At 70.4% G+C, this 57,671-nt stretch carries 42 protein-coding genes and 11 pseudogenes (2 of these 53 cut by a window edge); 34 read left to right on the forward strand and 19 right to left on the reverse strand.

All coding sequences use genetic code 11. The annotated features are described in order from the left end of the window. The 7 genes from KQY30_RS01720 to KQY30_RS01750 form a co-directional block, all read right to left on the reverse strand. Positions 1 to 59, reverse strand: the start of a protein-coding gene (locus KQY30_RS01720) for a cyclic nucleotide-binding domain-containing thioredoxin-disulfide reductase (protein ID WP_217305224.1). It extends 1,576 nt beyond the left edge of the window; the window shows 59 of its 1,635 coding nt (coding positions 1-59); the start codon lies at positions 57 to 59; its stop codon lies off the left edge, out of view. A 23-nt stretch (positions 60 to 82) separates the two neighbouring features. Continuing rightward, a complete protein-coding gene (locus KQY30_RS01725) occupies positions 83 to 1,165 on the reverse strand; it encodes an MMPL family transporter (RefSeq protein ID WP_217305225.1) in 1,083 nt (360 codons plus the stop codon). Positions 1,166 to 1,200: 35 nt separating this feature from the next. Next, positions 1,201 to 1,998 (reverse strand): alpha/beta fold hydrolase, encoded by a 798-nt coding sequence (locus KQY30_RS01730; RefSeq protein ID WP_217305226.1) that lies wholly within the window; start codon positions 1,996 to 1,998, stop codon positions 1,201 to 1,203. Positions 1,999 to 2,470: 472 nt separating this feature from the next. After that, positions 2,471 to 3,826, reverse strand: coding sequence for an MFS transporter (locus KQY30_RS01735; protein WP_217305227.1), 1,356 nt, complete (start codon positions 3,824 to 3,826; stop codon positions 2,471 to 2,473). A 53-nt stretch (positions 3,827 to 3,879) separates the two neighbouring features. Beyond that, a complete protein-coding gene (locus tag KQY30_RS01740) occupies positions 3,880 to 5,076 on the reverse strand; it encodes a PLP-dependent aminotransferase family protein (protein ID WP_217305228.1) in 1,197 nt (398 codons plus the stop codon). Beyond that, the gene (locus KQY30_RS01745) at positions 5,073 to 8,246 is read right to left on the reverse strand and encodes a BTAD domain-containing putative transcriptional regulator (RefSeq protein WP_217305229.1); all 3,174 of its coding nucleotides are present in this window, start codon (positions 8,244 to 8,246) and stop codon (positions 5,073 to 5,075) included. The genes KQY30_RS01740 and KQY30_RS01745 overlap by 4 nt, the downstream gene beginning before the upstream one ends. 18 nt (positions 8,247 to 8,264) lie before the next feature. Beyond that, complete coding sequence (locus KQY30_RS01750) at positions 8,265 to 8,459, reverse strand: hypothetical protein (RefSeq protein WP_217305230.1); 195 nt, start codon at positions 8,457 to 8,459, stop codon at positions 8,265 to 8,267. On the opposite strand from KQY30_RS01750, the gene KQY30_RS36040 reads away from it, so the two are divergent. The 3 genes and pseudogenes from KQY30_RS36040 to KQY30_RS01765 all read left to right on the forward strand — a co-directional run bounded on the left by KQY30_RS36040 (position 8,395) and on the right by KQY30_RS01765 (position 10,225). Further along, positions 8,395 to 9,015: a DUF317 domain-containing protein gene (locus tag KQY30_RS36040; RefSeq protein ID WP_254407513.1), complete on the forward strand. Its 621-nt coding sequence runs from the start codon at positions 8,395 to 8,397 to the stop codon at positions 9,013 to 9,015. The two genes, KQY30_RS01750 and KQY30_RS36040, sit on opposite strands and share 65 nt — an antisense overlap. A 104-nt stretch (positions 9,016 to 9,119) precedes the next feature. Further along, positions 9,120 to 9,410, forward strand: a complete 291-nt coding sequence (locus tag KQY30_RS01760) for a hypothetical protein (protein ID WP_217305231.1) — start codon at positions 9,120 to 9,122, stop codon at positions 9,408 to 9,410. Positions 9,411 to 9,425: 15 nt separating this feature from the next. Next, positions 9,426 to 10,225, forward strand: a pseudogene (locus KQY30_RS01765) (DUF317 domain-containing protein). Positions 10,226 to 10,240: 15 nt separating this feature from the next. Here KQY30_RS01765 and KQY30_RS01770 read toward each other — a convergent pair. After that, positions 10,241 to 10,540: a hypothetical protein gene (locus KQY30_RS01770; RefSeq protein WP_217305232.1), complete on the reverse strand. Its 300-nt coding sequence runs from the start codon at positions 10,538 to 10,540 to the stop codon at positions 10,241 to 10,243. 241 nt (positions 10,541 to 10,781) lie between these two features. Between KQY30_RS01770 and KQY30_RS01775 the strand changes: the two genes are divergently transcribed. Continuing rightward, positions 10,782 to 11,738, forward strand: a complete 957-nt coding sequence (locus KQY30_RS01775) for an IS481 family transposase (RefSeq protein ID WP_217305233.1) — start codon at positions 10,782 to 10,784, stop codon at positions 11,736 to 11,738. A 268-nt stretch (positions 11,739 to 12,006) separates the two neighbouring features. Here the strand turns inward: KQY30_RS01775 and KQY30_RS36045 are convergent, their stop codons facing one another. Continuing rightward, entirely contained in the window at positions 12,007 to 12,288 is a 282-nt protein-coding gene (locus KQY30_RS36045) for a DUF4235 domain-containing protein (RefSeq protein ID WP_254406876.1), read from the reverse strand. A 697-nt stretch (positions 12,289 to 12,985) separates the two neighbouring features. Between KQY30_RS36045 and KQY30_RS01785 the strand changes: the two genes are divergently transcribed. The 4 genes and pseudogenes from KQY30_RS01785 (at position 12,986) to KQY30_RS01795 (ending at position 16,806) form a co-directional block, all read left to right on the forward strand. After that, entirely contained in the window at positions 12,986 to 13,849 is an 864-nt protein-coding gene (locus tag KQY30_RS01785) for a hypothetical protein (protein WP_217305234.1), read from the forward strand. A gap of 259 nt (positions 13,850 to 14,108) precedes the next feature. Then, positions 14,109 to 14,264: pseudogene (locus tag KQY30_RS36050) on the forward strand (DUF1877 family protein); the annotation flags it as partial. Between the two features lie 38 nt (positions 14,265 to 14,302). Continuing rightward, positions 14,303 to 15,054 (forward strand): annotated as a pseudogene (locus KQY30_RS01790) (transposase family protein). Between the two features lie 492 nt (positions 15,055 to 15,546). After that, positions 15,547 to 16,806 (forward strand): hypothetical protein, encoded by a 1,260-nt coding sequence (locus KQY30_RS01795; RefSeq protein WP_217305235.1) that lies wholly within the window; start codon positions 15,547 to 15,549, stop codon positions 16,804 to 16,806. 993 nt (positions 16,807 to 17,799) lie between these two features. Here the strand turns inward: KQY30_RS01795 and KQY30_RS01800 are convergent. Both KQY30_RS01800 and KQY30_RS01805 read right to left on the reverse strand, forming a co-directional pair. Next, positions 17,800 to 19,596 carry a hypothetical protein gene (locus KQY30_RS01800; protein ID WP_217305236.1) on the reverse strand — a complete coding sequence of 599 codons (1,797 nt, stop codon included), beginning with the start codon at positions 19,594 to 19,596 and terminating at the stop codon, positions 17,800 to 17,802. Then, entirely contained in the window at positions 19,583 to 22,897 is a 3,315-nt protein-coding gene (locus KQY30_RS01805; RefSeq protein WP_217305237.1) for a tetratricopeptide repeat protein, read from the reverse strand. The genes KQY30_RS01800 and KQY30_RS01805 overlap by 14 nt, the downstream gene beginning before the upstream one ends. Before the next feature lie 84 nt (positions 22,898 to 22,981). Here KQY30_RS01805 and KQY30_RS01810 point away from each other — a divergent pair, with 84 nt between their 5' ends. From KQY30_RS01810 to KQY30_RS01835, 6 genes are all read left to right on the forward strand, one after another. Then, entirely contained in the window at positions 22,982 to 23,308 is a 327-nt protein-coding gene (locus tag KQY30_RS01810; protein ID WP_217305238.1) for a trypco2 family protein, read from the forward strand. Between the two features lie 1,507 nt (positions 23,309 to 24,815). Next, positions 24,816 to 27,146: a hypothetical protein gene (locus KQY30_RS37285; protein ID WP_367997377.1), complete on the forward strand. Its 2,331-nt coding sequence runs from the start codon at positions 24,816 to 24,818 to the stop codon at positions 27,144 to 27,146. A 50-nt stretch (positions 27,147 to 27,196) separates the two neighbouring features. Beyond that, positions 27,197 to 27,337, forward strand: coding sequence for a hypothetical protein (locus tag KQY30_RS01820; RefSeq protein WP_217305240.1), 141 nt, complete (start codon positions 27,197 to 27,199; stop codon positions 27,335 to 27,337). Then, positions 27,334 to 28,557 (forward strand): hypothetical protein, encoded by a 1,224-nt coding sequence (locus KQY30_RS01825; RefSeq protein WP_217305241.1) that lies wholly within the window; start codon positions 27,334 to 27,336, stop codon positions 28,555 to 28,557. Before KQY30_RS01820 ends, KQY30_RS01825 begins: the two co-directional genes overlap by 4 nt. Positions 28,558 to 28,663: 106 nt before the next feature. After that, positions 28,664 to 32,320 (forward strand): trypsin-like peptidase domain-containing protein, encoded by a 3,657-nt coding sequence (locus KQY30_RS37050; protein WP_302185358.1) that lies wholly within the window; start codon positions 28,664 to 28,666, stop codon positions 32,318 to 32,320. A 443-nt stretch (positions 32,321 to 32,763) separates the two neighbouring features. Further along, positions 32,764 to 32,910 carry a hypothetical protein gene (locus KQY30_RS01835; protein ID WP_217305243.1) on the forward strand — a complete coding sequence of 49 codons (147 nt, stop codon included), beginning with the start codon at positions 32,764 to 32,766 and terminating at the stop codon, positions 32,908 to 32,910. A gap of 430 nt (positions 32,911 to 33,340) precedes the next feature. Here the strand turns inward: KQY30_RS01835 and KQY30_RS37055 are convergent, their stop codons facing one another. Continuing rightward, a complete protein-coding gene (locus KQY30_RS37055) occupies positions 33,341 to 33,772 on the reverse strand; it encodes an ankyrin repeat domain-containing protein (RefSeq protein WP_217305244.1) in 432 nt (143 codons plus the stop codon). 61 nt (positions 33,773 to 33,833) lie between these two features. After that, positions 33,834 to 34,136: a hypothetical protein gene (locus tag KQY30_RS01845; protein WP_217305245.1), complete on the reverse strand. Its 303-nt coding sequence runs from the start codon at positions 34,134 to 34,136 to the stop codon at positions 33,834 to 33,836. A gap of 693 nt (positions 34,137 to 34,829) precedes the next feature. On the opposite strand from KQY30_RS01845, the gene KQY30_RS01850 reads away from it, so the two are divergent. Then, the gene (locus KQY30_RS01850) at positions 34,830 to 37,643 is read left to right on the forward strand and encodes a DEAD/DEAH box helicase (protein WP_217305246.1); all 2,814 of its coding nucleotides are present in this window, start codon (positions 34,830 to 34,832) and stop codon (positions 37,641 to 37,643) included. 318 nt (positions 37,644 to 37,961) lie between these two features. On the opposite strand, the gene KQY30_RS01855 is transcribed toward KQY30_RS01850, so the two are convergent. From KQY30_RS01855 to KQY30_RS01875, 5 genes are all read right to left on the reverse strand, one after another. After that, positions 37,962 to 39,053, reverse strand: coding sequence for an HAD family hydrolase (locus KQY30_RS01855; protein ID WP_217305247.1), 1,092 nt, complete (start codon positions 39,051 to 39,053; stop codon positions 37,962 to 37,964). A gap of 14 nt (positions 39,054 to 39,067) precedes the next feature. After that, complete coding sequence (locus KQY30_RS01860; RefSeq protein ID WP_217305248.1) at positions 39,068 to 40,165, reverse strand: acyl-CoA dehydrogenase family protein; 1,098 nt, start codon at positions 40,163 to 40,165, stop codon at positions 39,068 to 39,070. After that, positions 40,158 to 40,421: an acyl carrier protein gene (locus KQY30_RS01865; protein WP_217305249.1), complete on the reverse strand. Its 264-nt coding sequence runs from the start codon at positions 40,419 to 40,421 to the stop codon at positions 40,158 to 40,160. The genes KQY30_RS01860 and KQY30_RS01865 overlap by 8 nt, the downstream gene beginning before the upstream one ends. Then, positions 40,421 to 41,302, reverse strand: coding sequence for a 3-hydroxyacyl-CoA dehydrogenase family protein (locus KQY30_RS01870; protein ID WP_302185291.1), 882 nt, complete (start codon positions 41,300 to 41,302; stop codon positions 40,421 to 40,423). The genes KQY30_RS01865 and KQY30_RS01870 overlap by 1 nt, the downstream gene beginning before the upstream one ends. 147 nt (positions 41,303 to 41,449) lie before the next feature. After that, positions 41,450 to 42,124, reverse strand: coding sequence for an O-methyltransferase (locus tag KQY30_RS01875; protein WP_217305250.1), 675 nt, complete (start codon positions 42,122 to 42,124; stop codon positions 41,450 to 41,452). A 565-nt stretch (positions 42,125 to 42,689) separates the two neighbouring features. On the opposite strand from KQY30_RS01875, the gene KQY30_RS01880 reads away from it, so the two are divergent. After that, positions 42,690 to 43,166 (forward strand): AtaL-like protein, encoded by a 477-nt coding sequence (locus tag KQY30_RS01880; RefSeq protein ID WP_217305251.1) that lies wholly within the window; start codon positions 42,690 to 42,692, stop codon positions 43,164 to 43,166. 212 nt (positions 43,167 to 43,378) lie between these two features. On the opposite strand, the gene KQY30_RS01885 is transcribed toward KQY30_RS01880, so the two are convergent. Further along, entirely contained in the window at positions 43,379 to 44,371 is a 993-nt protein-coding gene (locus KQY30_RS01885) for an FkbO/Hyg5 family chorismatase (protein WP_217305252.1), read from the reverse strand. A gap of 350 nt (positions 44,372 to 44,721) precedes the next feature. On the opposite strand from KQY30_RS01885, the gene KQY30_RS01890 reads away from it, so the two are divergent. From KQY30_RS01890 to KQY30_RS01950, 18 genes and pseudogenes are all read left to right on the forward strand, one after another. Then, positions 44,722 to 46,836 carry an AMP-binding protein gene (locus tag KQY30_RS01890; RefSeq protein ID WP_217305253.1) on the forward strand — a complete coding sequence of 705 codons (2,115 nt, stop codon included), beginning with the start codon at positions 44,722 to 44,724 and terminating at the stop codon, positions 46,834 to 46,836. Continuing rightward, positions 46,833 to 47,807, forward strand: a pseudogene (locus KQY30_RS37290) (phosphopantetheine-binding protein); the annotation flags it as partial. The gene KQY30_RS01890 and the pseudogene KQY30_RS37290, both read left to right, overlap by 4 nt. 46 nt (positions 47,808 to 47,853) lie before the next feature. Further along, complete coding sequence (locus KQY30_RS36070; RefSeq protein ID WP_254407514.1) at positions 47,854 to 48,006, forward strand: beta-ketoacyl synthase N-terminal-like domain-containing protein; 153 nt, start codon at positions 47,854 to 47,856, stop codon at positions 48,004 to 48,006. Further along, positions 47,975 to 48,088: pseudogene (locus KQY30_RS37295) on the forward strand (beta-ketoacyl synthase N-terminal-like domain-containing protein); the annotation flags it as partial. The gene KQY30_RS36070 and the pseudogene KQY30_RS37295, both read left to right, overlap by 32 nt. A gap of 142 nt (positions 48,089 to 48,230) precedes the next feature. Next, positions 48,231 to 48,290, forward strand: a pseudogene (locus tag KQY30_RS36075) (beta-ketoacyl synthase N-terminal-like domain-containing protein); the annotation flags it as partial. 76 nt (positions 48,291 to 48,366) lie between these two features. Continuing rightward, positions 48,367 to 52,461 (forward strand): type I polyketide synthase, encoded by a 4,095-nt coding sequence (locus tag KQY30_RS36080; RefSeq protein WP_302185292.1) that lies wholly within the window; start codon positions 48,367 to 48,369, stop codon positions 52,459 to 52,461. Between the two features lie 69 nt (positions 52,462 to 52,530). Continuing rightward, complete coding sequence (locus KQY30_RS01915; protein ID WP_217305254.1) at positions 52,531 to 52,878, forward strand: acyl carrier protein; 348 nt, start codon at positions 52,531 to 52,533, stop codon at positions 52,876 to 52,878. Then, positions 52,860 to 53,003, forward strand: a complete 144-nt coding sequence (locus KQY30_RS01920) for a hypothetical protein (RefSeq protein WP_217305255.1) — start codon at positions 52,860 to 52,862, stop codon at positions 53,001 to 53,003. The genes KQY30_RS01915 and KQY30_RS01920 overlap by 19 nt, the downstream gene beginning before the upstream one ends. 11 nt (positions 53,004 to 53,014) lie before the next feature. Further along, positions 53,015 to 53,059: pseudogene (locus KQY30_RS36085) on the forward strand (hypothetical protein); the annotation flags it as partial. A 116-nt stretch (positions 53,060 to 53,175) separates the two neighbouring features. After that, a pseudogene (locus KQY30_RS36090) lies at positions 53,176 to 53,436 on the forward strand (beta-ketoacyl synthase N-terminal-like domain-containing protein); the annotation flags it as partial. A 61-nt stretch (positions 53,437 to 53,497) separates the two neighbouring features. Further along, positions 53,498 to 53,827 carry a beta-ketoacyl synthase N-terminal-like domain-containing protein gene (locus KQY30_RS36095; RefSeq protein ID WP_254407516.1) on the forward strand — a complete coding sequence of 110 codons (330 nt, stop codon included), beginning with the start codon at positions 53,498 to 53,500 and terminating at the stop codon, positions 53,825 to 53,827. Then, a complete protein-coding gene (locus KQY30_RS36100) occupies positions 53,769 to 54,656 on the forward strand; it encodes a polyketide synthase (protein ID WP_254407517.1) in 888 nt (295 codons plus the stop codon). The genes KQY30_RS36095 and KQY30_RS36100 overlap by 59 nt, the downstream gene beginning before the upstream one ends. A 73-nt stretch (positions 54,657 to 54,729) precedes the next feature. Beyond that, positions 54,730 to 54,990 (forward strand): annotated as a pseudogene (locus tag KQY30_RS01930) (acyltransferase domain-containing protein); the annotation flags it as partial. A 74-nt stretch (positions 54,991 to 55,064) separates the two neighbouring features. After that, entirely contained in the window at positions 55,065 to 55,736 is a 672-nt protein-coding gene (locus KQY30_RS01935; protein WP_217305256.1) for an acyltransferase domain-containing protein, read from the forward strand. Further along, the gene (locus tag KQY30_RS37300; protein WP_217310675.1) at positions 55,705 to 56,193 is read left to right on the forward strand and encodes a polyketide synthase dehydratase domain-containing protein; all 489 of its coding nucleotides are present in this window, start codon (positions 55,705 to 55,707) and stop codon (positions 56,191 to 56,193) included. The genes KQY30_RS01935 and KQY30_RS37300 overlap by 32 nt, the downstream gene beginning before the upstream one ends. Next, a pseudogene (locus KQY30_RS37305) lies at positions 56,133 to 56,540 on the forward strand (polyketide synthase dehydratase domain-containing protein); the annotation flags it as partial. The gene KQY30_RS37300 and the pseudogene KQY30_RS37305, both read left to right, overlap by 61 nt. Positions 56,541 to 57,048: 508 nt before the next feature. Next, positions 57,049 to 57,471, forward strand: a pseudogene (locus KQY30_RS37310) (KR domain-containing protein); the annotation flags it as partial. 72 nt (positions 57,472 to 57,543) lie between these two features. Further along, positions 57,544 to 57,671, forward strand: partial view of a thioesterase domain-containing protein gene (locus KQY30_RS01950; RefSeq protein WP_217305257.1) — the beginning only. 1,195 nt of this gene lie beyond the right edge of the window; only the first 128 of its 1,323 coding nucleotides appear in the window; its start codon is at positions 57,544 to 57,546; its stop codon lies off the right edge, out of view.

Here is a 57,671-nt window from a genome sequence, read left to right on the forward strand (position 1 = left end):
TGCTCGTCGTCCAGGACCGGCCCGCGCTGTGCCGCATCGTCGTACGCGCGCTGATGCATCGTCCCGTCCTTGGCAGGAGGGGTCAGTTGGATGGCGTGCCGGCCGGTGCGGTACGGGGATCAGGCGTGGGGGGCGGCTCGTCGTGCTCCCGGAGACCGTGACGGGCGTAGAAGCGCCGCGGGGGCGCCGGCGCCCACCAGTTCGCGTTTGCGAGCAGGCGCATCGTGGCCGGTACCAGCAACGCCCGGACGATCGTCGCGTCCACTAGGACGGCGATGAGCATCGCCACCCCGATCAGCTTGATGAACGTGATTCCGGAGACGGAGAACAGGCCGATCACGACCAGGATGAGCAGCGCGGCGCTGGTATTGATCCGGCTGCTGCGCTGCAGCCCGAGCGCGACCGCCACGGTGTTGTCGCCGGTCCGGTCGTACTCTTCGCGGATGCGGGACATCAGGAAGACCTCGTAGTCCATCGACAACCCGGACACGACCGCGAGTACCAGGATCGGCTGGGTCGCCTCCAGCATCCCGGTGGAGGTGAAGTTCAACAGACGCGACAGATGGCCGTCCTGGAAGATCAGGACCAGTGCGCCGAACGAGGCGCCGAGCGACAGGATGTTCATCACGATCGCCTTGATCGGCAGCACGACGGAGCCGAAGGCGAGGAACAGCAGGACGAAGCCGGAGCCGCCGGTGATCAGTGCCATCCAGGGCAGCAGATCGCCCACGGCGTCGAGTTGGTCGGCCGGCTGCGCGGTCCGGCCACCCACCAGCGCCTCACCACCCGGTGGTGCCGGTACGGCCCGGATCCGGCCCACGAGATCCCGCGACTGGGGCGATATGGGGTCGCCCTGGTACATGATCGTGACGCGGGCGACGTCGCCGGACCGACCCGTGACCTCGGCTCCGGACACCCCGTCGACAGTCTGGACGGCGTCGACGTAGTGCTCCAGATCGGCCCGGTCCGACGAGGTCACGATCGCTTCGACCGGCACCTGCCCGTTCCGGACGAAGTGCCGGTCGACGGTTTCCGAGACCACACGGCTCTCGGTACCCGTCGGCAGCACCCTCGGGTCGATGCCGCCGAGCGCCGGGAAGGGCGAGGCCAGGCCGATCATCCACCACCGTCGGCTGACCATCGTCCGCCCAAGCCTCTCGAACATCGCCGTCCCCTCCTGGCTTCGTCGGCTCGGTGGTGTCAGCGCACGGCGCGCTTGATGAGGGCGGCCGTCGCCGCGGGCTGCGCAATCATCGCGACATGTGAGGTGTCGGCCTCGAAGGTGTGTGCGCCGGCCCGGCGCGCCATGAATCGCTGCGCCGCCGGGGGCAGCACCTGGTCGTCGCGGCCCACGAGGTACCAGGACGGAATGGTCTTCCAGGCCGGGGCGCCGGACGGCTCCCCGAGGGTGCGCGCGTCCGCCGGCCGCTGGCCGGCCCACATCAGCTCGGTGGTCGCCTTCGGCAGGTCCCCGGCGAACACGTCGTGGAAGAGCTCCTTCTTGATGTAGCCGTCGACGAGGCCCTCACCGTAGGGACGGAAGTCCAGCGCCTCCTCGCTGAGCCTGCTTCCGGGGTACTTCGTCTGCAGGCCCAGCAGCGTCTCGCCCTGATCGGGCACGAACGCGGCCACGTAGACCAGCGCCTTCACGTTCGGGTTGCCGGTGGCGGCGTTCGTGACGACGATCCCGCCGTAGGAGTGCGCGACGAGGACGAGCGGGCCGCTGAGGGTAGCGAGGATGCCGGCCAGATAGGCGGAGTCGGAGGCCACGCCGCGCAGTGGGTTGGGCGGTGCGATGACCGGAAAGCCGTCGCGGATGAGCCGGGAGGCGACCCCGTTCCAGCCGGAGGCGTCGGCGAACGCGCCGTGCACGAGTACCACAGTGGGCTTCTGGCCGCTGCCGCTTCCGGTATGGGCCTGCGCGGCGGGCGCGTCGAGTGCGGCGCCCACTACGACCGCGGCGGATCCGGCCAACAGCCCTCGGCGAGTCGTCGTCATGGATATATGCCCTTCGGTATCCGGTGTTCTCAGGGTGATCGCGGGTCAGCGTAAAACCGGTTACTTGACGAGCACTGAACAGGAATCCGGCGCCCTCCCGGAGCGGCTTCACCATCAGTTCCGTTGTTGTCAAGCACGTCGAACCAGCGTGCGGACATGAAGCCGATAAAGAGCGAAGCTTCCTTCACACAAAGCCGGAATACGCGCCGGTGAAATACCCGTCGGCGAAATCGAGTAAGGCTTCCCCTTGATCGTGCAAGCGGGACGCGATCGCGCTCGTCGATTCCTCGGGCAAAACGGCCACCGCCGTCGTCCGGGAACTCGGTATCAACTCCGAGTCCCTGCACGGCTGGTACCGCCGAGCCGAGGCGGACAGAGGCGGCCCTGCTCAAAGAGCAGATCGGCACCCACACCAGCGGCGCCAGCACGCCCTCGCGGCGCAACGATCAAGTGTCCGAGTTCAGGGGAAACTTCACCCCACTGCTTTTTCGTGGGCGACGGCACGCGGCGCCGCAGTGTGGGCACGCTTGTCCAAGGTGTACCGGCGTTGCAGCGCGATGGCGATCGTCATGAGCACGGCCGGCACCAAGGTGAAGCCGTAGCGAACGGCCGCCAGTGCGCCGGGAGACTGCGTGGCGTGCTCGCCCGCGGTACTGGCCACGAACCCGCCCGCGGCCAGGCAGGCCGAGTAGATGTACGGCCCCAATGCGCCGCCGGTGGCCTCGGCGGCGGTCCACACGCCGGTGTAACTGCCCGCACTGGCGGTGCCGGCCGGCCCGGCGGCGGCGATGACGTCGGGCACCATCGACAGCGGCATCAGTTGCATCGCGGCGAACGCGACGCCCAGCGTCGCCACGGCTGCGATCACCAGGGGCAGGCCGGCCGCGGCGCCCAGGGCCAGCACCAGCGAGCCGGCCACGAACGCGGCCTGGGCGACGAGCAGGCTGCGCTGCTTGCCGAGACGCCGGGCCACCAGTACCCACAGGGGCGTGGTCAGGACCGCCGGCGCCATGAACGCCGCGATGAGCACGGTCGTGAACGAGGAGCGGCCCAGCTCGTACTCGGCGAAGTACGGCATGGCGGCCAGCACCAGGTTCATCGTGATCGCGACGGTCAGATATGACGCCGTCAGCGCACGGAACTGCCGGTCGCGCAGCGCCACCAGCAGCCCGCCCCGCTGCCCCGGCTCGGCCGGGGTGCCCGGCGCAGCCCGGTTGAGGCGGGCGACGCCGGTGATGCCGACCAGCATCGTCGCAAGCATGACCGCGCCGAGCAGCAGGGCCATCCTCGTGTAATCGCCGACGCCCGGATCGTCGCCGGCGACCGCCGGCGCGGCTATGCCGGCGAGCAGGACGCTCACGGTGATCACGACATTGCGGTAGCCCATGAGGCGGGTCCGCTCGTGGTAGCCGATGCCCAGGTCGGCCGGTGTGGCGAGGTAGGAGACCTGGTAGCACGAGTAGAGCAGGTTGCCGGCGACCAGCGCCATCGCGACCCATATCGCGGCGGTTGTCCCGTGCAGGTCCGACGGCACGGCGAACATGGCCACGAAGGCAAGCACCACGACGCAGCCGGCCAGCATCAGTCGCCGGCGGTGGCCACCGCCGGCAAGGCTGGCATCGGAGATCCGGCCCACCCACGGGTGCACCACGATGTCGGCGACATTCGGCAGCAGCAGCGCGAGGCCGGCCGCGTACGGAGGCACGGCCAGGACTTCGGTCAGGAAGTACAGCAGGAAGATGCCCGGCACGGTCACCCAGATGCCCATGCCGATCGAACCGGCGGCGAACGGGGCGAGTGCGCGGAGGGGGAGCCGAACGTTGGTCATGAGCCGCCTTCCGGGAATCCCCCACAGGGGACTGTCGTTGCTCGCATGCGTCCTCAGAAGGCCAGGGCCAGTCGGCGTACGGCTTCCCGCAGTTCTTCCGGACTGCGGTCGCTGTAGGACAACCGCAGGTGCCGATCCGAGGACCGCTGCCGGGGGTCCGCCGCGAAGTACTCGCCCGGCTGGTAGATCACGCCGTGGGCGGCTGCCCGCTGGAACAGCGCCGCGGGGTCGACAGCGTCGTCGGTGAGCCGCGGCCAGAGGAACAGCCCGCCTTCGGGGGGTACGACGTGGAGGGCGCCCGGGAGTTGTTCCCGCAGGGCGTCGATCAGCACGCCGGCCCGTTCCCGGTACAGCGCAGTGGCGCCGCGCACGATCCCGTCGAACCATTGGGCGTCGTCGGTGAGCAGCCGTTCGATGATCGCCTGGGTCACCGAGGATGTGTGTACGTCGAGGCGGTTGCGCAGCCGGATCACCGGGTCCACGAGGTGGTCCGGCAGCACCAGCCAGCCCACGCGCCAGCCGGGGCCGAGGGTCTTGGTGAAGGTGTTGACGTGGATCGCCCGATCCGACTGGTTGAAGACCGCGACACCCTGGTCCTGGCCGCCGAAGCGCAGTTCGCGGTACGGATTGTCGACGATCACGTAGAAGCCGTACCGCTCGGCAAGCTCGATCAGTGCCTGCCGCTTCGGCGCCGAGAGACTGACCTGGGCGGGGTTGTGGAAGTCGGGCACGGTGTAGGCAGCGGCGATCCGGGCGCCGGCGGCGAGCCGCCGGGCGAGGTGTTCGACATCGAAGCCGTCGGCCAGGACCGGTACCGGCAGGGTCCGCGTCGTCGACACCTCCAGGGCCCACAGGAAACCAGGGAACACCGGATCGTCCACCGCGACGGTGGCACCGCGCTCGACGACGGTCAGCGCCGCCAGTGAGAGGCCGTGCATGCCACCGTTCGTCACGACGATCCGGCTCGGGTCGACGCCCTCCCGTTTCGCGATCCAGTCGCACAGTGCGGCGGATCCACGCGGCGGCGCATACTGCAGGGACGCGATCGCGGCGTCGGGGTCCTGCCACAGTTGCGCCGATGCCTGGCCGATCGCCTCGGCCGGCAAGGCCGCGGGCGCGGGGATGCCGCCCAGCAGGCGAATCGTTCCGGCAGCAGGGGCGGCCAGGCTGGCGTCGACGAAGCCCTTCGGTGCCGAGAGCCCGCGGGCCAGGGCCGTCAGCCCGCTGTATTCCTCAGGGCCTGCGGTCACGCGTTGCCTCCAGGTCGTGAGAGGAGGCGTTCGGCGCGTCGCGCGAACAAGTGCGCCTCAGATGCGGTGGATTGTGTATAGGCCCGTTCGGCGGCGGCCCGGACAGCGGTGAGTGGTGCACCGCGGGCCTGGAGCAGGTGTGCCTTCACCAGCAGGAGCAGCCCTTCGGCGTAACGCTGGCCGTAGTCCCACATTGCCTGGTCGGCCCGGTCGAGAGCGGTATCGGCCCGGTCGGGCGATCCGGCTGCCAGCCACATCTCGGCGATCAGTGTGTAGTGGTAGGCGATGCCCCATTGCGGCGGATCGAGGAGGTTGGCGGCCAGGAGTTCCTCGGCCTCGGCCGCGGCGCCGGCCGGGTCCTCGCCGGTGAGGGCGCGTGCCCAGCACCAGCCCTGCCGGATGTAGTGGTCGATCTGGGTGCGGAGACGGGCGAGGCCGGCGGCGGCCCACCGCTCGCCGGCTCGCCGTGCCGTTTCGGCGTCCCCGGCCATGGAAGCGATCATGGTCGTGTAGTAGACCCAGACGGAGGCCGCGTACGGGTCCCCCGGGGTGTCCCAGGTGTCGACGAAGGCCAGCGCCGCGTCGACATCACCGTGCAGCGCGGTCATGACGGCCCGCCAGCCGGGCCCTTCCCCGGGAATGCTGCCGTCCCGCCGGAGCGGTGTCTCTTCGTCCGGGGCCGGGGCGACGGTGGCGCCAGTCGCGGCGACATCATCCTTGATGAAGGACCGGTATGCCTCGCCAATGTTGCCGATGTCCCACTGATGCAGGCCCCAGGCATGCCGGCCATAGCGCTGGACGGCCGGGTCGGAGGACGTCTGCCCCTGCTCGTGCATACGGCGGGCCAACTGCCCACGGCCCTTTTCAATGGAGGTGTAGGCACCCATCAGGCGGATGAAGAGGAAGTCGGCGGCCTCCGCCTCCCGGCCGAGAGTGCGGGCCAGGTATTCCGCCCGCTCCAGCAGGTCGAATGTCGACGCGTCGTACCCCGACTGCCGTCTGATAACAATGGCGAGCAGCGTGAGGGCGGAGAATTCCAGCTCCATGAGTCCTGAAGCCCGGCCGACCTGTACGGCGGAGCGCAGCTGTCGGCCGGCGGACTCGAAGGCGAGTTTGGCTCCCGCGCGGCGTCCGGCGCGGATCAGCGCCTCCGCGGCGCGGACGGGCTCGGCGAGGGGGCCGGCGGCCCACAGGTGGTATGCCAGGCGTTCGGCGACGTCCTCATCGTCGGCATGGATCTGTTCGAGAGCGTCCGCGATGCGCAGATGCAGCCTAGTGGCCTGCTGTTTCGTCGCGGTCCCGGAGACCGACTCGCGAACCAGGTCGTGTGCGAAGCGGAGCGAGGACGGATCCTGCGGCCCGGTCTCGAGCAGCCCGAGAGTCTGCAGCGGCTCCAGGCGATGGAGACAGTCCGCCACGTCCACACCGGTGGCGCGGGACAGCAGCGTGAGGTCGACGTCGCGGCCGATGAGCGCGGCCACATGCAGCAGGTCGCGGGCGCGGTCGTCGAGCCCGGCCATCCGGTCACGGACGACGTCATGGACCGTGGACGGGACCCCGGCCGACGCGGACGTATCACCGTCACCGATCGCACCGGCCCCGCTGAGGAGCCGGGACAGTTCGCGGACGAAGAACGGATTGCCGGAGGTACGGGCGTGGATGGCGCGGGCGACGGCGTCGCCGGGATCCTGGCCGGCCTCGTGGCGGATGAGTTCGGCCACGTCGGCCGGGCTGAGCGGGCCGAGCCGGAACCTGCGGTGACCGGGCCGCCTGCTGACAGCGGCCAGCACCCGCGAGAGATCCGGGCTCAGTGCGGGCGCGCGGTCGCGCAGCGCGCCGATGACCGCGGTGCCGTGGGGCAGCCGCCCCGCCAGGTGCTGCAACAACTGCAGAGAGGTGGCGTCGGCCCACTGGAGGTCATCGAGTACCAGGAGTACCGGCCGCCGCGCCGAGGCCTGTCCGACGAGGGCGACGACCTGTTCGAACAGCCGGAACTGGGCGTTGCCGTCGGGAAACTCCCGGGCAGCGTCGTCCCGCGCCGCAAGGAGGCTTCCCAGCCCGCCGGTGAGCCACTGTTCGCCCGCCGGAGCGGGCAGACTGTGCACCACCTGGCTCAGCGCCTGCTCCCAAGGCCACATCGCCGGTGTCCCGTCACCCTCCAGACACGAGCCCCAGACGGTCAGTGCACCAAGCCGCCCCGCCACAGCGGCGGCCTCCTCCAGCAGCCGGGTCTTGCCCGCACCCGGTTCACCCTCGACAATGCCGATCGCGGTGCCGCCGGCAAGTGCACGCTCCACAATCCGCCCCAGCGTGGCGAGTTCCTCCACCCGGCCGATCAACGTCGCCGCCGCAGTCCGCCCGGCCTCCCCGTCCGCCTCCCGCACAAACGGCAACGCCGGGAGCTGCGTGAGAATCCGCCGGTGCGCGTCCTCCAGCGCCGGACCCGGATCGATACCGAGCTCGTCGGCAAGCCGGTCACGGACCTGACGAAACACCGACAGCGCCTCCGCCTGGCGTCCAGTCGCGCCGAGAACGCCGATGAGACCGGCCAGCACGGGTTCGTTGAACGGCGCCATCGATGCAGCCAGCTGCAAAGCCCCAAGCACCCGCTCCGGCCGGCCCACCGACACAGCAAGCCCCGCCGCAGCCGTGCACGCGTCGTAGAACTCGTTGTCGAGAGCGGCGAAAACCGTCGTGGCCGTAGTCCCGTCGGCGATACCGTCACCCGCCGAGCCATGCCAGAGCCCGAGCGCCCCGACGTAGTGATCGAGGGCCACCTCCTGATCATTCCGGGCCAGCGCGGCCCTGGCGGCCTCGACGAGTTCCCGGAAGGCAACGAGATCCAGCATGGCGGGGCCGGCGGCGAAAAGGTAGGAATTGCCACGACGGTGCAGATACGAACCGGCCTCGCGGACGGGCCGCAGAGGTTCAAGCAGCCGCCGCAACGCACCGACGTACTTCTGGAGAATGTTCACAGCCGACACCGGGACGTCCTCAGCCCAGATCAGGTCGACCAACTCGCTCGTACTGATCGGCTTGCCCGCACGGGCAAGCAGCACCGCGAGCAGGTACGACTGCTGCCGAGGCCCGGCATCCAGTTCGACACCGTCCCGCCAGACCCGCAACGGACCGAGAATCTGCAGACGCAGATCTCCGCCGGAGGAAGCCATCCCCACCCCTACCCCTGCTCACGCGCCGACCACGATCATCAGCGGCGTCGCCACCTTACGGCTGACCCGCAGCCCGGGTCCATCCGCCGACACCACCACTGGGCGCTGCTGATCGTGGCGGAACCAGGTTGCCGATCGGCCGGTACCAATACGTCGGCGCGTCCAGCAGGTCGATCCCGAGTACGCGGCGGGCCAGTACGAGGTCTCGGTCACAGCCAAAGACCCGGTGGCCGCCGCCGACACCACCGTGCAAGTCGCCAGACCATCCGCGGCGTGTCCGCCTGCTACGGTCTGCGCGACTTCTTCGCCACGCTCCTTCGCGGGTGACGGCGTAGGCAGCGGCGCCCACCCGCACCTCAGTGCCTCGCGCGCTGGCGGGAACCCGATGACCGGCGGCCGGGGCCCGTACCGCCTCACGGCGGAGGGCGAGTCCTTCCTCGCCGGCGTCCTCGACGCGCCCGCCCTACCGGCGCGGGGCGCTCCGGGGCCGGCCGGCGGTCTCCGGCCGACCCCGTCCGCCAGGCCGAGATCGCCTTGTTCGCCGCCCCGGCCCGACCGCGCGGACGTGCATGTCGGCTCGAAGGACGGCTGTTTCTACCTCGGCTGGTTCTCGAACGGCCGTCCTGGCACCGATGGCGAGGGATGGACGATCGCCGTCACCGGCACGGCCGAGATGCCCGGCTACCGTCTGTCGTTCGACACTGAGACGCTGGCCGACATCGTCGCCGCCGCTGTGGCGCGCGTGCTGGAGACCTCGCGTCGCGTATGACCGTGCTGACTCCCACCGGCAGCCCTCGCTCGGAGGGCTGGCCCGCTGTCGCCGGCTGGTCCGTTCCGTCGCACACCGTTTCCCCCTACGTCAGGAGGCTGTTCGTGACGTCCCCGGAGACGACCGTCGGCGATTTCATCGACCTGCTGTCCGGCTGCGACCGGAGTGCTCCGGTCCGCCAGGCCATGAACCCGTTCTTTCCGATGGCGCACCGGCTTGCGCAGGTCGTGCGGTCGGTGGACGAGACTGGCCGGACCGTCGTCTACCTCGCCGAAGGGCGGGCCGAGGAGGCACAGCTCGGCCATCTGCCGCCCGAGGTCGCCGTCGCCCTGACGTGGCAGGGCCCTGTCCAGGCGCCCCTGCGGCGCCCCCGCCGCCGCGCCGGCGGCGACTAAACCCGCATCGAGCCCTTGGAGGGGCCCCTGTATCCCGACTTCCCGCTCGACCCGTCTACACCGCGCGGCGGCCAGCCCGCGTCTGGGTCGGTCCCCGGCATCTGGCCGGTGATGACGGGCGCCTCTACGACGCTGTCGCTGACATGCTCGCCGGCCTGGGCTGGACGAGCCTGACGATCGTCCGCGGACGGCACGGGCCGGACGAGGCGCCGGAGGATTACAGGTCCTGCGCAGCACCGTCCTGCACGTCAGCCCCGACGCCCTGCGCTGGGCCCAGTGGAGTCTGGCGGACGAACCGTTCCACCTGGGAGATCTCGGCGTGCGCGGACACGAGCGGCCCGCTCGCTCAGTGGTCGGCCTACTTCACCCCCGACGTCCCCGGCGAGGCGGTGAGCGACTTTCTCGTCGCGCTCGACGCCCGCGACCAGCCTGCCGTGCCGCTCGCCGGCCCCGAGCTGGTTCTGGACGCCGTCACCGTCCACGGCTGGCTGCGCGACATCGACCAGCCCCAGGCGGCCGCCACGGACCCGACGTTCATCTCGCACATCAGCCTCGGAGAGGTGCCGCCTCTCATCCAGGATGCCGACCCGCGTGCCCTGACCGCCGAGACCGACGAGGCGGGACCGGCCGGCTGGCAGGCATGGGCCGAGCCCGCGCTCGGTGCACCCTGCCTGTGGGCGGCCTCCTTCGGGTCCAGCGTCCCGCACGACCTCGTCGCCGCCTTCGCCGCCTCCCTCGGCTCGACCGCACCGGTCCTGCGCCGGATGCTGCCCGAGGCCACCCAGGAACGCCTCCTGCGCGCGCCGGCAATCTAGGACTTGTCCGGCCGATCATGTCGGACTGCTCGGCGATTTCGGCCCGAGGATGACTGCCAGCCGAAGGTGATCAAGGTCGTCAAAGCCCTCTGCTTGTACTTCGACGGCCGAGGTGTCGAGGCGAAGGGTGAAGCACGGGTCCGCGTCGATGAGCTGTTTCAGGTCGTCGCGGGCGCCGTGGTCGAGACGGGGTGAGATGACAGCCTCCCACTCGGCTGTATTGGCGGTGGCCGTCAGTCTGGCCGGGACTTGAACCAAGCAGGTTGATGGGTTGGCCCACCACTCCAGAATCGCCGCCTTCTCGTAACGGTCCACTGCCCGAGCGTAGACGCCGGTGCTCCCTGTCCGTCCAGTTCGTTGTCCGGGCCCGGGGCGGGGGTGATCTCAGCGGCTCGTCGTGTTGGAAACCGAGAACGAAACGCTCCCTATGCGCGCCTGTCGGCTCACTGCCTAGGTGTATTGATCACGAGCGTTGTTGACACGTGCCGGTGCTTGATCATGGCGAAGACCTCCGGTGTGGTGGAGCTGTCTAGGACCGCACCGCACGGAGGTCTTCGTGTCCCACCGTAATGCCCGGCTGACCGTTCACGGCAGACGGATCCTCGTCGAGCGTGTCCACGCGGGCCGCCCGGTCGCGCATGTCGCTGCCGAGATGGGTGTCTCGCGGACCACGGCCCACAAGTGGGTCCGCCGCTTCGCCGAGGAGGGTGGGGCAGGCCTGCACGACCGCCCCAGCCGGCCTCTGTCAACACCGCACCGCACCGCGGCCGGCCTCGAGGCCCGGATCTGTGACCTGCGCACGGCCCGCAAACTCGGCCCGGCCCGGATCGGCCCCATCCTCGGTATGCCCGCCTCGACCGTCCACCGGGTCCTGACCCGCCACGGACTGAACCGGCTGGCCTTCATCGACCGGCCCACCGACACCGTGATCCGCCGCTACGAACGCGACCGCCCCGGCGAACTGATCCACGTCGACGTGAAGAAACTCGGCCGGATCCCCGACGGCGGGGGCCACAGGGTCCGGGGACGCGACGCCGCCGGGCGCCCGGTCCGCGGGATGGGCTTCGACTACGTGCATTGCGCCGTGGACGACCACTCCCGCCTCGCCTACAGCGAGATCCACGCGGATGAGAAGGCCGCGACCTGCGCGGGCTTCCTCACCCGCGCGGCCGCGTTCTTCCACGCACACGGCATCGCTGGCATCGAACGCGTCCTCACCGACAATGCCTGGGCCTACCGCAAGGGCCCGGCCTGGAAGCAGGCCCTCGCAGACATCGGCGCCACAGGAAAGCTGACCCGTGCCTACCGGCCCCAGACCAACGGCAAGGTCGAACGCTTCAACCGCACCCTGCTCGACGAATGGGCCTACCTCCGGCCCTACACCAACAACGACGAACGCCCCACAGCCCTGCAGGACTTCCTGCACGCCTACAACTACCATCGCTGCCACACCGCACTCGGAGGCCAACCACCCATCACCCGCGTCAACAACCCTGCGGGTCAATACACCTAGGCCCCGGCCGGTCGGTCTTCGCGGGCCCGGGATGCCCGGAACGGTCCTCGCCGCGTTGTCGGAGTCGCCCGAGTATGCCCCGTACAAGGACGATCCTCCGCCTTGCGATCCACCGCACCAGCCGCCCCGGACTGATCCACGAAGATCGACCGGACAGGCCCCAGGCAGACCACCACTGGTGGGCCCTTCCCTTGTCACTCACAGCGGTAGCGAGCAGCAGTGACTGAGGAATACGCGGCACCTCAACATGCGAATGCGGGGTGGCGAGTCAGTCCCTGCCCCCTCCGCTGTCGCTCGGCCAGGTATCCGTCGCACGCTCGATCGCCGTGGCGCCCGACCGGTCGACCGCGCTGCGTACGAGCGCGAAGATCGCGCCCTGGACCGCGGCCGCCAGCAGGACCTCGCGGGGCGGATGCATACGGGGCACCCGTGAGATGGCCCATGACCCCGCACGGATGATCCCTGCCTTCTCCTGGTCACCGCCGAGCGCGGTGTGAGCGCGCCACACGGCGGTCAGCAGGTCGAACGGGGCCTGATCGGCGAAGAGCAACCCAGTGCCCCGGCCGTGGGCTGCGGTCTGGCCGGTGTTGGGCCTCGCTGGGTCCAGGAACGGGCCGCACGCCGCGGTGGGCGGGGCCGATCGGCGCCGCGCCGATCGGCCCCGCCTCGCCGCAAAGCATCCACCCCCACGTCGTCAACGAGATCTGGTAGATCCGCGCCGAGGACTTCCCAATGCCGACGTCAGTGGAGGTCAGCGGCTCTGTCGCGGTAAATCCGGCATTTACTGCGCCGGCAGCCACCGTCACACAAGGTGGAAATCAGGCCGAGGAGATCCGTTCCATGACGCACGATTAGCGAAATACCCTAACGTCCCGTCATGGACGTGTCGTTGGACTTCCCAAAGCCCAGCAAGCTCACGATCCGTGCATGAGCCGTCTGCAGTCCGCAGTGCCGAGCCGACCTCGCCGTCCGTCCAGCCACTATGACGTGAATGTCACGAGAGGAAGATCATGCACGCGAACAACAGCGCAAGGAGCCATGAGACGAAGGACAGTCGGCCGTCGGCTCGCACGCCTGCTGACCCCAGCGCGACGCCGTCTCCCCCGCTCTTAGCCCTCCAACGCAGCGCTGGCAACCGGGCAGTCGTTCAGATGCTCCGCCAGGCCGGACCCTCCTGGGCCCGGCAAGAGCACCGGCACACCGACGGCCCCGCCCCGCACTCCACGTCGCACGACAACGGGCCCTCCGTGCAACGGCAGATCTACTTGGAATCCAACCCCGTCGGCAACATCCTGGAGTTCCAGCACAACACGTCGGTCCGCCCAGCCTGGGAAGGTGCCGCCGCAACCATGGCCACAAGTGCCGCGGCGCAGCAGCAGTCCCTCAATCACATCATCCCATTCGAACGAATCGAGTACGACCTGACCAAGCACCTGAATTTCCTGCTCGAAAACCGAGGCACAGCGGCGTGGCAGGGCCGTGTCGCCGCTTTCGAGACCAACTGCGACGCCCTGTTCACGAACGGCACGCCCGAGCACTCCGAAATGGTCCGGCGGCGCGACAGCGTCAAGAACCTCATCAGCACCATGGCCCAGAACCCTGGCGGTTCACAGCGCGCTCCGGTGACGGGTGCAGCCCGGAAACTGCTCAGCGCCCTCAACAGCAGCTCGCAGAACCTGCGGGCCGGGAACAGCTCCCTCAATTCATCGATCAGCAATGCCATCGATGCCGAGTTCCTGGCCGGGACTTTCTGGTATTCCGGCCAGGCGGTCACCGGCAAAACCCCTCCGGCTGGGGGGAAACCACCCGCAGGCGCGACGCGCATCGCGGGCCCGACCGGCGCGCAGGGCAGCCATTCGGTCTCCGACCTTGAGTGCGTGCGGCTGACCCCGCAGCATGAACGCCACGTCTTCGCGTACATCGACGCCTCCCCATCGTCCTTTCACTTCATCCTCTCTGGGGGTGCGGGTGCGCTCCACCCGCTGGCTCAGCCGGGGCAGCAGATGTCCTCGACCCAGGCGCCGACGGCCGTATCGCTGCCTGGCACGCCTCACCCGGTGATCGTCATGGACCCCAACAACACCAAGGCCCCGCACCTGTTCTTCGAGTGACGGATGGCCTGTCCAATCGCGCTGGAACACCGAGCGTCAAAAGGTTTTGACAGCGACTCGGACTTTCCGCTCCGTTCCTGCCGGGACGGCATACTGCCGTACAGGCGGAGGTTCATTCTGTCTCTGGCAGGTTCTTTTGGGACCACCGCGGCAGGTAGTTCGGGCTCCAGGTTGTGGCAAGTTGATCTGGCTCCAGCTGCCCCTCGGTGCTCCTGGGCATCGCAGTGTCAGTGGTGCCTCGTGCTCTGCGCTGGTGAGTATGAATGGTGAGTACCTGCGTGTGACGCCAGCCGAACTGGCCAGGGCGGTCAAGGATCCGGAATGGGCGTTCGAGTACGTCATGGAGGTCATGGAGACAGATGGCATCAATGACGTCGCTCCCTCGGATGCGCGGCAGCTGACGACCCACAAGGCGTTCGAGGCCATCGCATTCCTCCTCGAACGCGGCTTCGCGTGCTTGTCTACCCGTCCGCTATCGATCTGTCCAGCCGCACCCTGCAGCACCTCTCCGGTCTTCTCGCAGGTCACCGCCGCCGCATCGGCTCCCGCTGGCGGCACCTCACCTGCGGCCGACAGGCCCTGTTGGTCCTGGCCCACCTGCGCTGCGGCGACACCTATGCGAGGCTCGCCGCGGGCTTCCGCATCGGGATCGCGACGGCCTACCGTTACATACGCGAGGCCGTCGGCCTCCTGACCGCCCTTGCGCCCACGCTCATGCAGGCCATGGCTACCGTCGCAAGAAGGCGTACGTGATCCTCGACGGCACCGTGCTGCCGATCGACCGCATCGCCGCCGACTGCCCGTACTACTCGGGGAAGAAGAAGCACCACGGGATGAACGTGCAGGTTCTCGCAGATCCGGCCGGACGCCTGATCTGGGCCTCGGACGCGTTGCCGGGGGCCACGCACGACCTGACCGCGGCTCGGATCCACGGCATTCCCGCCGCCCTCGCCGACGACGAGATCAAGTGCTGGTCCGACAAGGCTTATCAGGGCGCCGGTCCCACGATCCGCGTTCCGACCCGAGGCAAGCACCTGCGCGGCTGACGCCGGCGTCACAACCGGGACCACGCCAAGATCCGCAGCCTCGGCGAACGCGCCATGGCGATCCTCAAGTGCTGGCGGCTCCTGCGGAGGCTCCGCTGCAGCACCACCCGGATCACCGCCGTCGTCCGAGCCGTCGTCACCCTCGAACTTGCGATCTGATCAAGATGGAAGAGGTTCCTTGTCGTGCTCTTCGAGGCACAGTGCGACCGGCAAGTGGCGCGGCGACCAGTGCTGAGTCGGCGCATCGGGCGGTGCGGTGGCCGCGCCTGCCGGACCGTGGGCGTGCCGTGATGACGGTGTACCACCGCGTGCGCCCAGCGCCCTGTACTGCCGTGAACGGTGCGGCGGTACGTCGGCGCACGAACGAAGGCGGGCGTCCTGCGCGCCGAGCGGTGGCGGGAATGGCATGCGCCGGAAGTGTTGCCGATCCCACTACAGGCTGCGGGGGGGAGGCCGGGGGAGCTGCGGCGATGTCCACGCGCCCGTCGCTCGCGGGCGGGCGGGCGCGTGGCCAGTGCAACCGCAGGGGCCCAGGGTGCGGCACCGGGGGTCCGCGTCGGCCAGCGCGGGGTGGCCTGAACTCAGCGGTACGGTGTGCGGACCACGGCGGACTGCGGTCGGCGCGTGGGGGGGTCGGCAATGATGCGGCGCATGGCAGCGAACACGGATCCTGCGAAGGCGTCCACCACCGGCACATCCTTTACCTACTGTCTCGACGCGGGCCCGCGCGGCAGCAAGGACGAGACCCGCGCCTCTACCCTCTGGCGGCTGAACGGCACGGCCTGGGAGTGCCTCGCCGGGAAGGCGTGGACCCCCGCGAGGATCGACCTGGTCCCGGAGTCGGTCCGCACCCTGAGCACGAGGATCAGCGCCGGGCAGGCGGACACGGTCGTCGGCGGGCTGCTCGACCTGAGCTACTGGGGCGTGTACGAGACGGATGCGCCCGAGGGGGCGGAGCCGTATACGGTGATCCGCCGCGACGAGCGGACCGGTGCCCGCGACCAGGCGCTCGGCCGTGACGGCCGCTGGTCCAACACTCTGACGCTGTACAAGGTGTTCACCGCGCCGGGCGCCGACCTGCCCCGGGTGCGCAGGCTCGACACCGGCATCGACGTGGTCCGCGCGCTGGCCCTGTTCACACCGCCGCCCGCAACCCCGCCCGCCACGGGCGGCGGTTCCCCGGAGCCCGCCGCGCTGACGCCGGAGGAGGAGAGCAGGCTGGCCGCCTACCACAAGACGGCAACGGGCCGGAAGGACGAAGTCGGCGGGCTGATCGACCGCATCGCCAAGGCGACCGGTGGCAGGCTCGTCGGGACCGAATACGCGCTCAAGAGCCTCGGCTCGCTGCGGGAGAAGGTCCTCAGGATACGCGAGGAGCACGCGGGCAAGCCGGGCCCGGCCGCCCAGCCGCTGCCTCTCGAAGTGGCGCTGGCGGTGGTCGCCGACCTGCACCGCTACACGATCCTCTACGACCCCGCGCAGTATGCCGCGAAGGCCAGGGACGCCTGCGCGGCGTTACGCGAGACCTACCTGGACCAGGTGCTGCGGGACTACTGGTCGACCGACTATTACAAGGGTTTCAACACCTCCTGGCAGGCCAAGGACCAGTCGTACATGATCGAGGTCCAGTTCCACACGCCCAACAGCTACGACACGAAGTCCGCGGCGCACGTCTACTACGAGATCAACCGCGCGCTGGCCTCCGGGGAGTGGGACCGGCGCGCCTGCCGGGCCCTGCAGGTGCTGGCCAACGCGGAGTTGGAGATCCCGCCGGACCTGTATCTGCTGCCGGTGAAGGTGCCGGCGACGGAGCCCGACTACCGGACTGCCCCGGAGTTCCAGGCGGCTCTGGTCCGGGTGAAGGCGCAGGCGCTCGAACTTGGCCGGAAGGCCGCGGGGTTGAAAGCCTGAGCGCCCGGACGACCGGACCGGACGAGCGGCCCGGGGCTGACGGGCCGGGGAGCAGCAAGGGCGGGCAGGGCCTGGCCTGCCCGACAGGTCATCTGACGCCTCATCAGAACGAGCGTCAAATGAGCGTCACGAGCGTCAAGATATCGCCCGTATCGCCCACACCGCACATAATGCGCACAGGCAAAACCGCAGGTCAGAAGCGCTTCGCAGCCGGTTCGAGGATGGCGACACACTCCACGTGGTGCGTCATCGAAAAGATCTCAGTCTGGGCGAAAGCCAGAGAGTGTGCAGGTCAGAGGCTATTCTTCAGCTCTGGCAGGGCGCTGGAAGAGGCTCGGAGCGTCAAATGAGCGTCACGGTGGAGAGGCACGGCACGGCCACCCTGATGAGCCTGGGGCGCCTACCCGGGTGATCTGCGCGCGTCGGGAACGGAGCCCCGCCACATGTTGGTCTTCCCGTCCGCATGTCGTCGTGCGGATGCCGTCGACATTGGAGCGGGCGAACCTCAGCATGTCCTTGTTCCAGTTGAAGGGGTCTCCGGCCCGGCCGCCCACCAAACCGTGGTGGAGTCGGCTACTCGCCGCCGATTCGAGGGCCGGGAGGTCAAGACTGACTTCGCCCCGCACGTACGCCGCTGCCCGCCGCTACCTCGCCCGCGACGGCGCCGTGTTTTATGACAATCCGCGCACGCTCCTGCTCTGCCGCTACAAGCACGATTGGGCACTCTGCCAGCGCGACGGCGCCATCGATGATGCCCCCGCCCTGGACCGGTATGTCCCCGGCTGCGGCAACACCCTGCGACAGGACAGCTCCGCCGCCAGATTGTTCAAGCATCCGTCTTTCCGTCAGGGCGCGATCCACGCCGCTCGGGAACCGAGGCAACACGGACTGGCCATCCCGCACAACGCGTTTGGTCTCAGTGCGTTGAAAGTTGTTCGTACCGGACCGAGCGCCCGGCTGCCGCCCCCGGTGACACGGGTGCGGCCCGCGCCGCTAGCGGGTGACGGGGATCTCCGCTCGCCAGAAGCGGGCCTGTCGCACGAGGGCTGTCCAGCCGTGGTCCTGGGCGATGGCCATGGCTTCCGTCAGCCTTTCCTCTGCGACCTGGTCGTGCATCGACGGTGCGGAGGCGGCGTGCAGGATCCGGCCTTGGATGATGAGCTGCGCGGCCATGTCGTAGGCGTAGGCGGCCGGTTCGGCGGCGAAGCGCGGACGGAGCAGAGCGGTGGCCTCCTCCGTGGCGGCGGCGGCGTCGCGGTGGCGGCCGGAAGCGGCGAGGGCGAGGCCGTACTGTCCCAGATAGTCGGCCAGTTGAGGTTCGTACACGTCCGGAGCGACGGCGGCCAAGGTCCGTGCCAGCTCGACCGAACGGGTCGCGAAGGCCAGGGAGTCGGCTGTCCGTTGCTGTCCGGCCAGTGCCTGGCTCAGCACGTGGAAAGCGGCGGACAGCTGGGAGTTCCGCTCGATGTCCGGCGGCACCGCTCCGCCGTGATCGGCTCCGGTCCCGGCGTCGGCGCCCAGCAGGGTCGCAGCCTCCCGGGCGCACCGCGCGGCACGGGCCCATTTCTCGTTGTCCGTGAGCGCCCAGGCCAGCGAGACCAGTGCCGCCGCCAGGTCGCTCGCGGATTCCCCGGCCGGCCCGGCACTCCCCCGCGTCGGGCTGTCCGGATCGGCGGTTCCCCGCCCGATCTCCTGCCCGGTCCCGGGGTCCTGGGCGGCGTCGTCCGCCGCGTCGGGGTCGCCCTGGCGTCTGGCGACGGCGACCGGGTCACGGCAGAGCCTGACGGCCTCTTCGCACACCCGGACCGACTCGGCCTTCCGGCCCTCCCGGGCGAGAGCGTCGGCGTACAACTGGAGCGCCTGGCACAGTACGGGCCGGTCGCCGGGGTCGTTCCCGCTCAGGGACCGCCAGCGCCGCACCGCCTCCCTGGCGACTCCGAGGGCCGCCCGCGAGCCTGCCCTCAGAAGGGTCTCGGCATGCAACAGCACCAATTCCGCCAAAGTGCCGGGGGGCAGTTGGTCGGCCGGGGACGCGGTCCGGCACAGGCGTACCGCCTCACCCGCGGTGACGGCCGCACCGGCCCGCTCGTCCGCGTTGTGGCGAGCGCGGGCGAGATCCGTGAGGAAGCACAACCGCACCGGCAGGGAGGGACCGTCCGCCGCGTCGTCGGGGATCCCGCGATGGAGTTCCGCCGCCTCCGCCAGCGCGGCGCGCGACTCCGCCGTACGGCCCAGCTCCTGAAGCGGGTATGCCCTCCGGTGCGCCGCCTCCGCCAGTGCCGCGTCCCGGGCGTGCGGCGCGCCCGCGATCGTCGCGTACGCGCCCTTCTGGCGGTCGGCCACGGCCAGCGCCTCCTGCCAGCGTCCCAGGCCGCACAGGAGTCGTAACCAGTTCCCGCCTGCGTCGACCAGGGCAGCGAGATGCGTCCGCGGCTCGGCCAGCGCGACTGGCAACAGCGAGCGGTACATGTCTTCGTACCCGGCCAGGAGCCGCTCGACGGCCGCCTCTCCCTCCGGCCCCTGTGGAGCGTCCCCCTCCAGCAGGGCGAGGGCCCGCAGGTCGAGCACGTCGGCCAGTCCGTGGTCGCCCTCCACCACCAGCCCCTCCCGCTCCAACTGCCTCAGCAGCGGCTCCGCTTCGTCGAGGACGCGCAGACAGGCGGCCGTCCTGCCGAGGTCGGTCAGGTGTTCGGCGAGGTTGAGCAGCACGTCCGCCAGGCCGGGGCGCTGGGCGGCCAGTGTCCCGCAGCAGACGCGGTAGGCCGTGGCGGCTTCCTCAAGTGCGCTCACTGCCTCTTCGACCCGGTCCTCGTCCGCCCAGGCGTTGCCGAGGGCGTTCAGCGCGCTCGCGAGGGCAGGAAGGTGCGCGAGGGGGTTCGGCCGCCGCGAGCGGACGGAGCAGGGTGACCGCTTCCTGCGCGGCGGCCACCGCCCCCGGGCCGTCACCGCCGTCGCGCAGGATGTCCGAGGTGTAGGAGAGAGCGAGGGCGAGATCGTCGAGAGGCCGGGCGGGGAAGCGCCGGGCGATACGCCGATGGATCTCCACGGCCTCCCTGATCCGCCGGTGGGCCTCGCCCACCTTGCCCTCCTCGCGGAGGCGCGCCGCCAGGCCCGCCAGCGCGTCCGCCAGGGCGGGCAGGTACCGGTCGGGAGAGCCCGCTGCCAACGGCCGGTACCCACTCACCGCCTTCCGCTGCGCCGCGAGTGCTTCGGTGTTCCGCCCCGACGTGGCCAGGGCGATGCTCAGGTTGTGACGCGCGAGCGCCAGGTCGGCGCGGTACTCCCTGTCCCGTGCCGCGAGAAGGCCGTAGCGTTCGACGGCCGAGCGGGCGGGCGCCACGCTCTCCGGCCACCGGCCGGCATCGCCCAACTGGTTGGCGAGGTTCGTCTCGGCCATCGCAAGATCCGCCAGATACGTGTCCGGATCCTGTCCGGCCAACCGCTCGTAGAGCACCGCCACTTCGCGGCTCGCCTCCAGTGCCTCGGCCGCGCGGCCCGCTCGGGCCAGCGCGGCCGCCCGGGAGTTCAACGACAGGGCGAGGTCGCCCTCGTGCGCCGGATCCCCGTCGGCCGCCAGGCGCCGCCGCAGGGCCACCGCGTCGTCGAGGGCGGCCAACGCCTCGTTCGTACGCGCCAGTTCGCCCAGGCGGATGGCGAGCCGGTGCTTGCGGGAGGCCAGCCTCGCCAGGGCCCGTTGGTCGTCGTCCGCCCCGGCGCGGACGGCGGCATCCGACCGGGCCACGAGGAGCCCGGCGAGATCGGCGGCCCAGCGGTCGAGCGACAGCGTCGGGAAGGGGACGGCCTCGTAGACCTCGGCCGCGAACTCCGCCTCACCGCCGTCCATATGCCGTCCCCAGGCTTCCCGTACGGTGTCCAGCGCCGCGATCAGGGCCGACGGCTCCGCGACCTCCGAGACGGTCCGGACGGCGGACAGAACGAGCTGTGCCGGATGGCGGGCGACGACCTCGCTGAGCAGACCCGCGATCCGCTCCTGGTGAGGGACTGTTCGGGCCAGCAGATGGAAGGCCGCCTCGATCTGGTCGTCCGACGCGGCCGGGAGCAGCCATTCGAGCAGCCGGGGCTCGGTCCCCAGCACCGTGCCCACCAGGAACTCACCCACGCGGTCCGGCTGCAGAGAACCCCAGTAGCGCCCGTGCGCGGGGTACAGATCAGCGAGCCAGTTCGCCACGGCGGTGTGGTCGAGCCGTGCGGTGCGGCCGGACGGAAGCCGGGCGAGCGTCGCCGCCGCCTGCCGCGCGTCACGGGCGCCGCACAGGGTCGCGCACGCCACGAGAAGCCGGCGGTCGTCCCAGCCGAGCCCGTCCAGGCCGAAGGCCCCGGATGTCTGCTTCCAGTAGCGCTGCTCGTGCCGGAGCAGCACCATCTCGTCGGGCTCGCCGCGCTCCGCCCGTACGGCGTCCCGCTCCTGCAACAACGCGACCAGCACGGTCATCTGGAGATTCAGCGCTCCCCCGAACCGCCGGTCGGTGACGTCCGGGACCGTGGGATGGGGGAAAAGCCCGGCTGCGGCGGGGGCTGCCCGGTCTTCGGGCATGGCCCCGTCGTCGTGATCCTCGGCGGCACCCTTGTCGCGGGCACCCGCGCCGTCAGTGTGCGGGCCGCCACCGTGCGCGCCACCGACCGCGCCGGCCTCCGGACCCGCCCCGGGGTCGGTGGCCGGGCCGGCCGCCCCGCCGCCGGGCGCCGGGGCCTTTCCCCACAACTCCCGAAGCCGCTGCCCCAGATCCTCCCTCGCCTCCCGGGCAGCCTCGGCGCGCCGGCGGGCGGAGGGTTCAAGGGCCGACAGCCGGATCACACCCCCATGCGGTTCGGGCTCCAGCAGGGCGGCCGCGCGCGCCTGTTCGGAGACGGTCGACCACCATTCGCCGGCCTCCCGGGCGAGCAGCAGCACGCGCACCGGCCGCCGGGCACCGCGGCGGGCCGGCCGGGCCAGGGCTGTCACCACCTCGCGGACCTGGGCGGTCCTCAACTCCGCGTAGTCCAGCACCAACAGCACCGGGACCAAGGAGGCACGAAGAAAGGCGTCCAGCCGGCCCATGTCGCCCCGGTCGGCCAGAAAACCCGCCGCCCAGCCCGCCCGGGCCGCCTCGCCGGTCACGGCGAGCGCCAGCCGGGTCTTCCCCTCCCCGCCCTGCCCGCTGAGCAGCCGGAGCGCGGCCGGGGCCCCGCCGTCGCGCCACCGCGCGAAATCCCGCAGTTCCTCGTCACGTCCGTGGAAGCGGACGACGGCCGCCTCCGGCCTGAGCAACGACACCGGCGAGCGCAGGGCATGCCCCGCGTGACGGTGCAGGAGGGAGTGGAGTTCGGCGGGCTCCGGCCCGTCCTCGGGCAGCCGGAGTAACGCGCGCAGCCGCGGCACCCGCCAGAGAGGGGCCAGCCCCTGGACATACAGCCGTCCGGCCTCCGGCTCGCACGCGGCCTTCGCCACCACCCCCACGACCAGCCCGTCGCACAGCACGGCCGCGCCGGACATTCCTTTCCAGCGCGACTGCGCGTTCCCGGGACTCCCGGTGAGCGAGGTCGGCACCGGGCTGTGCACCCGTACCTCGTACCGTGGCCACGCCATCGGGCCGGAACCGCTCACCGTGCCCCACACCTGCGCCGCGTCCCGGAAAGGCACACCGTTCGGGCCCCGGGCGGCGAAGCCCGCCGGGAAACCGGTGGCCGAGACCACGGCCCGGCACGGCTCGGTGACCAGGCGGCCCCAGCGCACGGCGGGCACCGGGGGCAGCATCCCGGGCGGGGTGTCCGTACAGCGCAGCACCGCGAGATCGGCCGGCGGCTCCGGTTCCCCCGCCCTTCGCGTCGCCGTGTCCCGGTCCGCCGCTCGTCGCCCGTGGAATTCCACGGTGCAGGGCAGCCACCCCGGCGTGGTCGTCCCCGCTCCGGCGAGGGGCCGTACGCGGATCTCGCCGCCCTCCGGGGGCACCAGGTGACCCGCCGTCAGCACCAGTCCGCCGGGAAGCAGCAGCCCCGAGCCCATACTCCAGCGCGTCGTCCCCGGTAAGCGCGAGAGGACCTCGGCGACCTGCCCGGTGGGCACCCCCGGGTCCCACGCTTCTCCGTCCATGTGCCCTCCCGATCGCCCATGATGGCAAAAGTGTGTACGCCGTGCCGGTGGGCAGGACTGCTCCAGGCATACGGAGGAGGGGCCATGCCCGAGAACGGTCAAGGTCAGGCGCCGGTCGAACTCGCAGAGGCGATCGAGGTGTTGAGGGCCCAGTTGGACGTCGCCCGCAGGCTCGCGCCACCCGGCTCGCTCCGTTTCGAGGTGGGTCCGGTCGAATTGGAGTTCCAGGTCGAGTTGCTGAGCGGTGACGAGGTCAGCGGCGGTGCCAAGTTCTATCTGCTCTCGGCCGGCGGCAGACGGACGTCCGAGAGCAGGACGACCCATTCCGTACGGCTCACCCTGACGCCCCACAGCCCGGACGGTGGCCCGCTGGAGGTGTCGAACGTCTCGGCCGACCTGCCCGGGAGGTGACCGCCGACCCGGTACCCGGCAGGTCCGGGGCGGCCGTGGCCGGCCGGGCGGTGGAGGTCTACCGCCGGACGGCCGGAGGCACATGGGCCCTGGGGACGGGTGTCCTGCTGGACGGCGGCCTGGTGCTGACAGCGGCGCACGTGGTCGCCGGCGGCGCCCCGGAGGACACATCCGGTACCGGCGCCCCGGACGACGCGTCCGGTGCCGCCGGACCGCCGGACACGGGGGAAGACACCGGGGCGGGGCAGTCGGCCGGGATCCTCGTCCGCGTGCCCGGTGACCACGGCGGCCCCTGGACGTGCGCCCTCCTCTGGCACCGCCACGACAGACCCGCCGGCACAGGGCTGGACGCGGCTCTCCTGCGGGTCACCGATTCCCGGTTCCGGCTTCCCACGGGCCTGCCCCGACTGCGGTGGGGCCGGTTCACCGGCCGCACCGGCACGCGACGGGTGGAAGGGGTCGGCTTTCCGGCGGGGATGGACCTGCGCACCGGGGGCCGGCTCGCGTTCCGTGACACCGCCCAGTTCACCGGCGAGATCACACCGGGCAGCCGGGTCAAGGCCGGCCGTCACGAGATCACCGTCCACACTCCGGTGCCACCCGTCCCGCCCGGCGCGGCGGCCCCACCCGGGAGGGCGGTCTCCCGCTGGCGCGGGATGTCGGGCGGCGGGGTGATGTGCGAGGGACTGCTCGTCGCCGTGGTCGTGGTGGACCCGGGAGATCCGGCAGGCGGGGCGCTCACGGCCGTACCGGTCGAGGCCGTTCTGGCCGACCCCGTGGCGAGCCGGCTGCTTGGCGGTGTCCGCGCGGAGAGTGTCGAACTCGCCCGCGTCGTCTCACCGCCGCCCTCGCTCAGCCGGACCCCGGCCGGGCTGCTGCGCGCCGAGGCCACACCCGTGGGCTGCCACGGCAGGGACGACATGATCGGGGAGCTGGTGCGATGGTGCGCGGAGCCGGCGCGGTTCGCGCTGCGCCTGCTCACCGCGCCGGGTGGCGAGGGCAAGTCCCGGCTGGGGCGCGAGATCGTCGAACGGCTGACCGATCTCGGCTGGGCGGCCGGGTTCCTGGACGAGCAGTGTCCGGACGGCCTCCTGGCACCACTCGCCCACCTGTCCACACCTCTCCTGCTCGTCCTGGACTACGCGGAGACACGTACCGGGCAACTCCGGTCCTGTCTGCGGGCCCTGGGCTCGGACCACCACGGTGAGAACCACGTCCGCCTTCTTCTCCTGGCTCGCGGCGCGGGTGAGTGGTGGACCCGCGCTCGTGTCGTGGACCGGGCGCTGCGGGACCTTCCTCCGGGGAGCGTACGAGAACTGCCGCCGCTGGCTCCCGACATCGCCGCACGTCAGGAGGTATTTACGCGGGCGGCCGAAGCACTTGCGCCCGCGCTCGCGGCGCTCCCCGGCGCAGCCGGCGCCTCCCCGGGGACGGAGGGGTCCGACCGGCGCGGACCGAACCACCGGGGCTGGCGGGGCCGCGCTACTCCAGTGCGCTGGCCCTGCATATGGCGGCGCTCTCGGCTCTCCTGCGGTCGTCCGGGCCGGCGTCCGGCCACCGGCCGCCCGCCCGGAACCGGGCGGGACGCGAGGAGGAGACCCTGCTCCTCCACGAGGAGCACTACTGGGTCCGGACCGCCGCCGCCCACGGCATCGCCCATCTGCATCCGGCCACCCTGCGCCAGCTCATGACGGTCGCCACCCTCCGGCGGCCGGAGGACCCCGCCGGGGCGCGGGCGTTCCTGGGCACACTGGAGTGTCTGAGGGGAGAAGGCGCGGGCACGGTCCTGGGCGCGGCGACGTGGCTGCACGAACTGCATGGCGCGCCGGATGCCTACTGGTCCGGTCTCAGGCCGGACCCGCTGGGTGAGTATTTGGTGGGGGCCACCCTGGAGGACTTCCCCGAACTCCTCGACGAGATCGGCCGTTCACTGCCCCGGGAGCACTCGAGCCACGCGTTGCGGGTGCTCTCGCGGGCGGCCGTCCCCTTCCCCCGGCTCGGACAGCGGGTCGCCGCGTGGGTGGCCGAGCGGCCCCGGCCGCTGGCCTTCGCCGTGATGGAACTGATGACGCAGGAGCCAGAGGGCATCCTCGGTGCCTGTCTCGACGGGGTACTCGACAACGCGGCCGCATCGGGCACGCCGGGCGCCGAACTTGCCGCGGAACTGCTCGATGCCGTGCCGCGCCACACCCATGTGCTGGCCGAACGGGCCGTACGCATGGCCGAGTTGTCGTCCGTCCGTTTCCGGTCGTCCTCGGGGCCGGCGGACCGGAAGCACCACACCGGGGCGCTGCTCGCCCTCGCCTACCGGCTCGCCGCGACGGGGCGTCACGAGGAGGCCCTGCGGGCCGCCGAGCAGGCGGTGCTCCTGCGGGGCGCTTCCGTCGAGGGCGCCTGGGACGGGGAGGCGTTCGACGGGGACGAGCTGACCGACGCGCTGCTCGCGTACGCCGCCCGCCTGGACGAACTCGGACGGTCGGCCGAAGCGGCGCGTATCGGTGTCCGTCTGCTCGCCCTCACCGACGGCACGACCGGGGTGCACGCGGGCGGCGCGCTGCCAGGGGATCCCGGGGGTGCGCCTTCTCCGGGCCCCGCCGCCCGCCGTACACCGGACTCCTCGGGGCGTCCCGGCGCCACTGACAGCCCATCCACCGCACACACGGCTCCCGCCCCGCACGCCGCCCACGCCGACGCTGTGACAGGCACGGAAGAGACGGTACGTACGGAGGGCGACGTACGGGCGGACAGCGCGGCCGGACAGCGGGGCCCCCTCGACCCGGCACCCACCGGCACGAACACCAACCCGGAGCGGCTGTCCCGGATCCTGCACCACCTCGCCTGGTGGTCCCATCGCGCGGGACACCAGGAGGACGCCCTGCGCTGGGGATCCCGCGCGGTCGAACTGAGGCGCCCACCGACCAGGGGCCAGGAACGGCCGCTCGGTGAGCTGGCGGGCTCGCTCCTCAACCAGGCGCTCTACCTCCAGGCCGCCGGTGCGCCACGTACGGCGCTCACCGCTCTCTCGGAGGCTCTCTCCCTCCTGCGTCACCTCACGGAGCAGGCGCCTGACGCCTACCGGAGCCGCCTCGGTCGCGCCCTGCACAACGCCGGCCGGCTCCACTCCGCGCTCGGTGAGCCGCGGCAGGCCCTCGCCCGTGCCCGGGAGGCCGAGTCCGTGCACCGCGACCTGGCCGGTCCGGGCACCCCACCGGCCCGGTCGGCCGACCTGGCCGCCGTACTGACCGGGCTCGCCACCCGGCTCATGGATGTCGGTGCGTACGACAAGGCGGAAGCCGCGCTGACCGAGTCCGCCGCGCTCCGCCGGGCGCTCGCGGGCGACGGCGCCCCCACCGCGCTCGGCGGCCTGGCGACGGCGCTGACCGACCTGGCCGCGCTGCTCCTCCGTCCGGGCACCCTCGGGGAGGCGGAGCCGGCCTCGCGGGCCGGAGAGCTGACGGCCGAGGCGGTACGGGTGCTGGAGAGGGCCCGTGCGAGCGGCTGGAGTCCGCCCGGCGCGATGTCCGCGCGGGTCCTTGGACACCGGGGGCTTGCCCTGGCCCGTACGCACCCGGCGCTCGCCGTGGACCCTCTGCGGCAGGCGGCGGCCGAGGCACGGCGATCGGGTGCCCACGCCTTCGCAGACCGCTGCGACACCGCTCTCCGTGGCCTGCCCGCCTCTCCCGGCCCAGAGCCCGCAGCGTCGTACCCCCCGGCCGTGGCGGCCACCGCCGCTCCCCCACCGGCCGGGACCTCTTCACCGGGTGCGGCCCGCCCGGCCCCGCCGGACGAACGAGGTCTGCGCCCCGGCCCACCTGACGACCCGTCTGATACCCTGTGAGACGCACCGATCGACCGGATCCCGTTCAGAGCCGCACCAGGAGCGTGCACGTGCCGGACCAGTCCGAGGACCAGTCCTCGTCATCCCAGGCCACCGACGCCTCCGAGGTGTCCCCGCCCCCGGACCTCAGCGACCTGGAGTTCGGCTCCGTCGAAGAGGGCGACGAACTGGACGAGTTGCCAGACCGGTGACCGCGGGTCCCCGGCAGGTGGAGCCTGTCGTCGACGATCCGCGCCCGGTGTGGGTGAACGGCCTCGCCGCAGGAACCGGATACCTGCTCAACACGGGTCTGGTCCTCACCTCGGCCGCACTCGCGGGCCCACGGGGCGGCACCGTCTCCGTACGCCGCCGGGCAGATGCCTCCCCGGAGCGCTTCACGACGGCGTGGACCGGCCCCGGGCTCCCGTCTGCCGACGCCCCGGACGTGGCCCTGCTGTGCGCCGCGTCCGGCCACCGCCCGGCGTCCGCCGCGGCCCCGCGTCCGGTCCGCTGGGGCAGGCTGGTCACCCGCCGCGCGAACGTCCGCGTCCATGTCGGCGCCCTTTCCGCGCAAGGCGCCGAACCGACGTGGGGTGTTCTGCGGGGCACCCTCGGCACCGGTTCGGCGGTCAAGTCGGACCGTTTGCACATCACCCTGGCCGGCCCCGCGCCGGGCGCCCCGGACGCCGGCGCACGGTCCTGGACGGAGCTGCGGGGCGCCGCCGTCACCAGCCAGAGTCTCCTGCTCGGCGTCGTCACCGAGACGGGCTTCGAGCCGGGCCTGGGCTGGCTGCGCGCCGTGTCCGCCGAACGGTTGCTGCGGGACCAGGGGTTCGACGAGCTGACGGGGGCCGTCGGGCCGGGCGCGCTCGAACCGGTGGAACTCCAGCCGGTGTTGAGAGAGGCGGTCCACCCGCTGGGGAAGGTGGCCCGAGCGGCGGACCAGGCCGCCGGGCGACACGGGACGGCCGGCCCGGGGACGGATGTCGCGGACGCAGGTTTCGGCCCCGCGGATCCCGGGGCGGAAGCCCTCGTGGCGTGGTGCGCGCGGGCAGGTTCGTTCGGCGTACGGCTGCTCATCGGAGCGGACGACCACGCCGACCGGCTCGCCCGAGGGCTGGTGGAACGGATGCGTGCGCGTGGCTGGACCGGCGGCTTCCTCGCCTCCGGCCCGACGGACGCCGACCTCTCGGTACTCACCGACGTCACCGTCCCCGTTCTGCTCGTCCTCGACCGGGCGCAGGAACGCGCCCACGATCTACGGGCCCTGCTGTACGCAGTCGCCCGCCGGACCTCCACCGGTCCGGCCGGGACTCCCCTCCGGTTGCTGCTGACCGCGCCGGCGGCCGGAGACTGGTGGGAGGACGCGCGGGCCGATTCCGTGCTCCTGCGCGACCTGCCCCCGGACACCGAGCACGTACTGCCCGTATGACATGGGCGGGCGGTGCTCCCGGCGGACAGCCCCCCGTTTCTCCGGGGGAGCGGCGGGGGATCGTCCGGGCGGGGCGCCGTCTCGCGGCGGACGAATCGGGGGCGTGATGGAGTTCGACCGGCGGGTGCAGATCCGGCTGCGCAGGGCGAACGGCAGAACCGGGTTCGGCTCCGGCTACCTGGTCGCTCCCCGGCTCGTACTGACGGCGGCCCACGTGCTCGACGACGGTTCCGGCACCGGGACACTGGTGAGCCGGGCCATGGTGTCCCGGCCCGGTCCCCCACCACGGCCCGGGGAGCCCGGTTCGCCACAGCCGTCCACCCCCTCCGCGTCCCCCGGCCCACCGGACGGTGCCCGGCCGTTCGGGGCCGCTGTCCGCTGGAGCCGCAGGGACAAGGAGGTCGACGCCGCCGTGCTGGAGGTGGAAGGCGACAGCGGCTGGGAGCCACCGGCGTCGTTCCTCAACCACCGGATCCGCCCGCCGGTGCGCTGGGGGCGGCTCATCGGTTCCCGCCGTCATCCCGTCACCGCTCTCGGCTTCCCCCGGTTGCAGCAGGAGCCTGACGGGGGCCGCCGTCTGGACGAACAGCTCGACGGTCATGTCTCCCCGGGCAAGGGATCGCTGGCCGGCCTCTACACCGTGTCCAGCCTCGACCCGCTGCCGTCGGTGGTCCCTCTGCGGCCGGGCACCGGCGCCACCCCGTGGTCGGGCTTCTCCGGCGGGCCGGCCTTCTGCGGCGGGCTGCTGGTCGGAGTCGTACGAGATGACCTGCTGGCCCGTCACGGGACCCGGCTGACCGCGACACCGGCGGCAGCCTTCCTCGCCGACGACGAGCTGCGGGCCCTGATCACCGGACACGGCTGGGAGCCACTGCTGGAACCCGCCGAGCCCGTCCACCTGCTGACCCCGGCCGCCCTCACGCGCGATTTCCGCTCCCCGGCGGCACTCCTGAAACCCGATGCCGAGGCCGTCCCCTTCCACGGCCGCACCGCCGAACTGGAGCAGCTGCGCGGCTGGTGCCACGAGGAGCCCGGATCGTTCTCGGTCCATGTGGTCACCGGTCCGGGCGGGCAGGGCAAGTCCCGTCTGGCCCGGGAACTGGGACGGACGCTCCGTGACGAGGGATGGGTGACCGGTGACCTGTGGTCCAACCTGACGGACACCGGCTCGGCCGGGGCGGGAGCGGCGGGCGTCGGTACGCACGACACCGGTGTAAGCGACCCGGCCGGGGGTGAGTCCGGCGGCCAGGTCCCGGACGCCACCGATCCGTACGGTCTGCATGCCCTCGACACCACCCTGCCGATGTTCTTGGTGGCCGACCACGCCGAGACCCGCCCCAGACTGGTCCGCCGGCTGGTCGAGCGTCTGCGGCACACCGAGCACCGCACCCGTCTGCTCCTGATCGCCCGCTCCGACGGCCTGTGGCGTACGGCCCCCCTGGACGGTGCGACCGACGCCACCGAGGAGATCCTCGCCACGGCCGCCGTCACCGAACTCCCGCCTCTGCTCACGGAATCGGAGGAACCGGCCGCACGTGCCACCGCCTTCACCGAGGCGGCCGCCGGCCTCAGCCGTCTGCTGCCCCAGGTGAACCGTCTGGAACCCGCAAACTGGGGATTCTTCGCCATCGCCGTCCGTCCGCCGGCCGCTCTGATGAAGGAGCCCTTCGCCTCGGCCCTTTCGCTCCAGATGACCGCGCTCGTGGCCCTCCTGGAACTCGGCTCGCCACGCGGGCAGTCCGTCGCCGGGGAACCGCTCGAAGCCGCGCTGCTCCGTCACGAACAGCGATTCTGGGAGGAGACCGCCGAGGCACCGGAGTTCAGGCTGAATCTGCCGACGCCCGTCCTGCGGCGGGCGGTGGCCGTCGCAGCGGCCTGCGGAGCGGCCGATCTGCCGGAGGCCATGAGGGCGGTCGCACACGACACCCAGATCGCGCCGGACAAGGTACGGGCCACCGCCGAGTGGCTTCGCGCGCTCCATCCCCCGCCCGCGGGCCGCTACTGGGGCGCCCTCCAGCCCGACCGCATCGCTGAATACCACGCCTCCGACCTGCTCACCGAGTCCGGCGGCCCGCTGCGGGCGCTGATGTGCACGGGATCGGCGGCGCAACAGGCCCAGCTCATCACCGTCCTGGCCAGGGCCGCGTCGGCCCACTACAACGCGTTCCGTACGGCGCGCTCGGACGACACCCTGCGGGCCCTGGACGACGCGCTGGACGCCGCACTGGACCACGCGCCGAGCACCGATGTGGCCACCGCTCGCGACGGCGGCGACGCAGCGGGCGGCGACAGATCCTCCGTCAGAGCCTCGTCCCGCACCGGGCCGGACGCCGCGCCGGGACCGGGCACCAGCCGCGACGTCGGCCCCGGAGCCCTGCACCCGGACGCGCTGAGGGACGCCGTGAACGCGCTGCCCCGTCCCTCGCACACGACCGGTGCGCTCTCCCTGCGCCTGCTCAGGCACCGAGAGGCGGGGCTGCGGCGGCTGGTGGGTGTGGACCAGGAGGCCCACCTTCCCGCCCTGGTGGACACCCTGGCCGAGCTGGCGGTCCGCGCCGCGGAGCGGGGCCTGGAGGAGGACGCGCGCGGAGCGGCCGAGGAAGCCGCCTCGCTGGAGGCCCTGCTCGTGGAGAAGGGACACCGGCGGGAGGCCGACGCGTCCGGCAAGCAGTCCCCTTCTCCGCTCGCGGGACAACCGGCGGCCGGGGCCGAGGAGGAGGACCTCGCGTGGTCGTTCTGGGAGGCCACGTACGCCGCGGCCGCAACCGGCTCGGTGCCACTGGTGGAATTCGGGCCGGCGAGGCTGGCGGCCCTGCGGGACCGGACGAGCACACTGTTCGGACAGGCCCTGAGAAATCCCGACGCGTGGGAGCCGGCTCTCGCCCGTACGCTGTGCGACTTCTCCGTTGCTCTCGGGCGCGCCGGGCAGTGGCGGGAGGCGGTCGTCGCGGCGCGTGCGGCGGCCTGCCTCCACGAGTGGCTGGCAGGCGCCAACCCCGTCGCCGAGGAGAGCGGGCGCGCCCGTGCCCTGGAGGTGACGCGGATCTGCGCGCCGTGGGCAGGACACTCGCACGACGGCCACAGAGCCGTCGTACAACTGGCGGATCTCTACGGGCGTCTGGCACAACGCGATCCCGACGGTTATCGGGATCGACTCACCGACGAGCTGACAGCACGGGAGCACGCGGACGAGACACCGGCCGACGTACGGACTGCGGACGTGCCCACCACCGGGCGGAATACGGAGCAAGGCCCGGCGGGGGACGGGAAGGCCGGGACCGGTGGGGCGGATTCACCGGCCCCACTGTCGGAATGGGTCGCGAGACTGGCCGAGTTGAACAAGCAGTCCGATGCCGTCCATTTCGCCCGGCAAGCCGTCGAAATCCTCCGGCGTCTCGACCGCCGGGCCGAAGGAGACCAGTTCACCTTCGACTTCGCGGGGGCACTGCACGATCTCGCGGTGAGTTGCGTACTGGCGGAAGAACCGGCCTGGGCCGGAACCGCGGCGCAGGAGGCGGTGGACCTGTACCGCCGCCTCGGTGAACCCGTCGGGCCCTTCCTGCGCCCCGCCCTGGCGGAGGGGCTCGCCACCCTGAGTGGCTATCTCGCCTGGCAGGGCCGGATCGACAAGGCCGTGAAGACCGCGCAGGAGGCGGCCGGCATCTACCGGGACCTGGACCGCGAACGCCCTGGGTGGTACACAGCCGCCTTGGAGCAGGCTATGTCCCTCGGTGTGCTGTATCGCGATCCGGGCACAACATGACCGCAGGAGCCCGGATCACAGATGGCACGCTCCTGCCGGGGCCACTGGCCATGCGTCGGATCACCACGCTCCTCGGCGCGTGGGGGTAAGCCCGGACGGGGTTCGGGCCGCGACGGCACGCTCGGTCCGGGGCGAGGCCGTCCCTGGCCCGGAGCGGGGCTCGCAACCCAGCCAATGACGGTCTCGGCCTGGTCGAGGGCATCCAGCACCGCGAGCAAACCGTTCTCGAACCGCAAGTCGGGAATGCGCACCAGGCCGATGCTGAGGCGGTTGTCAAGCGACGGCCATCTCTGTCCGAGCAAGGCAGGGGCGAAGGGGCGTTGATGCTGGGATGGTAACCGGTGGTCCCCGCGCAGGCGGGGGTGTTCCGGCGTCTCCTCCTTTGCCGCGACCGCTCCCAGCGTGGTCCCCGCGCAGGGACCGGCCCCAGGAACAGATCGAGCATGATCCGGACCATGCTCGGGCCAGCGACCCCGCCCACGTCTCGACGGGCGCTATTTGCGCTGGTCAGCGATCCGCTGCCGCCGTACCACCAGCAGACGAAGAACTTGCTGGTGTCGTACTCGCCGAAGAAGCTGGGCTTCTTCTAGACGCACGGGAAAAGGCGCCTGACATGGGTTTTCACCTCTCAGGCGCCTTTCGCTCAGCCCGCTCTCGACAGAGCCCGGCTGGCGCGCCAACTCCCAGTTCATCTCATCGCTGCACCCATCCTGACCAGTGCTTCCGGACCAGTCACGGACCAAACCCCGGTTCAACCTTCGGGGGTGTCAGCTTGGCTGACGCGCTGCCACTCATTCATGGACTGCTCGATGAGGCGGGGTTCGCCTGCTCTCGAAGGCCATCAAGGAACTTGCCGCCCCGACCACCTCGAAGCCCTGCGTCAGATCCCCCTGCTCGTTCTCGCTGACGACCGCGACCAAGCACGCGTCGGCCGGCAGGGGAAGCGATCAGCCAGCCCCTACCGCGCCGATGCGCGTGACAGCATCGGTACCGCTGAGACATCTCAAGGGTGCAAGGCTCTCACGCCGCCCGGGACCGCTCCAGCAGTTCTACGACCTCCGTGTGAGGCATGTCGGGCTCCCGCCAGCCGCGGGCCCAGTCCAGCGCGCTGCCCCCGGTGCCGTCGTGCTCCTTCAGCTCGGGGTCGGCGCCATGGGCCAGCAGCAACCTCACCATTGCGGTATCGGCATGGGCCGCTGCCGCCGCCAACGGAAGTCCGTCGCGAGGGCCGTGGGACTCCAGATTCGGGGACGCGCCAGCCTGCAGCAGACGCTCCGCACAGCGGAACTCGCCCTGCGCGACGGAAAGATACAAAGCAGTCCCGCCGTCCGGGCGCCGGTCGTCCGGCTCAGCGCCCAGACGCAGCAGACGGGCCAGATCTCCCACCCGGCCTTGCTCTGCCGCCTCGCACATTCGTCTGGGGAGTTTCTTGCGCTGCCTATTGTTCACCATGCTCCTTACCCTGAAGCAAGGGCCAGCCGCCCGTACACAACATCGCGGCCGACTCCGTCAGTCACTTGAACACACTGCGGAACGTGCAGTGGTGAGCCCGGTACCCCGTCCCGTACTTCTGGCTGATCTGTGCCTGAACATCACTCTGAGCCGCGTTCTCGGCGGCTTTCTTACTCTTGCCCGTGCCATTCCCCTTGAGCTGCTTGTCCCCGTGATCACCCGACCCGATCTTCTCGACCGCACAGGTCGCCGAGGAGTACCACTTCTTCTTCATCGGAACGGCATCCGCGCCGGCCGCCCCCGCCAGCGGTACCAGAACCAACAGAGCCGCAACCAGGGCCGCACGGATCTTGTGACTTACCATCAATCTCACCCTTCCCGACAAGTCATCGTGGGCGCCGACCGCGCCTCGCAACGAGAACCCTCACCACAGTGTGACGATTTAGCCACTGATTGTAATCGCATGGGAACCCGGGCGCCGCAGGGAACTGCAGTACGCATGGTAGTCACATCGGTATGCTGTGCACCGGAGTCGTGGAGCGCCCACGGGCTTCCTTGTTTTCGAGATGTCTGCCGGGGTGCCGACGTCGACCTTGCCTGCCCGCTGGCCTGATCAGCAGCTCGTCGCCGACTGAAGTGGAGATGCTGGCGTTCGGCCGCAGCAGCGACAGTGCGCCGGCGCGGGCGCACCCGAGTTCGGGAATGCTCCCGACCGCGTTGAACTCCATAGATCGCCGGACGCGCCGGGATCTGTTTCGACAGTGTCATGGCCGGATCGTCCTTCGGCACCCTCAAGAACGAGCGCGTATCAAGGGTGAAATACCCGACCCGCAAGGCCGCCCGCCGGGACGTCAATCGCTGCGTCGAATGGTGAAAGCGCGAGCACCTCCGCTCTGCGATGGATTGCCGCCGTCCGCGCGAAGCCCGCGCCGAAGCCGAACACGAGACGTTACGGATCTCCGCGTGAAATGGCCGGTCAGACACCTGTCCGGAAGAAAAACTCGAAGCCCCTCATGTGTGCCGGGTCCATGACCAAGGGGCGGTAACGTTTCCGGCTATGACCAAGATCAGCGTCCCGGCTCTCCCAGCAGAGACGGCCGGGGCGACCGACGGTTCTCCGCACCTCTCCTCGACATCCGCGCTGTTCTGGCTCAAGACGACCGATCCGGACATGGAGGTTCCGGTACTTGGAGAGGGCACCGATGCCCGCGCCATCGTGCCGGAAGGCGAGCGATTTCGGCCGCTGAGGGAGCAGTTGAAGAGCCAGGGCGTCGCCGTTCGAACCGTGAAGTACTGGCTGGAACGAGAGGCGATCAGAGGTACCGTCACCCAGCGAGGTGGCTGGGACCTCGTCTCACACTCCACAACGTCTCTTTTCGGGGAGGACGGCTCGCGCGTGAGCGTACGCCACGACGGCGTGGCTGCCGCCGTGGCACGTGATGTCTTCGCGTCCTTATGGGAGACGGCTGCCCCGGAAGCTCACGAGTTTTCTGATTCCGCGCCGGCCGAGGACATCGTGCCGTCGACCTGGCTCCCCTACCTGCCGCACGAGACGCTGAATCCGGCCCAAGTGCAGGCTGCCCCAAGCCTCCTGACGGGCAATGAGAACGTGCTCGTGGTGGCCCCCACCGGCGCGGGGAAGACGACCATTGGCATGCTGGCGGCGCTTCGTGCCGTACTCGGCGAGGGTCGTAAAGCTGCCTGGCTGGTTCCACAGCGCTCGCTGACGGAGGAGCTGGACCGGGAGTTGGAAGCGTGGCGTGAGCGTGGTCTGCGTGTGGAGCGTCTCTCCGGCGAACGCAGCATCGACGTCGAGCGGGTACGGGACGCGGACCTCTGGGTGACCACCACGGAGAAGTTCGAGGTCCTTTCCCGGACGTCCTCGATGCGGGAGGCGCTCGGTAAGGTCGGCTGCCTGATCGTGGACGAGGTACATCTGCTGGGGGACCCCGAAAGGGGCCCGGTTCTCGAGGCGCTTCTCGCCCGGGTCCGGGAGGAGGGGTCCGATGTGCGTATCGTCGGGCTGTCCGCCACCGTCTCCAATGCGGACCAGATGTCGGACTGGCTGCGTGCGCGGCTCGTACGCATCGCTTGGCGGCCCAGCCGTCTGACCTGGCAACTGCCTTCCGTTCCGGCGAGCGCCGATCGGCATGTCACACAGGCCGCGCGCACACGCGTGACCAACGCGATCGTGAGCATGGTGACGGCGGACGGCGGGAGTGTGCTGGTCTTCTGCGGCAGCAAGCACTCGGTCCGTAGTACGGCGCTGGCTCTCGCGGCCAGCCGCGGTGTGAACACCAACGGGGTACGCCCCGACGATGCGGGAAGGCTCCGTCAGGTCAGTCAGGCTGCGGGCATCGGCTTGCACTACAAGGACTGGGAGTACAAGAGGGAGGCGGAACAGGCGTTCCGATCCCGGGAGATAGACGTCCTCGTGGCGACCTCGACCGTGGCGGCCGGAGTCAACCTGCCCGCCCGCGCCGTCGTGGTGCGGGATACACAGATTGGCCTGCGTGGCGTCGATGTGGCCACCGTACAGCAGATGTTCGGCCGTGCGGGACGTGTGGGCGCCGGGGAACGCGAAGGCTGGGCCTTCATGATCGTGGACGCGTCTGAACGAGCGTACTGGCAGGAGCAACTCAACGGCGGCTACACCGTCAACTCCCAGATCAGCACCACCCTCCCCGATCACGTACTGGCCGAGGCGGTGCAGCTCCGCATACGTACTCTCGCTGATGTGGAGCGGTGGTGGCTGGGCACGCTGGCGTATCATCAGGGGAACCGCAGCATGGAACCGCTCCGCCGAGCGGTGGACTTCCTGGTCGGCGCCGACTATCTGAGCCTCACCGAGGACGCAGAGGGCCGAACGGTGATCCGGCCGACGGAACTTGGGGTCCTGACGACCAGAGTCATGGTTCCTACCGATACCGGATACCAACTGCGAATGGGCGTCGCCCAAGCAGCGTTGCCGACGGACGCGAGCGAGGCCGAGAGCCGGCTGATCGAGTTGGTGTCGACCCTTGTGCCCAAACTGGCCAAGGCGCCCCTCGCGGAGAACCTCAAGCCAGCAGTGGAGTCCCTGCTCCGGGCGGACGGACACCTGTCAAGGGTCGGCGATGACACGGGGATCGGCGATGACACGGGCCGAGCCGCCACGGACTACGCGCCAGGGCACCTGGCCCGCGCCAGTCTGCTGGCGGTGGCGAACAGCCCTCACGATTTCGCCCGCCCACGCCGTCAGTTCGCCTCGATACCGCATTCCGCCATGTATCCGGTCCTGGAGGACGCTCCCCGCTTCTTGCACTGGCTCGGTTCCCAGGGCCCCTTGGGAACCATCCATCCGTGGGTCGCGGTCGTGGCCGCCGACCTCAGTCGCCGTATCCGATGGCGCCGCTGTGCACCGCCGCGCGGCAGCGGACGGCTGCTGTGGATGTGTGAACAGATGGCGACTCCCTTGCACGCGGCCCAGGTTGTGCCGCAGATGTGGATTGCGGCACGTGAGCGTGGCCTCGCGGACCCCGAGTGGCTGACGCGAACCCCTCCCCGCGGTTGTCGTCTTGAGGCCATTTCCTACGCCGGCCTGTTGCGGGAGAGGGTGCTCGCCGCCGAGCTGCTGCCGCGGCCGGACGGGAGCGTGACCTGTAGAGCTGCGGGGAGGGTGCTGGCGACATGGCGCGGCACGACGCACCGCTCCACGGTGACGCAGCAGGCAGAGGTCGACGGGGTATTCCCGGCAGCCGGCAACAATTTCCGGGGTGCGGGAGAGCAGGGAGCGGGCGAGACCGGCGCGGTAGTTTTCTCCCGGCGAGGCGATTATCGAGCGACGGGTTGGCTGGGGACGTACTCAGGTGTCCAGCCCGGTGGTCGTTGACGAGTTCGCGGAACGTGCCCTCAACGCCGGTTGTCGCTGTGGCTCCACCGCCGAGCACAGCCAAAAGCGAACACCTTCATTGGTTGCGACGATCGCCGGTTCGGCCAACCGGCGATCGTCGTCCAAGTTGCGCTCGCGCCGGGCAGGGATCCGTCCTCGGCTGCCGCTACGGCATGAGTCGGTAGGCCCTCAACTGCCCGACGCCTATTCAGTCCGCGATGCATCGGCGGGATGGCTCCTCGTCGGGTCACATGCCGGAACGAGGAGCTATCAGGGGCGGGTACAAGGGACGTCGGGCGAGTCTTGCCTGGCCCCGTCTCACGCCGTAGCCGGTGCCTCCTCGATGTCCTTGGCGATTACCGTTACGGTCGACGACGCGGGCTGACGGGACGGCTCCAGGTGGAGGCGTTCGGTGCCCTCGATCTCCGGGGCGTGGAGGATCGCGGACTTGCAGGCGCAGTCCTGGTCGGTGAAGCCCGCGAACCGGTAGGCGATCTCCATCATTCGGTTGCGCTCGGTGCGGCGGAAGTCGGCGACCAGATGGACGCCGGCCCGGGCCGCCTGGTCGCACAGCCAGTTCAGGATGGTCGCGCCGGCGCCCCAGCTTACGACCCGGCAGGAGGTCGCCAGCAGCTTCACGTGCCAGGCCTCGGTCAGCTTCTCCAGCAGTACGATGCCGACCGCCCCGTGCGTGCCGAACCGGTCGGACATGGTGACCACCAGCACCTCGTGGGCCGGGTCTGCGAGCAGGCCGCGGAGCGTGGCATCCGAGTAGTGCACGCCGGTGGCGTTCATCTGGCTGGTGCGCAGGGTCAGTTCCTCGACCCGGCTCAACTCCTCGTCACCAGCCTTGCCGATGGTCATGGTGAGTTCCAGCGAGCGCAGGAAGTCCTCGTCCGGCCCGGAGTAGTCCGAGCGCGCGACATCGCGTTCGAAGCCGGCCTTGTACATCTCCCGTCGGCGTCGGGAGTCCACGGTGGAGGCAGCCGGACTGAACTCCGGCAGGCCGGGCAGGGACAGGGCCTGCCCGGCGTCGTAGCAGCGAACCTCAGGGAGGTGGAAGGTGACCTCGGCGCGCTCGGCGGGCTGGTCGTCGATGAAGGCGATGGTGTTCTGCGCGAAGTTGAGCCGTTCGGCGATCTCCCGGACGGAGTCCGACTTCGGCCCCCAGCTTATCCGGGGCAGCAGGAAGTACTCGGCCACGCCCAGCTCCTCCAGCTTGGCCCAGGCGTGATCGTGGTCGTTCTTGCTGGCGACCGACTGGAGGATACCCCTGTGGTCCAGTTGCTCGATGACCTCGCGCAGGCCCTCGAACAGCGTGACCTCGCCGTCCTCCGACAGCGTCCCGTTCCACAGCGTGTTGTCGAGGTCCCACACCACGCACTTGACGATGGTGACCTGCCTGTCCACCGCGCGTTCTCCTCTCAGCCCGAGGCCGACAACGCCTGCTGGGCCAGCATCAGCCGACACAGCTCGTTGCTGCCTTCGATGATCTCCATCAACTTGGCGTCTCTGTAGGCGCGGGCCACCAGGTGTCCGTCCGACGCGCCCGCGGACGCGAGGACCTGGACGGCGGTGGCTGCCGCGGAAGCCGCCTGCGTGGCAGCGACGTGCTTGGCCAGCACCGTCGCCGACACCATGTCCGGGGAGCCGTCGTCCCAGCAGCGACTGGCGTACTCGGACACCCGAGTGGCGGTCTGCTCGGCCACCAGCAGATCGGCCAGGTGACCGCCGACCAGTTGGTGCTGCGCGAGCGGCCGGCCGAACTGTTCGCGGGACTTGGCGTGCCGGGAGGACGCCGCCAGGCAGGCCCGCAGGATGCCGACGCACCCCCAGGCCACCGACATCCGGCCGTACGACAGCGCGGCGGTGACCAGCATGGTCAGCGCGGCGCCGGCACCGCCGAGTACGCACTCGCGGGGCAGCCGCACCGAGTCCAGCCGGATGCCGGCGTGTCCGGCAGCCCGGCAGCCCATCGGGTCGGCGACCCGCTCGACGGTGACCCCGGGGGCGTCGGCCGGCACCACGGCGGCCGCGGCGCCGTCGCCGTAGCGGCCGAAGACGACCAGCAGGTCGGCGTAGTGCGCGGCGGTGACCCAGACCTTGCGGCCGTCGATCACGACGGAGTCGCCGTCCGCGCGGATCTCGGTGCTGATCGCCGACAGGTCGCTGCCCGCCTGCGGTTCGCTGAAGCCGACCGCGGCCAGCGTGCCGGAGGTCAGGCGCGGCAGGTAGTCGGCACGCTGCTGCGCGCTGCCCAGCCGCTGGATGGTCCAGGCGGCCATGCCCTGCGACGTCATGACGGACCGCAGCGAACTGCACAGACTGCCCACGTGTGCGGTGAACCGGCCGTTGTCCAGACTGCTCAGCCCGAGCCCACCGTACTGCTCGGGGACCTCGCAGCACAGCAGTCCGGCCTCGCCGAGCTTCCGCAGCAGCTCGACCGGGATCAGGCCGGACAGGTCCCAAGCGGCGGCGCGATCCGCCACCAGCTCGCTGACCAGGGCCTCCCGGTCATTCACCGTCGGCCTCCCGCAGCCGATCGACCATCGCCACCATTGCGTTGACGGTGCGGAAGTTCGTCATCTGGAGGTCCGGGCCGGCCACCATGACGTCGAAGGTCGACTCCAGGTGGACGACCAGTTCCATCGCGAAGAGCGAGGACAGACCGCCCTCGGCGAACAGGTCGCGGTCGGGCGCCCACGAGGTCTTGGTGCGCTCCTCCAGGAAGGACAGCAACTGCTGTTCGACGGACCCGTTCTCCGTGCTGGTACCCATCACATCGCCCTTTCGTAGGTGTAGAAGCCGCGGCCGCTCTTGCGGCCGTGGTGTCCGTCGCGGACCTTGGACAGCAGCAGTTCGCACGGTCGGCAGCCCTCGTCGCCGGTGCGCCGGTACAGCACCCACAGGGAGTCGACGAGGTTGTCGATCCCGATCAGGTCGGCGGTGCGCAGTGGTCCGGTGGGATGCCCGAGGCAGCCCTGCATCAGCGCGTCCACGTCCTCGACGGAGGCCGTGCCCTCCTCCACCACCCGCGCCGCGTCGTTGATCATCGGGTGCAGCACACGGCTGGTGACGAACCCCGGGGCGTCGTTGACCACGATGACCTCGCGGCGCAGCGTGTCCAGCAGCTTCCGAGTGGCCTGCAGCACGGACTCACCGGTGCGCGGGCCGCGGATCAGCTCGACCGTGGGGATCAGGTACGACGGGTTCATGAAGTGCGTACCGAGCAGGTCCTCCGGCCGACTCACCGCGCCGGCGAGTTCGTCGATCGGGATCGACGAGGTGTTGGAGATCAGCGGGGTGCCGGGGGCGACCGCGGTGGTCACCTCGGCGAGCACTTTGGCCTTGAGCTCGGCGTCCTCGGTGATGGCCTCGATCACCGCGACCGGGTCGGCTTCCCAGTCCACCTCGGCCGGGTCGGCGGCCTCGGTCAGTTCGCCCGGAGTGACGCCCTCGGGCAACGCGCCCTTCAGTTGTGCCATGCGCAAGCCCTGGCGGATGCGGTCGCGTGCCACTGGCAGCACGTCCGCGGCGGTGTCGACCAGGGTGACCGGCACTCCGTGGGCGAGCGCCAGCGTCGTGATACCGACGCCCATCACACCGGCGCCGAGCACCACCAACTGTCGTCCCTGGGGCTCCTGAGCGGCTGACGTCACTTGTCCTCCCGAATGATCACTTGCTTGGCCCGCGGTCCGAGTGGCGGGCCGGTCGGGCGGCGGGGTGGGCCGAGCCGCCGTGGCCGTCGGCGCGGTGCTGCCGGACGGCGGGGCGTACTCGCGAGGGCCTTGGGGTGTTGTGATGGCTCAGGCGGCGACCCGGCGGGCCAACGTGATGCCGTCGGCAACCGGCAGCAGCGACAGCTCGATGCGGTCGTCGGTGAGCAGTGCGGCGTTCAGTTCCCGTACGGCAACGGTGTCGGGGTCCTGCGCGGCGGGGTCGATGACCCGGCCGAAGAACAGGGTGTTGTCAATGACGATGAGACCGCCCGGCCTCACCAGCAGCAGCGCCTGTTCGTAGTACGCCTGATAGCTGGCCTTGTCGGCGTCGATGAACACCAGGTCGAAGGCGTCCGGCCCGAAGTCTGCATTGGCCAGCAGTCCGTCCAGAGTCTCGGTGGCCTTGCCGATCCGCACCTCGACCCGGTCGGAGACACCCGCGCGCTTCCAGTGCTCGCGGCCGATGGAGGGCCACTTCGCGGTGACATCGCACGTCACGATCCGGCCGTCGGAGGGCAGCGCGCGGGCCATGCACAGCGTGCTGTACCCGGTGTAGGTGCCGACCTCCAGAACGCTCCGCGCCTGCATGAGCGAGACCAGCAGCGCCAGCATCTGCCCCTCCTCGGCGGCCACCGGAAGCGTCTTGCCGCCCGGCAGGCCGGCGGTCTCCTCGCGGAGGCTGCGCAGGATCTCGTCGTCACGCAGCGAGACCGAGCCGACGTAGTCCAGCAGCGCCGTGGACATGCTCAATTGGTTCGCCATGGCTCCATGGTGGGAGAGCACATCCCGGCCCAGCGGGGCGGAAGCCCATTTCTAGGGGGGATTAGGGGGCCGGATTCGGGTCGGCGACCGTCTTCTTCTCCGGTTCTTCTCCGGTTCTTCTCCGGTTCTTCTTCGACGCCGGCGTTTTCTCCGGTCCCGGCGTGCCGACCGCCTCGTTGTCACGGACCCGCGGAGTCAGCAACCGTGCGGCGATCGTGAGCTCTCTGGGGATGACGAAGCCCGGCCGGTAGGTGGACAGGCCGGCCCGGCCAGGGCCTGCCCGGAGCGGCCCTACGGGGGGCGGCCCTACGGGGGGCGGCCCTACGGGGGGCGGCCCTACGGGGGGCTTGCGGTGGGACAAAGCGTCGGTCACCCGGTGTGCGGGACGAAAAAATACCGTCTGATGGACGGACGGTGGAAAACTTCGAATTCCCGGGGCGAGCCACCTGGCGCTACGCTCCCGGCTGCCGAGCCGTCAGCCGAAGTCCGTGCGGCCGATGTCCATCGAAGTCCATGCGGCCGAAGCCGGACAGAGTGCCGCACCCGCTGAGAGCGAGAAGAAGACATGGCCCTCATCATTTCTCATTCCGCCCTGATCAACGACTCCGCGGAGGACAGCGAGAAGATCAGTTACGACGCTCTGTGGGAGACCCTGCTCCGGAAGGCGGAGCACCCGGTCGAATACGTGGTGCAGATCGACGAATGCCGAATAGTCGAGCGGTACGACGACGGTTTCCTGCGGGAGGCCGTCTTCTTCGGCAAGGACATCGTGCGGGAGCGCGTGACGCCACGCCGCGATCAATGGCGCATCGACTTCGAGGTGTTGGACGACCCGCGTTTCTCCGCGGTCATCAACGAACTGGACCAGGACGCCGAGGGCCGTTTCCGCTATACCGTCTCGGTGGTGCTGACGGAGCGTTCCGCGAAGCGGATAACCGAGGTCGAGGGGCTGCTCGCGGAGACCGACGCGGGCGTGCTGGAAACGGCCCGCCAGACAGCGGAGACGCTGCGTCGGGTGACGCTCGAAACCGCAGGGGCGTGATTTCCCGGCCTTTCAGCTCCCGGATAGTGCTGTGGTCCTCCGGTCCCGAATAGTGCTGTGGCCCTCCGGCGTCTCGGGCGCCGGAGGGCCACAGCATTTCGCCGTCCGAATCCCGCGTCCGAATCCCGATGCGGGCTGCCGCATCTCCGAAGCAGGGTCTTCCGAATCCGGTCTTCCGGGTGCCTCAGCCGGGGCCGGGGCACCCGGTAGTCCTACATGACCACGCCCTCGATCTCCACGAGCAGGTCAGCGCGGCAGACGTCCACCGTCAGGTAGACGATGTCGGCGTCCGGCGAGAACGCCTCCTGGCACATCTCGCGTACCTTCGGCACGTCCTCGGAGTTGCGCACGTAGACCTTGATGTTGCGCAGCGACTTCAGGCCGTGGCCGGCGGATATGCCGTGCGCGGCCAGGTTCCCGCCGCTGATGACGAGTTCTATGTTCTCCAGCGCCAGTCGGCACTGCTTGACCAGTTCGCCGTCGTGCACCGTCTCATGACCGAGCACACTCGCGGTGCCGGACACGAAGACCTGGCCGTCGGCCCCGTACCCGGCCCCGGCGGGCAGGTAGGTGGCCCGTGCGAAGCGCGGTGAGCGCGGGCCGTACCGCTTCGGGTAGTGGTAGGCCGGCACCTGCCGGGGGTTCTCGATGTGGACGTGTCCGCCGGAGCGGCAGGCCAGCAGGTAGAAGGCGATGCCGCCGCCCCGGGAACCGATACCGGTGGCCGCCGGGAACTGGTCGAACTCCAGCCGACACTCCTCGAACGCCTCGGCCCGGCCCCGGCAGAAGTCCCTGTAGACCTCCAGGCCCTCCGCGTTGTCACGGTTGATGTCGCTGACGAAGTTCCACATGCGGAACACGCTGGGGTAGCCGAATTCCTCAAGGAGTTCGAACATCGTCACGTACGCCGCCCTGGTCGCCTCCGTGTACCGACCGGAGGGTGCCACCCGACCCGCACAGAAGAAGTACTCGCCGTCGTGCGCGTACGTGATTCCGTCACGTTCGCCGTGTTCCGCTTCCGTGTCCGTCACCCACACCTCGGCGAAGGGCTCGGCGGTCGGGTCGACCATGTTGATGTCGAGTTCAGGGAAACCATTGTCGAGGGTCGGGAAATCACAATCGGATGCGTAGTTGACGACCCCGAGAATCTTCTTTCCGACCGGGGGAGCACCCCGGGCAGCCCCGTGTTCGAAGTATGACGTCAACCCATTCCGGCCAATCGATGACGGGCTCAAGATGGCTCCACTTTCTCTCTACGGGTTGCTTCCTCATGGCTCCAGGAACGATCCGCCGGAACCGTTCTCACGGCCCGTCAAAAAAGTTACATTGCGTCCGACCCGGCTGCGGCGGCGACCGGTGAGTAGAAAAAGATAGCCACCACTAGGGGGAGACTAGGGGGTGCTCCGGACTGCTCCTTGGTTAGTCTTCGAGCCGCTGGCCGCTTTTACGGACACGGCCTTTAGAGCGAGCCCGATTCACGCCCCAGGGTCGGCGGGCACCGTAACGGAGCGCCGATCCGACCGGGACTACCAGGACGACTGAGAGGTGTGGTGGCATGCTCCGTCACGAGCTGATCCGGCCGTTGCCCGAGCTGCTGAAAGCGCACGCGGCCCGCAGGGGAACGCAGATCGCATTCGCCGACTCCCGTCGCGGCGTCACGTACGCCGAGTTGGAGGCCCGCACCCGCCGACTCGCCGGGCACCTGGCGCAACTGCGGCTGCTGCCCGGCGACCGAGCCGCCATCTACCTGGGCAACTGCGTCGAAACCATCGAGAGCTATCTGGCCATCGCGCGCGCGAGCGCGATCGGCGTGCCGATCAACCCGCACTCCTCCGCCGGCGAGCTCGCCTACCTGCTTGACGACAGCGCGGCCCGGGTCATCGTCACCGACCGCACACGCCTGCCTCAGGTACGCCAACTCCAGGCGGAACGGCCGCACCTGACCGTCGTGGTGACGGGTGACGAGGAGAGCGGGGCCGTATCGTTCGACGCGCTCGCCGAGACCGAACCGCAGCAGCCCTCGCGCGACGACCTCGGACTCGACGACCTCGCCTGGATGCTCTACACCTCCGGCACCACCGGCCGGCCCAAGGGCGTGCTGTCCACCCAGCGTAGCTGCTTGTGGTCGGTTGCCGCCTCGTCCGCCGGTGTGCTGGGCCTGTCCGAGTCCGACCGGGTGCTCTGGCCGGTGCCGCTCTTCCACAGCCTGGCGCACATCTACTGCGTGCTCAGCGTCACCGCAGTCGGCGCGACCGCGCGGATCACCGAGGCGTTCGACGCCGAGGAACTGCTGCGCACGCTGCGCACCGAGGAGTTCACCTTCCTGGCCGGCGTACCGACCATGTACCACTACCTGCTGGACGCCGCCCGCGAGGGCGATCTGACGCTTCCGAACCTCCGGGTGTGCCTGTCAGCCGGCGCGATCAGTACGGCGACGCTGCGCTCGGAGTTCCAGGACACCTTCGGCGTCCCGCTGCTCGACTGCTACGGCAGTACCGAGACGTGTGGGCTCATCACCGCCAACTGGCCGAACGGGACGCAGGTCGAGGGCTCTTGCGGTCTGCCGGTGCCGGGTCTGACCGTACGGCTCGTCGACCCTGAGACACACGAGAACGTCGAGACCGGCGAGGAGGGTGAGATCTGGGTCAACGGACCAAGCCTGATGGTCGGTTACCACAACCAGCCGGAGGCGACCGCTGCGGCGATGCCGCGCGGCTGGTATCGCACCGGAGACCTCGGACGCCGCGACGACCTCGGCTATGTCACCATCACCGGTCGGCTCAGCGAACTCATCATCCGCAGCGGCGAGAACATCCACCCGACCGAGGTGGAAGAGGTGTTGCTGCGGGTGCCGGGCGTGGCCGACGCGGCAGTCGTCGGCTCGGCACACCCCGCCCTCGGCGAAGTGCCGGTCGCGTTCATCGTGCCGGCCCCGGGAGGCTTCGACCCGGACGAGGTGTTCTCCGCCTGCCGCGAGCACCTGACTTACTTCAAGGTGCCGGAAGAGCTGTACGAGATCGACCGCGTACCGCGCACCGGCTCCGGAAAGATCAAGCGGCACACCCTGCTCCAGAGCCCGGCACGGCTGCGAGCCGTGAGCACCGGCTCGTTCGAATCGCTGTTCCGCGTGGAGTGGACGGCAGTGTCGGCAGAGGCCGTGCCGGGCGACCGGGGAACGGCGTCGGGCTTGCGGCGTACGGACAGCCGCCCTGCCGCCGCGGGCGAGCTGGACACGTCAGACCGGTCCGGGCTCGCTGACGCGCCCGACCTGCCGGATGCCCCCAAGCTGTCCGACCCTCCGACGCGGCCGGACACCCCGGCGCTCTCCGACGGGCCCGAAGCCCCCGAGCCGGCCGTGATCGACTGCCCGTCCGGGTCCATCGGTGACGTGCTGCGCGCGGTGCGGGCCGGGCTGGCCGACCGCCCGGGGCGAGTGGCCGTGCTGACCCACGGCATGACGAACGACCCGGCGCAGGCCGCCGCCTGGGGGCTCGTCGAGTCGATACGGGCCGACGCCCCGGACGACGCGCTGGTGCTTGTGGACGCCGAGGACGACGACCCGGCGGCCGCGCTTCCGGTCGTCCTGGCGCACGGCCAACCGCGGGCGCTGGTGCGCGGCGGGGAGGTGCTGGTCCCCGGCTGGCGCGCGCGGGCAGCGGGCAGCGGGTGAGCCGGCCGGACCCGGACGGCACTCTGCTGGTCTCCGGGGCCGACCAGGAGCAGGCCGCCGAACTCGCCGGGCACCTGGTCGCCGCTCACGGCGTACGGCACGTGCTTCTGATCGCCCGGACGGCCGTGCCGGACCTCGCCTCGCACCTGACCGAGCTGGGCGCAACCGTGACGCAGACGGTCTGCGAGCCCGGCGACCGGGACATGCTGGCGGCCGCGTTCGAGGCGGCCGGGCCGCCGGTCACGGCCGTCGTACACGTGGCCGGCGCGGAGACGCTGCCGACCACGCTCGCCGGTGAGGTCGAACTCGGTCCGCTGGATGACGCGCTGGCCCTGCACGAGCTCACCCTGGACACGCCCCCGTCGTTGTTCGTGCTGTCCGCACCCATCGACAACGGCCCGGCGCACGCGGTCTTCCAGGCCCTGGCCAATCGTCGGCACGCCGAAGGGCTCCCCGCGCTGGCTCTCGGCTGGGGGCCGCGGGAGGAGATGACGTCCCGGGAACGGCTCGCCCTCTTCGACGCGGCGACCACGGTGGACGACGCGTCGGTTCTCGCGATGCGCCACGAGCTGGCTGCTTCGGCCGTGGACACCGACGCCGCCGGGCGGCTGGCCCGGCTCCCCGAGGCGGAACGCGACCGTGCCGTACTCGACCTGGTGCTGTCCGAGGTCGGCCTGATCACCGGCGGCCGACCGGTGCACGCGTGGCAGTCGTTCCGCGACATCGGCATGACGTCGATCAGCGCCGTCGAGCTGCGCGGCCGGCTCGCCGCGGCGACCGGTCTGACGCTGCCGACCACACTCGCCTTCGACTATCCCAACCCCGACGCGATGGCGGCCTACCTCGGGGACCGCATGTTCGGCGGCTCGGCGTCCTCCGCTCCCGGTGCGGAGGCCGCCGGCACAGCCCCGGTGCCCGGCGAGCCGATCGCGATCGTCGGCATGGCCTGCCGCTGCCCGGGCGGCGTGACCTCGCCCGAGGGGCTGTGGGACCTGGTGTCCTCCGGCGACGACGCGCATCTCCGGCTTCCCCACGGACCGCGGCTGGGACCTGGAGAACCTGTACCACCCGGACCCGGACCACCCGGGCACCTCGTACGTACGGGAGGGCGGCTTCCTGCACGACGCGGGCGACTTCGACGCCGGGCTTGTTCGGCATCTCGCCCCGTGAGGCACTGGCCATGGATCCGCAGCAGCGGCTGCTGCTGGAGACCACCTGGGAAGTCCTCGAACGCGCCGGCATCGACCCGACGTCGCTGCGCGGCAGCCGTACCGGCGTGTTCGCCGGGGTCATGTACCACGACTACATCACCAGGCTGCGTACCGTACCGCCGGGAGCTGGAGGGCTACCCGAGCAACGGTGGCGCGGGGAGCGTCGTCTCGGGGCGGGTGTCGTACACCTTCGGATTCGAGGGTCCGGCGGTCTCGGTGGACACCGCCTGCTCGTCCTCACTGGTCGCCCTGCACCTCGCCGTCCAGGCCCTGCGCGCCGGCGAATGCTCCCTGGCGGTGGCCGGGGGGCGTCACCGTGATGCCCTCCCCCTCCTCCTACATCGAGTTCAGCCGGCAGCGCGGGCTTGCCACCGACGGCCGCTGCAAATCCTTCGCCGCCTCCGCCGACGGCACCGCCTGGTCCGAAGGTGTCGGTGTGCTGCTGGTCGAGCGGCTGTCGGACGCGCAGCGGCTGGGCCATCCCGTGCTGGCGGTGGTGCGCGGCACCGCGGTCAACCAGGACGGTGCCTCCAACGGCCTCACCGCGCCCAACGGCCCTTCCCAGCAACGGGTCATCAACGCCGCCCTGAGCGACGCACGGCTGACCGCGGCCGACATCGACCTCGTCGAAGCCCACGGCACCGGCACGCGGCTCGGCGACCCGATCGAGGCCCAGGCCATCATCGCCACCTACGGGCAGCACCGCGACCAGCCCCTCCGGCTCGGCTCCCTCAAGTCCAACATCGGGCACACCCAGGCCGCCGCCGGAGTCGCCGGCGTCATCAAAACCGTCATGGCCATGCACCACAGCAAGATGCCCAAAACGCTCCACGTGGACGAACCCACCCCCGAGGTCGACTGGACCAGCGGGGCCGTCGAACTCCTCACCGAAGCACAGGACTGGCCGAACCAGGAGGAACGCCCCCGACGCGCTGGCATCTCCTCCTTCGGAGTCAGCGGCACCAACGCCCACGTCATCCTCGAACATAGTCCCGAGCCGGAACTCGACGACAGTACCGGCAGAATCCCGCAGAGACCGGAACGCAGTCGGCCGGACCGGTGCCGTGGGTGCTCTCCGCCCACAGCGAGCCCGCGCTGGACTGCCCTGGCCGAACGGCTTGCCGTGCACGTCGAGGAGACCGACACGCCGCTCGGCGACATCGCACACTCCCTCCTGACCACCCGTGCCGCCCTGCCCCACCGCGCGGTACTCGTGGGATCCACCCGTGAGGAGTTCACCGCCGGGCTCGGCCAGCTCACCGGACACACACCGGGCGGTGGGAAGACGGTTCTGGTCTTTCCCGGGCAGGGCTCGCAGTGGACCGGTATGGGCCGGCGTCTCTGGGAGACCTCACCCGTCTACCGCAACACGGTCGAGGAAATCGACGCGGCCCTGCGTGAACACGTCGACTGGTCGGTCACCGACATCCTCAACGGTGCACCCGGTGCGCCCGGGTGGGAGCGTGTCGATGTCATCCAGCCCGTCCTGTTCACCATCATGAGCGCCCTCGCCGCCCTCTGGCAGCACCACGGTCTCACACCCGACGCCGTCCTCGGGCACTCCCAGGGCGAGGTCGCCGCCGCCTACATCGCCGGAGCCCTCACCCTGCCCGACGCCGCCCGCATCACCACCCTCCGCAGCCAGGCACTCCTCCCCCTGACCGGCCGCGGCACCATGGTCTCGGTTCTCGCGCCGCCCGAGAAGATCCAGGAGATCGCCGATCCCGCCCACTGGAACACCCGGATCTGGATCGCCGCCCGCAACGCACCCGACACCACCACCATCACCGGCGACACCCAGGCCGTCCACCAGCTCACCCGGCAGCTCTCCCGCCACCGCATCATGCGCTGGCCCCTGCCCGGCGTCGACTTCGCCGGCCACTCCGGCCACATCGACCAGCTCCACGACACCCTCAAAAACATCCTCGCCCCCATCACCCCCCAAACCCCCACCATCCCCTTCTACTCCACCGTCGACAACACCTGGATCACCGGCCAGGACCTCGACGCCGACTACTGGTACCGCAACCTCCGCCAACCCGTCCTCTTCCAGCCCGCCATCACCCACCTCACCCACCACGGATACACCACCTACATCGAAACCAGCCCCCACCCCCTCCTCACCCCCGCCATCCAGGAAACCAGCCCCCACACCACCACCATCACCACACTCCGCCAGGACACCAACGACCACCACACCTACCTCACCGCACTCGCCAACGCCCACACCCACGGCATCCCCATCAACTGGCACACCCTCATCCCCGACGGCCACCACGCCGACCTGCCCACCTACCCCTTCCAGCACGAACGCTTCTGGCTAACAGACACACCAGGCACCGACACCAACGTCGAAGGCGCCGGCCTCAACCAGACCGATCACCCGCTGCTGGGCGCGGTGACCACCCTGGCCGAAACCGATGAAGTCGTACTGTCCGGCCGGCTCTCCACCACCACCCACCCCTGGCTCACCGACCACGCCGTCAACAACACCCCCCTCCTCCCCGGCACCGCCCTCCTCGACATGGCCCTCCACGCCGGCGACCACACCCACCACACCACCCTCGACGAACTCATCATCCACACACCCATCCCCCTCACCCACCCCACCACCATCCAAATCACCACAAGCAACACAGAAACCGACAACACCCGCACCGTCACCATCCACACCCGCACCACCCCCGACACCCCCTGGACCCAACACGCCACCGGCACCCTCAGCCGCACCACCACACCCCACACCACACCCCACACCACCTGGCCACCCCCCGGCGCCCAGCCCATCAACCTCACCAACGCCTACGAACACCTCACCACCACCGGACTCCAATACGGCCCCGCCTTCCAAGGACTCCACACCCTCTGGCAACACGACACCACCCTCTACGCCGAAATCACACTCCCCGAACCCGCACAAGACACCACCGGATACGGCATCCACCCCGCACTCCTCGACGCCGCCCTCCACGCAGCCAGCATCACCACCGACCAAACCGAAATCCGCCTCCCCTTCGCCTGGACCGGCGTCACCCTCCACGCCACAAACGCCACCCACCTCCGCGTCGAACTCCACATCAGACGACACCGGCACCATCCACCTCCACGCCACCGACACCACCGGTCAGCCCGTCATCACCATCGACTCCCTGACCACCCGGCCCGTCACCGCCGACCAGCTCCTACACCAACCGGTACGGGACCCGACGGCCTCTACAGCCTCGAATGGACCCCCTACACCCCCACCGCCACGGCCACCCCGGCCGACTTCGAGCGGTACACCGTCCCGGATGCCGGGGATGATGTGCTGGCCGATGTCCACCGCATCACCGCCGACACCCTCGCCCACGTCCAGGAGTACCTGGCCACGGACACCACCACCCCCCTGGTCGTCGAGGCGCATCACGACGACCTCGCCGGCGGAACCGTGTGGGGACTTCTGCGTACGGCGCAGACCGAGAACCCCGACCGGATCATCCTCGTCGACACCGATCACCACCCCGCCTCACAAGAGGCCCTCCCCGCGCTCGTCGCCTCCGGCCAGCCCCAGGCCCGCATCCGCAACGGCGTCATCACCATCCCCCGCCTCACACGGACACCGGCGGACCACCAGACCCCCACCGGACAACCCGCCGACCTCTCCCAGGGCACCATCCTCATCACCGGCGGCACCGGCAGCCTCGGCTCCCTCATCGCCCGCCACCTCGTCACCACCCACGGCGCACGCGACCTCGTCCTCGTCAGCCGCAGCGGACCCGACGCCGACAACGCCGCCGAACTCACCACCGAACTCGAAGAGCACGGCGCCCGTGTCCGCGTGATCGCCTGCGACATCACCGACCACGACGCCCTCACCCGCCTCATCGACCACATCGGCCCCCTCACCGGTGTCATCCACACCGCCGCGGCCCTGGCCGACACCACCTTCGACCGCCTCGACACCCACGGCCTCACCACCACCCTCGCCCCCAAAGCCGACCCCGCCTGGTGGCTCCACCAACTCACCCGACACCACGACCTCGCCCTCTTCGTCGTCTTCTCCTCCGCCGCCGCCGTACTCGGCAGCCCAGGACAAGCCAACTACGCAGCCGCCAACAGCTTCCTCGACACCCTCGCCACCCACCGCCGCACCCAAGGCCTCCCCGCCACCTCACTCGCCTGGGGCTGGTGGCAACGAACCAGCGGCATGACCCGCCACCTCACCCAGACCGACCACGACCGCATGACCCGCACCGGCATCCGGCCACTGACGGACCAGCAGGGGCTGGAACTGTTCGACACCGCCCTCGCCGGGGACTCCGGAAACGTGGTCACAGCGACGTTCGACCTGCCCACGATCAGCCGCTCCGGTGCCATACCCCCGTACTGCTGCAAGGGCTCGTCCGCACGCCGCGTCGGCAGGCGGTCGGGGTGAGCGCCGGCGGAGCCGAGACGTGGGCGGAGCGGATCGCGGCGATGGCGCCAGAGGACCGGGAGGCCTGCGGTGCTGAAGTCGGTGACCGTGCAGGCGGCCCAGGTCCTCGGGCACTCGGACCGAGGCGGCATCGAGCCTGACCAGGCCTTCAAGGACCTTGGCTTCGACTCCCTCACCGCCGTCGAGTTCCGCAACCGCCTGTCGGCGACGACCGGGCTCCGGCTGCCCGCCACCCTCATCTTCGACTACCCGACGGCCGCAGCGGTCACGCGTTATCTGCTGGACCAGGTCCCTCCGCCGCGCCTGCTCCCAAAGCCGGCCCCGCGAGCGATCAGGACGAGCACGAACTGCGCCGGATCCTGGCGAGCGTTCCGGTCACCCGCTTCCGCGAGGCCGGCGTGCTGGAGGCGCTGCTGAAGCTGGCCGGCTCGTCGAGCCCGGCGGACTCTCCGGACGCGTCCGAGCCCGACGAGGACGACCTGATCGACGCCATGGACGCCAAGGCGCTGATCCAGCACGTGATGGACGGAACCGGAGCATGAAGGGCGCGACGATGAACAACGAACAGCTATTCGAGGCACTGCGTGTGTCGGCCAAGGAGAACGCCCGGCTGCGCCGCGAGAACGCCTCGCTCCAGAAGACCGCGGCCGAGCCGGTCGCGATTGTGGGGATGGCGTGCCGGCTGCCGGGCGGTGTCGACTCGCCGGAGTCGTTGTGGGAGCTGGTCGCCTCGGGCCGCGACGGCATCACTCCGGATTCCCCACCGACCGCGGCTGGAACCTGGAGGACATCTTCGACCCCGACCCGGACCACCCGGGCACCTCGTACGTGCGGGAGGGCGGCTTCCTGCACGACGCGGGACACTTCGACCCCGACCTGTTCGGCATCTCGCCGCGCGAGGCACTGGCCACGGATCCGCAGCAGCGGCTGCTGCTGGAGACCACCTGGGAAGTCCTCGAACGCGCCGGCATCGACCCGGCGACCCTCCGCGGCAGCCGCACCGGCGTCTTCACCGGCATCATGTACCAGCGACTACGTGACCCGGCTGCGGAGCTTCCCCGCCGAGCTGGAGGGTTATCTCGGCAACGGCAGTGCGGCGAGTGTGGCGTCGGGGCGGGTGTCGTACACCTTCGGCTTCGAAGGCCCGGCCGTCTCGCTGGACACCGCCTGCTCGTCCTCCCTGGTCGCCCTGCACCTCGCTGTCCAGTCCCTCCGCTCCGGCGAATGCTCGCTCGCGGTCGCCGGCGGCGTGACGGTGATGTCCGTTCCGCACCCGTTCATCGAGTTCAGCCGGCAGCGCGGGCTGGCTGACGACTCGCCGCTGCAAGGCCTTCGCCGCCTCCGCCGACGGCACCGGCCTGAGTGAGGGTGTCGGTGTGCTGCTGGTCGAGCGGCTGTCGGACGCCCAGCGGCTGGGTCATCGCGTGCTCGCGGTGGTCCGCGGGACCGCGGTCAACCAGGACGGTGCCTCCAACGGCCTCACCGCGCCCAACGGCCCTTCCCAGCAACGGGTCATCAATGCCGCCCTGAGCGACGCACGGCTGACCGCGGCCGACATCGACCTTGTCGAAGCCCACGGCACCGGCACGCGGCTCGGTGACCCGATCGAGGCCCAGGCCATCATCGCCGCCTACGGGCAGCACCGCGACCAGCCCCTCCGGCTTGGCTCGCTCAAGTCCAACATCGGGCACACCCAGGCCGCCGCCGGAGTCGCCGGCGTCATCAAAACCGTCATGGCCATGCACCACGGCCACATGCCGAAGACCCTTCACGTGGACGAACCCACGCCCGAGGTCGACTGGACCACCGGCGCCGTCGAACTCCTCACCGAACCCCAGGACTGGCCGAACCTGGAGGAACGCCCGCGACGCGCAGGCATCTCCTCCTTCGGCGTCAGCGGCACCAACGCCCACGTCATCCTCGAACAAGCCCCCACCACAACAGAACCGGCCGAACCGGCGGAGCCGGAAACGCCGCTGGCCGGACCCGTGCCCTGGCTGCTCTCCGCGCACAGTGAGCCCGCGCTCCGGGAATCCGCCCAGTGGCTGAACAGCCCTCGCCGTACACGTCGAGGAGACCGACACACCGTCCACGACATCGCGCACTCGCTCCTGACCACCCGGGCCACCCTGTCCCACCGTGCCGTGCTCGTCGGGGAGACCCGCGGGGACTTCACCACCGCACTCGCGCCTTGACCCCGCACCCGGCACCGGGGACAGTGGTCCGGTCGCGGTGATGTTCACCGGTCAGGGCTCCCAGCAGCCCGGCATGGGACGACTGCTCCACGAACGCTTCCCCGCCTTCGCCCAAGCCCTCGACGAAATATTCGAACTCACCGGACCCCACCTGCGTGACGTCATGTTCAGCCCCGACCAGGCCGAGGCACTCCAGCGGACGGACAACACGCAACTCGCGCTGTTCGCCTACGGAACAGCCCTCTACCGCCTCTGGGAATCCTGGGGCCTGCACCCCGACTACCTCTGCGGCCACTCAGCCGGCGAAATCACCGCCGCCCACATCGCCGGCACCCTCACCCTCCCCGACGCCATCCACCTCGTCACCACACGCGGCACCCTCATGCGCAACCTCCCCCCGGCGGCGCCATGCTCGCCGTCGCCACCGACCCCAACACCCTCCAACCCCACCTCCACAACCACCACCACACCGTCTCCATCGCCGCCATCAACGGCCCCCACGCCACCGTCCTCTCCGGCGACCACACCACCCTCCAACACATCGCCCACAACCTCACCACCCAAAAAATCAAAACCAACTGGCTCAACGTCAGCCACGCCTTCCACTCCCCCCTCATGCACCCCATCCACACCCCCTTCACCACCACCCTCCAACAACTCACCTACCACCCCCCACGCATCCCCCTCATCAGCATGCTCACCGCACAACCCACCCACCCCGACGCCACCCACTGGGCCAACCACATCACCGCACCCGTCCGCTACGCCGACACCCTCCACCACCTCCACCAACAAGGCGTCACCACCTACCTCGAAATCGGCCCCGACGCCACCCTCACCGCCATGGCCCGCAACACCCTCCCCCCAACCACCCACCTCATCCCCACCACCCGCCGCAACCACAACGATCCGCACGACCCTACTCTCCGCCGCCGGACACGCCCACACCCAGGGCATCAAACCGTCAACTGGCACTCCCTCATCCCCCCGCGGCCACCACACCTCCCTCCCCACCTACCCCTTCCAACGACGCAACGCTACTGGCTGCATGAGGGCGCGGAAGGAACGGCCGGGACGTAGAGAGCGTCGGCCTATCGAGGACCAAACACCCGCTGCTGGGTGCGGTGACCACGATCGCCGGCAGCGGCGCGGTCGTACTGTCCGGCCGACTGTCCCCCGCCGCACCCCCTGGCTCGCCGACCACACCGTGGACGGCACCGTCATCGTCCCCGGCACCGCCCTCGTCGACATGGCAATCCGAGCCGGCGACGAAGCCGGCCACAGCGTCCTGGACGAACTCGTCATACAAACCCCACTCGTGCTCGACCGGCCCACCACCGTACAAGTCACCGTAGGCCCCACCGAACCCGACGGACACCGCCCCGTAACCATCCACACCCGGCACGACAACAACGACTGGACCGAACACGCAACAGGCACACCCTCACCCAACACGCGGACACACCCACCCCACCCCACAACTGGCCACCCGCCGAAGCACAACCGGTCGACCTCACCGACCTCTACGAACGCCTGACAGACACCGGACTGCAATACGGCCCCGCCTTCCAAGGACTGCGCACCCTCTGGCAACACGGCACCACCCTCTACGCCGAAGTCACACTCCCCGAACCCGCAGGAGACACCAACGGATACGGCATCCACCCCGCACTCCTCGACGCCGCCCTCCACGCAGCCGCCGCCACAACCGAACTCCCCGAAATCCGCCTCCCCTTCGCCTGGACCGGCGTCACCCTCCACGCCACCAACGCCACCCACCTCCGCGTAACACTCAAAACAGACCACACCGGCACCATCCACCTCCACGCCACCGACACCACCAACCAGCCCATCGTCACCATCAACTCCCTCACCACCCGACCAATCGACCCCGACCAACTACACCAAACCGGAACGGCACCAGACGGCCTCTACAGCCTCGAATGGACCCCCTACACCCCCACCGCCACAGCCGCCCCCGCCGACTTCGAGCGGTACACCGTCCCCGACGCCGGGGACGACGTGCTCGCCGACGTCCACCGCATCACCACCGACACCCTCACCCACGTCCAGGAATACCTGGCTCACGGACACCACCACCCCCCTCGTCGTCGAGGCCCACCACGACGACCTCGCCGGCGGAACCGTCTGGGGACTTCTGCGCACCGCACAGACCGAAAACCCCGACCGGATCATCCTCGTCGACACCGATCACCACGCCGCCTCGCAGGAGGCCCTTTCCGCGCTCGTCGCCTCCGGCCAGCCCCAGGCCCGTATCCGCAACGGCACCATCGCCGTCCCCCGCCTCACCCCCACAGCACCGACCGAACCGGTCACCATCGGCGACGGCACCATCCTCATCACCGGCGGCACCGGCAGCCTCGGCTCCCTCATCGCCCGCCACCTCGTCACCACCCACGGCGCACGCGACCTCGTCCTCGTCAGCCGCACCGGACCCGACGCCGACAACGCCACCACCCTCACCACCGAACTCGAACACCACGGCGCCCGCGTCCGCATCATCGCCTGCGACATCACCGACCACGACGCCCTCACCCACCTCATCGACGACACCGGCCCCCTCACCGGCGTCATCCACACCGCCGCAGCCCTCGCCGACACCACCTTCGACCACCTCCAGCCCCACCACCTCACCACCACCCTCACCCCCAAAGCCGACCCCGCCTGGTGGCTCCACCAACTCACCCAGCACCACAACCTCACCCACTTCGTCCTCTTCTCCTCCGTCGCCGGCATCCTCGGAGCACCCGGCCAGGCCAACTACGCAGCCGCCAACACCTTCCTCGACACCCTCGCCACCCACCGACGCACCCAAAACCTCCCCGCCACCTCACTCGCCTGGGGCTGGTGGGAGAACCCGACCGGGTTGGCCCGGGACCTTGGCGCGGCCGACCGGGAACGGATGACCCGCGCCGGGCTGCGCGGCCTGTCGGACGCCGAGGGGCTGGCGTTGTTCGACGCGGCGATCGGTGCTGGTGCCGCCGTGCTGGTGCC

The sequence above is a fragment of the Streptomyces sp. GMY02 genome, assembly GCF_019056675.1.
GTDB lineage: Bacteria > Actinomycetota > Actinomycetes > Streptomycetales > Streptomycetaceae > Streptomyces > Streptomyces odonnellii.

Excerpts from the sequence above, each read along its gene's own strand:
- KQY30_RS01725 (WP_217305225.1), bottom strand. The coding sequence starts at position 1,165 with ATGTTCGAGAGGCTTGGGCGGACGATGGTCAGCCGACGGTGGTGGATG.
- KQY30_RS01730 (WP_217305226.1), bottom strand. The coding sequence starts at position 1,998 with ATGACGACGACTCGCCGAGGGCTGTTGGCCGGATCCGCCGCGGTCGTA.
- KQY30_RS01735 (WP_217305227.1), bottom strand. The coding sequence starts at position 3,826 with ATGACCAACGTTCGGCTCCCCCTCCGCGCACTCGCCCCGTTCGCCGCC.
- KQY30_RS01745 (WP_217305229.1), bottom strand. The coding sequence starts at position 8,246 with ATGGCTTCCTCCGGCGGAGATCTGCGTCTGCAGATTCTCGGTCCGTTG.
- KQY30_RS01795 (WP_217305235.1), top strand. The coding sequence starts at position 15,547 with ATGGCAGCGAACACGGATCCTGCGAAGGCGTCCACCACCGGCACATCC.
- KQY30_RS01805 (WP_217305237.1), bottom strand. The coding sequence starts at position 22,897 with ATGGACGGAGAAGCGTGGGACCCGGGGGTGCCCACCGGGCAGGTCGCC.
- KQY30_RS01810 (WP_217305238.1), top strand. The coding sequence starts at position 22,982 with ATGCCCGAGAACGGTCAAGGTCAGGCGCCGGTCGAACTCGCAGAGGCG.
- KQY30_RS37285 (WP_367997377.1), top strand. The coding sequence starts at position 24,816 with ATGGCGGCGCTCTCGGCTCTCCTGCGGTCGTCCGGGCCGGCGTCCGGC.
- KQY30_RS37050 (WP_302185358.1), top strand. The coding sequence starts at position 28,664 with ATGGAGTTCGACCGGCGGGTGCAGATCCGGCTGCGCAGGGCGAACGGC.
- KQY30_RS01835 (WP_217305243.1), top strand. The coding sequence starts at position 32,764 with ATGATCCGGACCATGCTCGGGCCAGCGACCCCGCCCACGTCTCGACGG.
- KQY30_RS37055 (WP_217305244.1), bottom strand. The coding sequence starts at position 33,772 with ATGGTGAACAATAGGCAGCGCAAGAAACTCCCCAGACGAATGTGCGAG.
- KQY30_RS01845 (WP_217305245.1), bottom strand. The coding sequence starts at position 34,136 with ATGGTAAGTCACAAGATCCGTGCGGCCCTGGTTGCGGCTCTGTTGGTT.
- KQY30_RS01850 (WP_217305246.1), top strand. The coding sequence starts at position 34,830 with ATGACCAAGATCAGCGTCCCGGCTCTCCCAGCAGAGACGGCCGGGGCG.
- KQY30_RS01865 (WP_217305249.1), bottom strand. The coding sequence starts at position 40,421 with ATGGGTACCAGCACGGAGAACGGGTCCGTCGAACAGCAGTTGCTGTCC.
- KQY30_RS01875 (WP_217305250.1), bottom strand. The coding sequence starts at position 42,124 with ATGGCGAACCAATTGAGCATGTCCACGGCGCTGCTGGACTACGTCGGC.
- KQY30_RS01880 (WP_217305251.1), top strand. The coding sequence starts at position 42,690 with ATGGCCCTCATCATTTCTCATTCCGCCCTGATCAACGACTCCGCGGAG.
- KQY30_RS01890 (WP_217305253.1), top strand. The coding sequence starts at position 44,722 with ATGCTCCGTCACGAGCTGATCCGGCCGTTGCCCGAGCTGCTGAAAGCG.
- KQY30_RS36080 (WP_302185292.1), top strand. The coding sequence starts at position 48,367 with ATGCCCTCCCCCTCCTCCTACATCGAGTTCAGCCGGCAGCGCGGGCTT.
- KQY30_RS01935 (WP_217305256.1), top strand. The coding sequence starts at position 55,065 with ATGCTCGCCGTCGCCACCGACCCCAACACCCTCCAACCCCACCTCCAC.
- KQY30_RS37300 (WP_217310675.1), top strand. The coding sequence starts at position 55,705 with ATGAGGGCGCGGAAGGAACGGCCGGGACGTAGAGAGCGTCGGCCTATC.